Raw genomic sequence first — 57,671 nt, 5'->3', positions numbered from 1 at the left:
CCTGCAATACCCTTGAGCGGCTGCGCCAGCTGGTCGAAAAAGGCGTTATCGCGCCACTCGATGGCGCGGCTTATGAAGAGGCCTATCACTTCATCCAGCAAACCCGCATGCAGCAGCACCAGCGCCAGAGCCGCGACAACCTGCCGTATTCCAACCGGCTCGACCCAGACAGCCTCAACCATCTGGACCGGCGCATCCTGCGTGAGTCCTTGCGCCAGGCCCAGCGCCTGCAAAGCAGCCTGGCCCTGCGGTACCAGTTATGAGCCTGTTCGCCTGGCTACGGCCGGCCGCCCCCGCCCTGGACGACGCCTTGCATCAGCGCCTGGCTCGGTTGCCCAGGCCCGCGCCGCTGGGCGTTTGTTCACTGCGTGAACAGCGCTGGGTGGTGCTGGACCTGGAGACCAGCGGCCTGAACCCCAGCCGCGACCAGGTGCTGTCGATCGGTGCCGTGGCCATCGAGGACGGTGCCATCGACTTCTCCCAGCAGTTCGAGCGTACCCTGCATCGCCCGACCCAGAAGACCAACGCCAGCGTGCTGATTCACGGCCTCGGCCCCAGCGCCCTGGCCGCAGGCAGCGACCCGGCCGAGGCGCTGCTCGCGCTGCTCGAGTTCATCGGCGACAGCCCGGTGCTGGCTTTTCATGCCCCCTTCGACCAACGCATGCTGGCTCGGGCCGTGAAAGAAAGCCTGGGTTATCGCCTGCAACAGCCCTTCCTCGACGTTGCCGAACTGGCCCCCCTGCTCAACCCGGATACCGTATTGCGCGAGGCCGGGCTGGACGACTGGGTGGCGCGCTTCGGCCTGCAGGTTGAAGAGCGCCACCACGCCAGTGCCGATGCTCAGGTGACCGCCGAACTGGCCTTGATCCTGTTCAGCCAGGCTCGCCGCCAGCAGCTCGACAGCCCGTTGCAGCTCGAACAGCGCCTGCGCACCTGGCGGCGACGTAACGTGCACAACCACGGCCTGTAGTGGCAATCCGATAAGCGTCCATTGCGCCCCGCCCCCCGCCTCTGCAACAATCGCGAATAGTTATCGTTAGTTAATGCATTCGTTCCGGGGGGAACACGGCTTGTCTTCTGTTCAGAGCCCACACGCCGAACTGGTCGGTGCGCTGTACCGCGATCATCGCGGCTGGCTGCTGGCCTGGTTGCAGCGCAGCATGGCCTGCCGCCAGCGCGCCGAAGACCTGAGCCAGGACACCTTCGTGCGCCTGCTCGGCCGCGCGCAGCTGGACTCCCCCCGCGAACCCCGCGCCTTCCTCGCCGCCGTGGCCAAGGGGCTGATGTTCGACCACTTCCGCCGCGCGGCGCTGGAGCAGGCTTACCTGGCCGAACTGGCGCGTTTGCCGGAAGCCGAACAGCCCTCACCCGAAATACAGCTACTGATCCTCGAAGACCTCAAGGCCATCGACCGCCTGCTCGGCAAGCTGTCGAGCAAGGCCCGGGCGGCCTTCCTGCACAACCGCCTGGATGGCATGGGGCATGCCGAGATCGCCGAACGCCTTGGCGTATCGGTATCGCGCGTGCGCCAGTACATCGCCCAGGGCATGCGCCAGTGCTACGTGGCCCTGTACGGGGAACCGACGTGAACAATGCACCGGTTTCCGCCGGGGTGCTGGAGGCGGCCATCGCCTGGAAAATGAGCCTGGGCGATGCCGCTGGCACGCCCGACGAGCGCAACGAATTCATGCGCTGGCATGCCGCCAGTGAAGAACATGCCCGTGCCTGGCGCCAACTGGGCACCCTCGACCAGCGCGTAAGTGCCGCCGCAGGCCCCGCACGCCAAGCCCTGCAGCAATCGCGCGTCGGCCTGCGCCGGCGGGTGGCCAAGGTCGGCGGCGGTCTGGCCGGCATGTTCCTGCTCGGCTCGTTGCTGGCCTGGGTTGGCGCGCCGTCGCTGTCTGCCAGCTACTGGCTGGCAGACCAACGCACTGCAACCGGTGAACTGCGCACCCTGCGTTTGGAAGACGGCACGCTGCTGAGCCTGAACACGCACACCGCAGTGGATATCGATTACCAGGGCGACCAACGCGTGCTGGTGCTGCACCAAGGCGAGATCTCGGTGGAGACCGGCCATGACGACCCACGGCCTTTGCTGGTGCGCACCGACGATGGCCGCCTGCGCCCACTGGGGACGCGCTTCCTGGTGCGCCGCGAGGCAAACGGCACGCGCCTGGAGGTGATGCAGGCCTCGGTGGCTGCCATGCCGCTCAACAGCGGTGACGAGCAGGTGCTGCGCGAAGGCCAGCAAGTGCTCATGAACGCCAACGGCCTGGGCCAGGTCGGCCCGGTCGCGGCCGGTGCCGATGCCTGGACCCGCGGCATGCTGGTGGTCGACAACGTTCGCCTGGCCGACCTGTTGGAACAGCTGGGCAAGTACCGCAGCGGCCACCTGGGTGTGGCCGATGAGGTCGCCGACCTGCGCGTGACGGGTAGCTTCCCGCTGAACAACACCGACCTGGCGCTGGCCTCGCTGGTACCAGCGCTGCCGGTGAAGATCGAACGGCATACCCAGTGGTGGGTAAACGTGGTGCCCAAGTAAAACCGTAACGGCCTCTTCGCGGGGCAAGCCCGCTCCCACAGTTTTTCACTGCCCTGAGGGCAATGGGGTACCTGTGGGAGCGGGCGTGTCCCGCGAAGAGGGCGGCACACGCAACAATGAGTTAACTAATTCTCACTATTTTTCAGATTACCCCTGTCACTTCTGGAATCTCACTCGGCAAGGAAGCAGTTAGCACTTATCCGTCGAGGAGCCGCTGCATGTCCCGTGCTGTTGATCGTATCCTGCGCCCCAGCCTGATGGCCCTTGCCATCGCCCTGGCCGCGCCTTTGGCCAGCCCTGCCCTGTTCGCCGCCGAGCAATCCGCCCAGCGCGCCTACAACCTGCCGAGCGCCCCGCTGGCCACTACCCTGAACCAGATCGCCAGCCAGTCGGGCATTGCCCTGGCCATCGACTCGGCACTGGTCAGCGGCCGCAACTCGGCGCCGGTCAACGGCAAGTTCGACGGCCTCGGCGCCTTGCAGGCAGCCCTGCGCGGCACCGGTTTGCAACTGCAGCAGAGCAGCGTCGGCAGCTACAGCCTGGTGGCCGTGCCGGATGGCACGTTGGCCCTGCCAGAAACCGCGATCAATGCCAACGCTTCGTATGAAAGCGCTTGGGGCCCGGTCGAGGGTTACACCGCAACACGCACCGCCGCCGGTACCAAAACCGACACCTCGATCGCCGAACTGCCTCGCTCGGTTACCGTGATCACCCGCCAGCAGATGGAAGACCGCCCCGTCCTCAATCTCAATGACGCCCTGCGCTATACCGCCGGGGTACAAAGCAGCGGATACGGCTCCGACTCGCGCAGCGATTGGTTGCTGGTGCGTGGTTTCGTGCCTACCCAGTTCCTTGATGGCCTGCCATTACCCAAGGGCAACTACGCCTCGCCAAAAATCGAGCCGTGGAACCTGGAGCGCATCGCTGTACTGCGTGGCCCGGCGTCGTCCGTCTACGGCCAAACCCCACCAGGTGGCCTGCTGGACATGACCAGCCGCCGCCCAGAGTTGGAAACCAGCCATGAAGTGGAAGCGCAGGTGGGGAGCAACAACCACCGCCAGATCAACTTTGACAGTACCGGCAAGGTCGATGACGCAGGGCAGTTCCTGTACCGCGTCAGTGGCACGGTGCGCGACAGCGGCACGCCGATCGACCACATTCCTGACAAACGCTACAACATTGCCCCCAGCCTGACCTGGAATATCAACGACGACACCAAGCTGACGTTCATTTCCCAGTACACCCGCGACGATACCGGCATTACTGGTCAGTTCCTGCCCCTGCAGGGCACTAAATTGGATAGCCCAGCGGGCAAGATCTCTCACCACAAGAACTTGGGTGATCCGGACTGGGAATCCTACGACCGTACGTACTACCACTTAGGCTATGCATTCGAGACCCGTCTGAATGACACCTGGCAGTTCCGCCAGAACCTGCGCTACGCGCGCAACGAACTGGACTTCAAGGGCATCACCGCCGGCGGTTCGATCTGGCCGGCAGGCCCGGACGAAGCGGTCAGCGCCGATGGGACGGTGCAACGCACAGCCGGTATCGTAGAAGAAGATATCTCCCAATTCGCCGTGGACAACAACTTCCAGGCCGACTTCCAGACCGGAAAGGTCGCCCATACGGTGCTACTGGGCCTTGACCACCAGCGCTCAGACAGCAACGCCCGCTGGCGCTGGGGCTCGGCCGGCGTACCTGCAAGCAATATCCACAACCCGATCTACGGCCAGGACTTTTCGAACGTTCAGTACTTCGACATGTACGACTACGATCAGAAAACCCAGCAGACCGGCCTTTACATCCAGGACCAGATGGCCCTGGATAACTGGCGCCTGACCCTCGGCGGTCGTGAAGACTGGGTGCACACCGGCACCACCTTCCATAACCAGGGCGACGCCACCAACACCCAGCGTGACAAGAAATTCAGCGGCAACGCAGCGCTCAGCTACGTGTTCGACAACGGCGTTACCCCGTACCTCTCGTATGCCGAGTCGTTCCAGGCGGCGACCGGGGCGTCTGTGAACAGCACCGATGCGTTCAAGCCTACCGAAGGCAAGCAATACGAACTGGGCATCAAGTACCAGCCACCCGGTAGCAAAACCCTGCTCAGCGCGGCCGTGTTCGACCTGACCCAACAAAACATGTCGGTGACCGAAGGCAGCGTGACTCGCCAAGTCGGGGAGGTTCGGGTCAAGGGCCTGGAGCTGGAGGCCACCTCGGATGTAACCAGAAACCTCAAGCTGATAGGTTCCTATACCTACAACGACAGTGAGATCACCAAAGGCAACGCGGGCGAGGAAGGCAAGCGCATGGCTCAGGTTCCGCGCAACCAGGCCACGGGCTGGGCCGACTACACCTGGCATGAAGGCGCCCTCGACGGCTTTGGTGTGGGCGTCGGCGTGCGCTATGTGGGTGATACCTATGGCAATACCACCAACACCGACTGGGGCCATGTCGGCTCCTACACCGTCTACGACGCGTCGGTGCACTACGACCTGGGCCGCCTGAACGGCACGCTCAAGGGTGTGACGGTTGCCGTGGACGCGAAGAACCTGTTCAACAAGGACTACCTCTCGACCTGTGACGGTTATTACTGCTACTACGGCGACGAGCGCAACGTGGTGGCTAGCGTCAACTACAAGTTCTGAGTGAAACCGGGGCCGCTGCGCGGCCCCAGTTTTTCTCAGGCGTGAAACGGTACCGTGATGAAAAGCCAAACCATCCGCCGCTGGTCCTTCATCCACACCTGGAGCAGCCTGGTCTGCACCCTGTTCCTGCTGTTGCTGGCCCTGACCGGCCTGCCGCTGATCTTCCACCACGAGCTGGAACATTTGCTCGGCGATGCCCCCGAGCTGCGCGAAATGCCCGCCGATACCCCACACCTGGACTTGCAGCAACTGGTGGTCAAGGCCGAGCAGCACCGCCCCGGCGAAGTAATGCAGTACTTCGGCTACGACGAGGATGTGCGCAACGGCGTGGTGGCGATCACCGCCGCCACCGCGGGCACCGAACCCAATTCGTCACACACCTTCATGCTCGACGCCCGCACCGGTGAGGCCGTGGCCATGCCGGCGGCCAACGGCGGTTTCATGATGATCATGCTGCGCCTGCACGTCGACATGTTCGCGGGGCTGCCTGGCAAGTTGCTGCTGGCGTTCATGGGTGTGCTGTTCGTCGTGGCGATCATCTCTGGCACCGTGCTCTACGCACCGTTCATGCGCCGCCTGGCGTTCACCACGGTGCGCCACGACAAATCCCGCCGCCTGCGCTGGCTCGACCTGCACAACCTGATTGGCGTGGTGACCCTGGCCTGGGCACTGACCGTGGGTGTCACCGGGGTGATCAGCGCCCTGTCCGACCTGGTCATCGCCGCCTGGCGCAACGACAGCCTGGCGGCCATGGTCGCACCCTACCGTGACGCCCCGCCGCTCGACGAGCGGGCCCCGGCCAGCCGCCTGCTGGACATCGCCGAGCAGGCCGCGCCCGGCATGCGCCCAGACTTCATCGCCTTCCCCGGCACGCGGTTCTCCAGCGAGCACCATTACGCGGTGTTCATGAAGGGCTCCACGCATCTGACCTCGCACCTGCTCACCCCGGTGCTGATCGATGCGCGCACCCTGCAAGTAACGGCAGTCGGCGAACGCCCGTGGTACATGGACGCCATGGGGCTGTCCCAGCCACTGCACTTCGGTGACTACGGCGGGCGCCCCATGCAGATGCTCTGGGCGGTACTGGATGTGCTGACCATCATCGTGCTCGGCAGCGGCCTGTACCTGTGGCTGAGCAAGCAGCGCAAAACCCGGGAGGTACGGACATGAGCCACGCCTCCCGATCATCCTGGCGGATCTTCGCCTGGCCGGCCGCCATCGGCGTGCTCGGTGCCGCCGGCCTGTTTGCCGCCTTGCTGGGTGACGGTGCCTGGGACGCCCTGGCCTGGCTGGGCCTCGGCGTGCCCGCCGTGCTCAGCCTGCGCGGGCTTTGCGGCCGATAACCGGCTACCGCTCCGGCCATAGCCCAGCGCCCTAACGTTGCGTCTCCCTCACCAAAGGAGCGCATCATGCTACCGCTGGAACGTATCGAATTCATCGACCAGCAGATCATCGACCTGCTGGCGCCATTGCCAGCCGCCGACCGGCAATGGCTCAGCCGACAGCAACTGCAGGGCGAACTGGCAGAATACTGGGCCACCGGCGACCCCCAGGGCCGCTCGCGCAGGGTCCGCCTCACCGACCTGCGCCGCGCCCTGATGCACGCCGAGCTGACACTGCGCCAGGCCGACCAGACCTTGCCCGCCGCCGAGGCCGACACCCTCACGCTGTGTCTCGACCTGCCCAACGCCTGGCAACGGCGGCCCCAGCCAGTGGCCACGCGTGCCCAGGTGTATCGCCTGGTCCTCAGCCGTAGCCAGCCCCACAGCCGCGCGGTGCTGCCGGGTATGTTCGTGGTCGTCACCGGCAACGACGAGGCTGCCGAGCTCACCCCGGAGCAGGCCCGCGGGCCGGCGCTGCTGTGCGGCCTGGCCCAGGGCATCGAGGCCTACAACACGCTGGCCGACTTGCACCTTGAGTTGTGCGAGCGCCTCGACGACCCGCTACAGGGCCCACCCCTGTTGCGCCTACTGGTCGATGCCGAGCGTATGGCCAACGCCGCCAAGGCCGACCGCCTGCGCTACGAGTGGTATGCCGATGACCCGGTGCAAGCCCAGGTCGACAGCCTGATCGAGGCACAGCGCCTGCGCGTCAACCAGGCTTGGGCAGACGCCCAGGGTGCACCGGCAGTGGAAACGCTGCGTGACGCGCTGTCACTGGCGGCCGAAGCCGGTAAGCAAGCGTTGCTCGACACCCGCTACGGCCTGCTGCTGGAAAAAAATCTGCCCAACTGGTTGAGCGCAGCGGGGCCACAGGCGCTCTCGCACATCATGCAGGCCATGCAACAACTGGTGGCAGCCGGCAATCGCGTCGCCGCCCCAGGCATCCTCACGCTGGGGCAGTTCCGCCAGCAGGACAGCCTGCTGGGCTGGGCCCGCGCACGGGTCGAGGAACGCCTGCGTCACGATCACGGCCTGCGCTACACCGCTGACGACATCATGCTCCATGTCGTGCACAGCCGGCAGGCTGGGCCCCATCTGAACCCCTTCAACCCATCCATCTACGTGACCTGGCGAGGTTTCGAGCAGGTCGGCGGGCAGATGATCGAGCTGGTCAGGGAAAGTTACCCGCTGCACCAGCTGGCATTGCGCAACCTTAACTGGTTCGACTACGACTACTGGCTCACTGCTCGGGTAGATCACCGCCATGGCAAGCCGTTGCCCGAGGCGCTGAACCCCGCCTACATCAAGGCGATGATCAGGCACCTTAATGTCGGTGGCAGCTACGCTGATTACCTGAAGACCCAATTGCTGGATTCGCCGGTCGGGCGCTGGCGCCTGAACGCCCATGCCCTGATCAACCGCGCCCGCATGCGCGCCGAGGCGGCCAAGGCGCGTTATGCCGGGCACCTTGGCCGCGACCAGGGCGAACAGCGCTACCGCTGGGTGCGTCAGGTACTGGACCACCCCCATAATGCGCTACGCCCCCCGGTGGACGGGCAACGCATAACCGTGCGCCAGCTGACCATCCAGGGCCACACCCTGCGAGGCGTGTTGCTGATCAACGCCGAAGGCGCCAGTGTGGGCAGTTTCATCCTGTACACGCCGGACGCACCCGACCGCCGGGCCTGGCGCGGGTTGAGCAACGCCCGCGAGCTGATGCGTGTGCTGCGCAATCAACCCGCCCTGCGCACCTATGTGGCGGGGCGCCTGCCCCTGTTGCCTGCTGCACGCATCGAACAGCTGCTGAACAAGGGCCGGCTGAGCCCCGTATTGCGCACCCCAGCGATCGACGATGAGCTGTTTTTCGCCTGCTACAGGGCCGAGGTGCACAGCTGGCTGGCCAGTGTCGATGCCAACAGCCGTACCACCGGGGAAGCCGATTTGCAGCAAGGCGTCGACCTGGCCTGGCGCCTGCTCGACCTGATCAGCCTGGTACTGCCTGCGCGTGTGCAGGTTCCGCTTGCGCTGGGGCGCATGGCCATAGAAATCTGGGATGGAGCGCAAGCCTTTGCCGAGGATGACATCGACGGCGTGCTGACCCATACCTACAACGCCCTGGGCTTCGCCAACGATGCCGCTACAGGCGTGGTCAGCACCGGCCTGATGCGCCGCATGATGCGGGGCATGCCTATGCAACCGCCATTGCCGCTGCCCTCGCGTTACAGCATCACACCTGCGGTCGAGTACCTGCGCTTCAACATTGAAGGCGTGCACGGCGAAGGCGTATTCGAAAAAACATCGGCATTCGAAGGGCTGACCCTGTATTACATCCAGGACGCCCACGGCCGTTATTACAAGGTCTCGTTCGACGGCCATCGCTGGCGGGTCATCGACCCGACGCAACCCGATGCTTACCTGCAGCAGCCGGTCAAGCGTCTGGCCAACGGCAACTGGGTCATCGACTCACCGGTGCTGTGGTACGACGGCCTGCCTGACCTTGGGCAGTTGCTGGCCAGCTGCCACCTTCAACCGCCGCTGGAGGGTGAGACGGTGGATGCGGTGGCAGGGCTGCACCGGGCAGACGGCCAGCTGTACCTGCAAACCGCTGCCGGGCAATTGCCCGTGCGGGCGCACCTGCTCGCCGGGCGCTACCACCTGCTGATCCCCGACGCCCAGCAAGCCGGCGTGGTGCCGTGGGCGATCTTGCGCTGGCAAGACCGGCAATGGCGCATCCGGGTGCGCCAGGCCGGGCGCAGCAGCGATTGGCTGGCGCTGCCGCAGGCCTACTCGACAAGCCTTGGCAGCAGCCGGTCGAGGCGCTGATGCAGGGCGCTGCTGCTCGGCCAGTTGCGAAGCAGCCGCGCCCGGTCGCGGGCGTAGGCTGGTGCAAAGCTGAGTTGCGTGGCGTGCTGGCACATCGCGTCGAGGTCGATCAGCGACCATTGGCCGTTGTGCCAGAACAGGTTGTGGCCCTTGAAGTCGCCATGGCTGATGCGCTCGCGGATCAGTTGCTGCATCACCTTGACCAGGGCGTCGACCTGTTCTTCCGGCGCCTCGCCGTTTTCCACATAGGGGGCGAAACACGCGGTGAGGTCCGGGCCATCGACAAATTCGGTGACCAGGTACGCCCGGCTGCGCAGGCCCATCACCCGTTGTTCCAGCACCGCCAGCGGGCGCGGTGTGGCGATGTCGAGAAACTCCAGGCGGTGCCCCTCAATCCACGAGTGCCAGGCACGGCTCGGGCGCCAGAAGCGCTTGAACCAGTGGGCGGTGTTCTTGATGTTGTAGCGCTTGAGCACCAATGGGCGCCCGCCCACCTCGATGCGGGCCACGCTGGCGGCGCCGCCGGTCTTGTACAGGTGGCCCTGGTCGATCAGTGCGTCGGCCTGCTCCAGCACTGGCAGCAGCGCTTCGACTTCACCGCGGCGGATCGCCCGCAGGCCCGAAAGGCTGCGTTCGACACTGAACAGCGTGCACTCGCGGCCGGCCTTTTCCAGATAGTCCTTCTGGCGCCAGTTGCGCACCTTGTCCACCTGCTTTTGCAAGGCTTCCATCGGCAGCGCGTGCTCGGCATTGGCCAGCAGATAATGCACCAGCAGTTCTTCGATGAAGGGCTCCAGGCGCTTGGGCAACTGGGCGAAAAACACCCCGAGGTTTTCCAGCACGCGCGGGCGTGACAACTGCTGGCCCGGCGTCTCGGCTTTGATGCCGGCGCCATCGATCAGGTACAGCTTGCCGTCGTGGCGCAGCAAGTTGTCCAGGTGCAGGTCTTCCTGCCACAGGCCCTTGGCATGCATCTGCGCCACCGCAGTCAGCGCTTGGCCAAGCACCAGGTGCTGCTCGTCGGCCAGCACCGGCAGGTGTTCTACTGCAGCCCAGGCATCGGCCAGGCTTTCGGCGCCGTCGAGGAATTCGAACAGCAGCCAGCCGCCCTCACCTTCCTTGAGGCCGTCTGCCAGCAGTTTCGGGGTGGTCAGGCCTTGCTCGGCCAGCAGCTTCACACCCTCCAGCTCACGCTGGAAATGGCGCGCGGCATTGCTGCCTACCAACAACTTGGCCAACACCGGCGTACCGCGCCACACCCCGGCACCCACATAGCGCTGGCCCGGCAATACACGCAGCAGGCTCAGCAGCTGCAGCTCGGCGCTGCCCGCAGCATCGGCCAGGGTGATCGCCAGCGGCAGCGAAGGGCTGCGCCCGGTTTCTTTCAGTTCAGACAAACGCATCAGCGGGCCTCCTTCTCACGACGGCGTTGCGTCAGGCGTTGCAGCCAGGTGTCCACCAGCGCGCTGTCGGCCGGCTGGCCAAGGTAGGCGGCCAACAGCTTGCGCACGTCCGCCTCGCCCCAGGCACGGGCCCGGCGCAGCAGCGGCTCCAGGTCCTTGAGCCGGTCACGCTTGCCGAACAGCAACGGCCTGGTCTTCTCCAGGTCGATCAGTTGCGCATCCCAGCCTTCGCGGCGTTGGCGCAGGAAGATGTGCTTGGGATAGAAGCAACCGTGCACCTGGCCGGCGCTATGCAGCGTGCGCGCCAGCTGGCCACAGGCCTGGAGGATGCCATCGCGCGCCGCAGGGCTGAGCTGCGGCCACTGCGCCAGCAGGCTTTCCAGGTCACTCCAGTCGTCTAGGGCACGGGTCAGCAGAATGGCCCGGTGATGCCCGGCCTGCTTGCGCTCACCATAGAACACCGCTTGCAGGGCCGGGATGTGCAGCTTCTGATAACGGCTGATGTTGCGGAACTCGCGGGCGAAGGTCGGCTCGCCGAACGGGCGGTGCAAGGTGCGGGTCAGGTAGTCGCTCTGGCGCTTGAGGTAATAGCCTTTGCCCTCGAGTTCCAGGCGGTAGACGCTGCTCCAGCCGCCACGGCCGGTATTGGGTTCGTCCACGGCGTCCAGTTGCAGGGCCCACAGCGCCTCGAAGTCGTTCAGGCCATGGCGTTTGAGCAGCGCGAGGTCCGCGCTGGCCAGGTAATCGGTCATTCCCTTCCCTCGAAGAAGCTCAGCACCTGGCGGATGCGCCGTTTGTCGCGCGCATTCAGGCGCTGGCGCCCGCGGTACTGCAGGTAAAAGCGCAGGCGTTGGGTTGCCGTCAGGTGGTATTTGGCGACCTTGTCCAGGCACGCCAGGTCCTTGATCAACCGGTGGCGCCACATGAAGCCGCGCCAGAAATCACCGGTCGGGCAGTCGATGAAGAATAGTGTGCCCTGGTCATCGACCAGCAGGTTGCGCCACTTCAAGTCATTGTGGGCAAACCGGTGCTCGTGCATCACCCGGGTATGCCGCGCCAGCTGGCTGCTGACGTGCTCGACCCAGGCACGATCGGCCAAACGGGGGTCATTGCGCTCGGCCAGTGCCGACAGGTCTTCGGTGCGCGGCAACTCGCGGGTGATCATCGCCCCGCGGCCAAAGGCCAGCCCCTTGCGCTCAAGGCCCCATGCCACCACTTCGGCGGTAGGGATGCCCCATTTGGCGAACTGCTTGAGGTTCTGCCATTCGGCCTTGATGCGCGGCCGGCCCAGGTAGCGGCGCATGTGCTTGCCGGCGCCGGTGTAACGCTTGACGTAATAATTGACCCCGTCACGCTCGATGCGGATGACTTCGCTGAGCGGATCGCGGGTCAGGCGTTCACCCTGCAGGGCAAACACCGCGTCGAGGCTGCCGAAGTCCGCCGCCAGCTGCTCGTAGCCCGGCGCCAGTGTCCAACCCGCCATCAGAGTGCATCCCCATAGCGTTGCTTGCGGTCATAGAGTTTCTGCGCCTTGCGGTCGAGCCAGGCGAGCAGCGTGGCCTCCTGCGCGAGGATCTGGCGTAGCGGGCGCTGGAAGTAACCGCGCAGAAAGCGCAGCTTGTCGCGCCGGGTAAGGCCGATGTCCAGCGCCGAGAAGTACAGCGCGGCCAGGTCCTTGTCGCGCCAGCGGCGGCTGATGGTGGCACGGGTCTGTGCGCGGTGCAGGTCGATCACCGACAGCTTGAAATCGTCCGCTGTTACCGGGCGGTCGGTGTGCAGCAGGAAGTGGCAGATGTAGCAGTCACGGTGGTTGACCCCGGCGCGGTGCATGCCACCGGTCATCTTCGCCACCTCGGCGATCAGCGCACGCTTGAGGCGTGGCTCGGGCGGCTGCTTGAGCCAATCGATGCTGAAGTCTTCCAGGCTGATGGTCGGCGCCAGCTCTTCGGTCACGATGAACGAATGCTGCGTGGCCGGGTTGCTGCCGCGCTCTCCGTAGGCCACCGCGGTCATGGTCGGCACGCCCACTTCATGCAGGCGCTGGATGGCCCGCCATTCCTGGCCGGCACCGAGCACGGGCAGCTTGGCGGTGAACAGGTTCTTGAAGATTTCACCCCAGCCGATACCCCGGTGGATCTTGACGAAAAACCCCTCGCCATCCACTTCGGTGCGCAGCGTACGGCGGCCCTCCAGCTCGCGGTAAACCTCGCCTTGCAGGGCTTCGACCGCATCGAAGGCATCACGCCCGGCCCACAGGCGTTTGAACGGTTCGGCCAGTATCAGCTTCATGCGCGCTCCTGCCCCAGAATCACGTCGGCGGCGTGCTGCGGCATGCTGTACAGGTCGGCCGTATCGGCGAAGGCCAGGCCATTGCGCGACCAGTCGGCACGCGCCTGCTTGTCATCGAGCATGCGTTGCAGGTAGGCATTGAGCTGCTCTTGCTCGAACGGCTCATCCAGCACCAGGCCGCAGTCGGCCTCGGCGATGTAATGGGCGTAGCCGCATACCTTGGACACCAGCACCGGCAGGCCGGCCACCAGGGCTTCGAGCAGCACGGTACCGGTGTTCTCGTTGTAGGCCGGGTGGATCAGCAAGTCGGCACCCAGCAGGAAACGCGGGATATCGCTGCGCCCCTTGAGGAACTGCACCTGCTCGCCCAGGCCCAGGGTGGCGCTTTGCAGCTGGAACACCTTGGGGTCGTCCTGGCCGATGACCATCAACCGGGTGCGCTTGCGCAGCGCAGACGGCAGCGCGGCCAATGCCTTGAGGCTACGGTCCACACCTTTGGTCTTGAAGCCGGAGCCGATCTGCACCAGCAGCAAGTCGTCTTCGCCCAGGTTGAACTCCTTGCGGAATTCGGCGCGAATCTCGGCCGCGTTGGCTGGCGCCCGACGGTCCGGGGAAATGCCCGGCGGCAGCAGATGGAAGCGCTCGGCGGGGGTGCCATAGTGCTTGATGAACAGCGGCTGCTGCACCTCGGAAATCATCAGCACCTCGGTGCGAGAATCCTTGGCGAACACGGCCCGCTCATACTCGGCAAAGTGCCGGTAGCGGCCCCAGCGGCGGTAGATGCCGCCCCGCAAGGTCTGGGCCTTGTCCTCGAAGCAGCCGTCGGCGGCGTAGTACACATCCAGCCCCGGCATCTTGTTGAAGCCGATCAGCCGGTCGACCGGGCGCTTGGCGAGGTCAGCCTCCATCCAGGCGCTGAGCTTCTCGTTGCGACGGTGGTTGAACAGCGCCTTGACCGGCGCCACCAGCACCTCGAAGCCGGGCGGAATGTCGCCTTCCCAGATCAACGTGTACACACGGATCTGGTGGCCCCGCTTCTGGCATTCCAGGGCAATGCGCATGAAATCGCGCTGCAGCCCGCCGAAGGGGAAATATTTGTAAAGCACGAAAGCCAGTTGCATCAACGGACATCCTCAGCCAGCAGCAACGCGCTCAAGCGGCTCGCCACATGCTCGGGATTCAGGCGAGTGAAGCACAGCGGCCACTCGCGTTTGAGATCGAACCGACGCAGGTCGTCGGCGCTCGGTTTGTAGGTGCACTTTTTCTGCAGGCACGGTGCGCAGGGGAAATCGCTGGCCTGGTGAACCTGCACGCGGCCATAGGCGCCGGTGAGGCCCGGGTTGGTCGGGCCAAACAGCGAAATGGTCGGCACATCCAGCGCTGCGGCCAGGTGGCCCAGGCCGGTATCCACCGCCACACAGGCCTTGGCCGCCGCCAGTACACGGGCGACGCCGGCAAGGTTCAACTTGGGGAGTACCTGGCAATTGTTCAAGCCCTGGGCGATGCGCTCGGCGCGGTCCTTCTCGGCCTGGTTACCCCATGGCAGGCGTACCTGCAGCTTGCGCTGGCCCAGGCGCTCGGCCAGTTGCCGCCAGTAAGCCTCGGGCCAGTGCTTGGTCGCCCACGTGGTGCCATGCAAGAACACCACGTAAGGTGCCGCCGGCGGCAGTTGCAGGCGGTCGAGGTCCAGGCCGTAGTTGCCGATGCCTTCGGGCAGGTCGTAGGCCAGGGCCATGGCGAACAGCTGGCGAACACGCTCTACCGCGTGCTGGCCGGTGGCGACCGACAGGCGCCGGTCATAGAAGCGGCTGGCCCAGCCCTCACGCGCCGAATAGCGGTCCAGGCCGGCAACCGGCGCCTTCACGAAACGCGTCAGCCAGGCTGATTTCACCAGGCCCTGGGCATCGATCACCAGGTCGTACTTGCGCTCGCGAACACGTTGTTTGAACGCCTTCCACTCGCCGCTCTTGATGGTCTGCCAGATGTTCTTGCGCCAGCGGCGGATGGCCACCGGGATGACCTGGTCGACCGCCGGGTGCCAGCTGGGGATTTCGGCGAAGCCTTCTTCCACCACCCAATCGAACCGGATGCCCGGGATGGCGTGGGCGGCATCGGTCAGCGCCGGCAAGGTGTGAATCACATCACCCAGCGACGAGGTCTTGATGATCAGTACCCGCACTTAGTCGACCTCGGCCACGGTATCGATCAGGTTCGGCCCACCCAGGCTGTGCAGGGCGGCGATGACTTTGCCAGGCTCAAGCAGACGCAGGCAGTTGTAGTGGCCGAAACGGCAGGTGCGGTCGAAGCACGGGCTGCACTCGATGCCGGTGCGCACGATCTCCACCTGTTCGGCCAGCGGCGGGGTGAAGCCTGGCGACGTGGAGCCGTAAACCGCTACCAGCGGGCGGTTCAACGCCGCCGCCACGTGCATCAGGCCGGAGTCGTTGGACACCACGGCATCCGCGCAGGACATCAGGTCGATGGCCTCGGCCAGCGAGGTTTCGCCCGCCAGGTTGTATGACTCTTCGCGCAAACCCGGGATCAGCCGGTCGCGGATCTGTTCGCCGACCGGGTGATCGTTCTTCGAGCCGAACAGCCACACCTGCCAGCCCTGACGAATCATGGCGTCAGCCACTTCAGCGTAGTGCTCGGCCGGCCAGCGCTTGGCCTCGCCGAACTCGGCCCCCGGGCACAGCGCCAGTACCGGGCGGTCCAGCGCCAGGTCGAACTTGGCCAGGGCGGCCTCGCGGCTCCGCGCTTCGATCTGCAGGGCCGGCCGTGGGTACGGCTGCGGCAGCTCGGCACCCGGCGTGTAGGCCAGGGCCATGAAACGCTCGATCATCAGCGGGTAGCGCGCCTTGTCCAGCTTGCGCACATCGTTGAGCAGGCCAAAGCGCATCTCGCCGCGCCAGCCGGTGCGTTTGGGGATGCCGGCAAAAAACGGCACCAGCGCCGACTTCAGCGAGTTGGGCAAAAGGATCGCCTGGTCGTACTGGCCGACCAGGGACTTGCCGATGCGCCGGCGTGTCGCCAGCTCCAGCGCGCCATGGCCGAGCGGGAAGCTCAAGGCCTGGCGCACTTCGGGCATGCGCTCGAGGATCGGCCGGCTCCACTCGGGCGCCAGCACATCGATCACGCAGTCGGGATGCTGCTGTTTCAGGCACTGGAACAGCGTCTGCGCCATCACCATGTCGCCGACCCAGCTTGGGCCAATGATCAGTATTCTCATGCTTAGTCCAGAAACGCTCGGGGAGGCTGCAGGCTGCGGTACAGCCTGGCCTCCCCTCTTTATATTCAGGCTATGTGGCGTGCAGTGTACCACCCGGGCCGCTTCGCGCCCCAATCGCCGGCAAACCGGCTCCCACAGGGGGAACACAGGCCCAGGTACTGCAAGGTACCTGTGGGAGCCGGCTTGCCGGCGATTGGCCCTCAAGTCAAACCGAGCTGCGTCCAAATCCGCCGCACTTCGCGGCGTTCATCGGCAAACTGCGCCGCATCGATCACCCCGGCCTGCTTCTGCAGGGCCTGGCGGTGCGAGGCAGAGCGAAACGCCTTGTACACTTCACGCAACAGAACCGCATCACTGGCCGGCATCAAACCTGCCTGCTCCAGCTCTTCGAGAATGCGAATGTTATCGGTCCAGCGCAGTAGGGCCGGATGGTCGTGGGACCAGGCCAAAGCGGCGTATTGCACCATAAATTCGATATCGACGATACCGCCGGCATCCTGCTTGATATCGAACGCCACACCGGCATCGAACGCATTCGCGGCGGTACCGGCAGCAGTGGCCTTGGTGCCCAGGTTGCCGCGCATCTTGGCGCGCATCTCGCTGACTTCCGTGCGCAGTTTGTCGAGGTCCCGAGCCTGGCCCAGGACCTTGGCGCGCACGCCCTCGAACGCTGCCGCCACTTGCTTGCAGCCCACCAGCACACGGGCGCGCACCAACGCTTGATGCTCCCAGGTCCAGGCCTCGTTCTGCTGGTAACGCTCGAACGCGCTCAGCGAGCTGACCAGCAGCCCCGAAGCACCGGACGGGCGCAGGCGCATGTCGACGTCGTAGAGCTGGCCGGAGTTGGTCTGGGTGGTCAGCAAATGGATGATGCGCTGGCCCAGGCGGGTAAAGAACTGCGCGCTGTCGATCGGCTTGGCGCCGTCGGTTTCCGCCTGCGGGTCGCCGTCGTGGATGAACACCAGGTCCAGGTCCGAGCCGTGGCCGAGCTCCAGGCCACCCACCTTGCCGTAACCGATGATGACGAAGCCCGGGTCACACAGGCTGCCATCGCTGCGTTTTGGCTGGCCGTGGCGCGCCACCGTCTGGCGCCAGGCCAGGGCCAGCACCTGATCGAGGATGGCCTCGGCCAGCCAGGTCAGGTAGTCGCTGACTTTCATCAGCGGCAGGTTGCCACTGATTTCGGAGGCGGCCACGCGCAGGCTGTGGGCCAGCTTGAAGTGGCGCAAGGCCTCCATCTGCTGTTCCAGGTCGTCCTCGGGGATGCGCGTCAGGCGTTCGCGCAGCTCGGCGGCCAGCTCCGGCGCCAACGGCGGGCTGAACAGGCGGCCCTCATTGAGCAGTTCGTCGAGCAGCAGCGGGTAACGGGCCATCTGTTCGGCGATCCACGGGCTGGCGGCGCACAGGGTCAGCAGGCGGCGCAAGGCACCGGGGTTTTCGGTGAGCAGCACCAGGTAGGCGGAACGCCGCGCCACCGCTTCGACCAGCGGCAGCACACGTTCCAGCACCAGGTCCGGGTTGTCATGCTCCACGGCCTGGGCCAAAAGCCTGGGGATAAAAGCATCCAGGCGCTCACGGCCAATACGCTGTATCGAGCGCAATTGCGGGCTGGCGCGCAGGCCGGCCAGGCGGCGCAAGGCTTCGGCAGGCTGCTTGAAGCCGGCCTCTTGCAACTGGCGGCCAGCGGCCTCCTCATCCTGCGCCTGTTCCCACAACGGCGACCACTCGCCGCCTACTACCAGTTCGCCCTCGCCGTCCTCGTCATCCGGGTCGGCGATGACCTGACGGAAATGCCAGTCGACACGGCCGCGCCAGTGCATCAACTGGTCATGGAAGCTCTGCCAGTCGGCAAACCCGAGGATAAAGGCCACCCGCTCACGGTCGGTTTCGTCATCCGGCAGCATCTGCGTCTGGCGGTCGGCGATGGCCTGGATGGCATGCTCGGTGTACCGCAGGAATTCATAGCCTTCACGCAGCTCGCTAACCACCGCCGGCGGCAGGTAACCCTGGCCTTCCAGGGTCGCCAGCACCTTGAGCAGCGGCCGCTGCTGCAGGCTCAGGTCGCGCCCACCATGGATCAGCTGGAAGGCCTGAGCGATGAACTCCACTTCCCGGATGCCCCCAGCGCCGAGCTTGATGTTCTCGGACATGCCCTTGCGCCGCACCTCCTGCTGGATCAGCTGCTTCATGGTGCGCAGGGCTTCAATCGCGGAGAAGTCCAGGTAGCGTCGGTAGACGAATGGTCGCAGCATGTCCTGCAACTGCGCGCCAGCGGCCTGGTCGCCGGCCACCACCCGCGCCTTGATCATCGCGTAGCGTTCCCAGTCGCGACCCTGGTCCTGGTAGTACTGCTCCAGGGCATTGAAACTGAGCGCCAGGGCACCGGCCGAGCCATAAGGGCGCAGGCGCATGTCGACGCGGAACACGAAGCCATCGACGGTGACCGGGTCCAGGGCCTTGATCAGGCGCTGGCCCAGGCGGGTGAAGAACTCCTGGTTGTCCAACGACCGCTTGACCCCTTCGGTCTCGCCGCCTTCGGGGAAGGCGAAGATCAGGTCGATGTCCGACGACAGGTTCAACTCCACCGCCCCCAGCTTGCCCATGCCCAGCACCACCAAATGCTGTGGCTCGCCGCTACGGTTGCCGATCGGCGTGCCGAATTGCTGGCAGTGGCGCGGGTACAGCCATTGATAGGCTTCGTCGATGGCGGCGTCGGCGAGGTCGGACAGGTCGCGGCACGTCTCGCCCAGCTCGGCCTGGCGGGTGACATCGCGCCAGATAATGCGCAGCTGCTGGCGGTTGCGCTCGCGGCGCAGGTTGCGCGCCAGCTCGTCTTCGCTCTGTGCAGCCTGGGCCGCTGCCGCGATGTACCCACGCAGCTCGCCGGGTGCATAGCGGCGGTCCAGTTCACCACTGGCCAGCAGCGCGAACAGCATGGCCGGCTCGCGCTGGGCCAGGCCCATGACGAAGTCGCTGGCGGCAGCCACCTGGTCGAACTGTTGCCGATGAGCGGTACTCCAGGCGTTCAGGTCGAGCTCAGGGTGGCTGGCCAGCGCGTCCAGCAGAAACTGCTGGTTACGTGCGACCAGCGGTTGCAGGGTAGCGGGCAGTTCGAGCGGCAAAGGCAGGCGCATGGTCTATCCTTGATCGGCGTGAAAGTGGGAGGAAAAAGCGGCCACGGTAGAGCCGGACCCCGGTTGGACTGTCGTACAAAAGTTGGAAATAGCTGAAAAAAACCAATCAGTGGCAATAAACATCAAGAATCACCCGCTCTCGGCACAGCGCCAACCAACATGAACGTTTTTCCTCACAAGCCAAGGTGCGACCAAACGTCGCATTTGTGTAGTTTTACTACTACCCCGTTCGTGCAAAAGCATGAAATGCGCAAGCAAATGTAGTAAAACTACACGCCGCCGGGTCACACTCCGGTAATCCAAGAATTCACGACGTCTGCCCATAAGGCCAGTCGCAAACTCAGGCCCCCGATTCTGGTGGCCTTTCCGCCCTGGAGCAAGCCATGCAAGACCTCGATCCAATCGAAACCCAGGAATGGCTGGAAGCCCTGGAGTCGGTCCTCGACAAAGAAGGCGAAGACCGCGCTCATTACCTGATGACCCGTATGGGCGAGCTGGCCACCCGCAGTGGCTCACAGCTGCCGTACGCGATCACCACGCCATACCGCAACACCATCCCTGTCACCCACGAAGCACGCATGCCTGGCGACCTGTTCATGGAACGCCGCATTCGCTCGATGGTGCGTTGGAACGCGCTGGCCATGGTGATGCGCACCAACCTGAAGGACTCGGACCTGGGCGGCCACATCTCCAGCTTCGCCTCCAGTGCCACCCTGTATGACATCGGCTTCAACTACTTCTTCCAGGCCCCGACCGAAGAACACGGCGGCGACCTGATCTTCTTCCAGGGCCACGCTTCGCCAGGCGTCTACGCCCGTGCCTTCATGGAAGGGCGCATCAGCGAAGACCAGATGAACAACTTCCGTCAGGAAGTGGACGGCCAAGGCCTGTCTTCGTACCCGCACCCATGGCTGATGCCTGACTTCTGGCAGTTCCCGACCGTTTCCATGGGTCTGGGCCCGATCCAGGCGATCTACCAGGCGCGCTTCATGAAGTACCTGGAAGCCCGTGGCTTCATCCCGGCCGGCAAGCAGAAGGTCTGGTGCTTCATGGGCGACGGCGAGTGCGACGAGCCGGAATCCCTGGGCGCAATCGCCCTGGCCGGCCGTGAGAAGCTGGACAACCTGATCTTCGTCATCAACTGCAACCTGCAGCGCCTCGACGGCCCGGTTCGCGGCAACGGCAAGATCATCCAGGAACTCGAAGGCGTGTTCCGTGGCGGTGGCTGGAACGTCAACAAAGTCGTCTGGGGCCGCTTCTGGGACCCACTGCTGGCCAAGGACACCAACGGTGCCCTGCAGCGCCGCATGGACGAAGTCATCGACGGCGAGTACCAGAACTACAAAGCCAAAGACGGCGCGTACGTTCGTGAGAACTTCTTCAATACCCCAGAACTCAAGGCCATGGTCGAAGACCTGTCCGACGACGAGATCTGGAAGCTCAACCGTGGCGGCCACGACCCGTACAAGGTCTACGCGGCGTACCACCAGGCTGTGAACCACAAAGAGCAGCCGACCGTCATCCTGGCCAAGACCATCAAGGGTTACGGTACCGGTGCTGGCGAAGCCAAGAACACCGCGCACAACACCAAGAAGGTCGACGTCGACAGCCTGCGTCACTTCCGTGACCGCTTCGACATCCCGGTCAAGGATGCCGACCTCGAGCACCTGCCGTTCTTCAAGCCCGAAGAAGGTTCTGCCGAAGCCCGCTACCTGGCCGAGCGCCGCGCAGCCTTGGGTGGCTTCGTACCGCAGCGCCGTGCCAAGAGCTTCAGCGTACCGACCCCATCCCTGGAAACGCTGAAAGCGATCCTGGACGGCTCGGGCGACCGCGAAATCTCCACCACCATGGCCTTCGTGCGTATCCTCGCGCAGCTGGTCAAGGACAAGGAAATCGGCCAGCGCATCGTTCCGATCATCCCGGACGAAGCCCGTACCTTCGGTATGGAAGGCATGTTCCGCCAGCTGGGCATCTACTCGTCCGTCGGCCAGCTCTACGAGCCAGTCGATAAAGACCAGGTGATGTTCTACCGCGAAGACAAGAAAGGCCAGATCCTCGAGGAAGGCATCAACGAAGCCGGCGCCATGTCGTCGTTCATCGCTGCCGGTACCTCGTACAGCTGCCACAACCAGCCGATGCTGCCGTTCTACATCTTCTACTCGATGTTCGGTTTCCAGCGTATCGGCGACCTGGCCTGGGCCGCTGGCGACAGCCGCACCCGTGGCTTCCTGATCGGCGGTACTGCCGGCCGTACCACCCTCAACGGTGAAGGCCTGCAGCACGAAGATGGTCACAGCCACCTGATGGCGGGCACCATCCCGAACTGCCGCACCTATGATCCGACCTACGGCTACGAGCTGGCGGTGATCATCCAGGACGGCATGAAGAAGATGACCGAAGAGCAGCAGGACATCTTCTACTACATCACCGTGATGAACGAATCCTACCAGCAGCCAGCCATGCCGGCCGGTGTCGAGGAAGGCATCATCAAGGGCATGTACCTGCTGGAAGAAGACACCCGCGAAGCCGCGCACCACGTACAGCTGATGGGCTCCGGCACCATCCTGCGCGAAGTCCGCGAAGCAGCGAAGATCCTGCGTGAAGAGTTCAACGTCGGTGCCGACGTGTGGAGCGTCACCAGCTTCAACGAACTGCGTCGCGACGGCCTGGCCGTGGAACGCGCCAACCGCCTCAAGCCTGGCCAGAAGCCTCAGCAGACTTACGTCGAAGAGTGCCTGGCCGGCCGCAAAGGCCCGGTCATCGCCTCCACCGACTACATGAAGCTGTTCGCCGAGCAGATTCGCCAGTGGGTGCCGAGCAAAGAATTCAAAGTCCTGGGTACCGATGGTTACGGTCGCAGCGACAGCCGCAAGAAGCTGCGTCACTTCTTCGAAGTCGACCGCCACTTCGTGGTGCTGGCTGCCCTGGAAGCCTTGGCTGACCGTGGCGAGATCGAACCGAAAGTGGTGGCTGACGCTATCGTCAAGTTCGGCATCGATCCGGACAAGCGCAACCCACTGGACTGCTGAGGAGTATTTTTAAGTGAGCGAACTCATTCGCGTACCTGACATCGGCAGCGGTGAAGGTGAAATCATCGAGCTGTTCGTCAAGGTTGGTGACCGTATCGAGGCTGACCAGAGCCTGCTGACCCTGGAGTCCGACAAGGCCTCCATGGAGATCCCGGCTCCCAAGGCCGGCATCGTCAAGGAACTGAAGGTCAAGCTGGGCGATCGCCTGAAAGAAGGCGACGAGCTGCTGGTCCTGGAAGCCGAGGGCGCTGCGGCGTCCGAGGCTCCGGCCGCGGCCCCTGCACCTGCCGCCGCTCCGGCTGCCGCTGAAAAGCCGGCTGCCGAAGCTGCCCCTGCGCCAGCTGCAGCCCCGGCTGCTGCCAGCGTGCAGGACATCCACGTGCCGGACATCGGCTCGTCGGGCAAGGCCAAGATCATCGAAGTGCTGGTCAAGGTCGGCGACACCGTCGAAGCCGACCAGTCGCTGATCACCCTGGAGTCCGACAAGGCCTCCATGGAGATCCCGTCGCCTGCTGCTGGCGTGGTCGAAGAAGTCCTGTGCAAGCTGGAAGATGAAGTCGGCACTGGCGACCTGATCTTCAAGCTGAAAGTCGCTGGTGCCGCACCGGCTGCTGCTCCGGCTCCGGCCGCTGACGCTGCCGCACCGGCCAAGGCTGAGGCTGCCCCGGCCGCCGCACCTGCCGCTGCCGCCCCGGCTGCTGCCCCTGCCCCGGCTGCTACTGCCCCGGCTGCTGGCAGCAACGCCAAGGTTCATGCAGGCCCGGCCGTTCGTCAGCTGGCCCGTGAATTCGGTGTCGACCTGGGCGCTGTTGCGGCCACCGGCCCGCACGGCCGCATTCTGAAAGAAGACGTGCAGGTCTACGTCAAGGCGATGATGCAGAAGGCCAAAGAAGCACCGGCAGCCGCCGGCGCGACTGGCGGCGCTGGCATCCCGCCAATCCCTGCCGTCGACTTCAGCAAGTTCGGTGAAGTGGAAGAAGTAGCCCTGACCCGCCTGATGCAGGTCGGTGCCGCCAACCTGCACCGCAGCTGGCTGAACGTGCCGCACGTAACCCAGTTCGACTCTGCCGACATCACCGAGCTGGAAGCCTTCCGCGTTGCGCAGAAGGCCGTGGCCGAGAAGGCTGGCGTCAAGCTGACCGTGCTGCCACTGCTGCTCAAGTCCAGCGCGTTCCTGCTCAAGGAAATGCCGGACTTCAACAGCTCGCTGGCACCAAGCGGCAAAGCCATCATCCGCAAGAAGTACGTGAACATCGGCTTCGCCGTGGACACCCCGGACGGCCTGCTGGTCCCTGTGATCAAGAACGTCGACCAGAAGAGCCTGCTGCAACTGGCTGCCGAAGCCGCTGCACTGGCCGAGAAGGCGCGCACCAAAAAGCTGTCGGCCGACGACATGCAAGGTGCCTGCTTCACCATCTCCAGCCTCGGCCACATTGGCGGCACCGGCTTCACGCCGATCGTCAACGCGCCTGAGGTGGCGATCCTCGGTGTGTCCAAGGCAACCATGCAGCCGGTCTGGGATGGCAAGGCCTTCCAGCCGAAGCTGATGCTGCCGCTGTCGCTGTCCTACGATCACCGTGTGATCAACGGCGCTGCCGCCGCGCGCTTCACCAAGCGCCTGGGCGACGTGCTGGCGGATATCCGCACCCTGCTGCTGTAACACGCAGCCAGCCTGCCTCCCGGTTGGGGGGCAGGTACCCTTTTCGAGCTGCCACGCTCGTACCTCAACCCCGTCAGCGTTGGCGGGGCTTTTTTTTGCCTGGCGAAAATGATCTGGCGGCGCTCGATCTACCAGGCGCAGAAGCGCAAACGGCTAGCACCTAATGATTTCAGCCCGGCAGCCGAAAACATATACATGACACCCCGCATGGCCGCTTGCCAGCCTCCGGGACATAATGCAACCTTGCCAGATGCGCCGCCGTCCAGGCCGCGTCACCCTCTTCAAGCGAGCCTTCGATGAAAAGCCAACCCGATGCCGCCAGCCGTGTGGCGGCCGAGGTCGTCACGCAGCTTCCCGTGCCCTCGCGGCTCGGGATGCTGCGTTTCGAAAGGCTCAACGAAGCGACCTGGGCAATGCTCTACCTGGACCCAGCCTGCGAGCGCCAGTTCGGCCTGCACGCCTCAGAGCTTTGCGCACTGATCGACTCGCCCTACGCCAGCCTCATGGAGCCCGAAGCGCGCTACACGCTGCACGATGAGATTCAGCGCCAGTTGCAAGCGCGAGGCTATTACCGCGTGCGCTACACCTTGCACGCCCAGCCGCGCTCGTTGCGCCTGCTCGAAGCGGGTGAGGCCTACAAGCAGCACAACCGACACCTGCTGCGCGGCTTTCTGACCGTGCTCGACGACCCGCCCGAAGACGACATGGAGCTGGACGCCAACGAGCTGGAGTCGCGCAACAACCGCCTGCAACTTGCCCTGCAACTGAACCAGCGCACGCAGCAGGAACAGCTCGAACACCTGGAGCGCGTACGTGGCCAGCAAGACCTGATACTGCGCCTCGCCCGCCAGCGCTACAGCGCTGAGAATTCACTGCTCGAAGCCGCGCAGCTGATCACCCGCAGCGCCTGCGAAATCTACAAGGTGGACAGCGCCAGTATCTGGCACCTGGAAGGCCAGCGCCTGGAGCCGATCAGCGCCTGGCTGGGCAATGAGCAAGTGCATCGCTTGCCCGAGCCGATCGATGCCAGCCGCTTCCCCGACTACCTGGACGCCCTGCACGCCAGCCGCGCAATCGACGCGCACAACGCCAACCACGACCCACGCACCCGCGAACTGGCCCAGAGCCTGTACGCCGACAACAACGCCATGCTCGACGCCAGCATCCGCGTCGATGGCCAGGTAGTCGGCGTGCTGTGCCTGGAGCAGACCGGCCAGCCGCGGGCCTGGCAGTCGGACGAAATCGCCTTCGCCGGTGAGCTGGCCGACCAGTTTGCCCAGGTCATCACCAACCACAACCGGCGCACCGCCGCCAGCGCCCTGCACCTGTTCCAGCGCGCCGTGGAGCAAAGCGCCAGCGCTTTTCTGCTGGTCAACCGCGACGGCGTAGTGGAGTACGTCAACCCAAGCTTTACCGCAATCACCCAGTACAGCACCGACGAGGTGCAAGGCCGCCACCTGGCCGAACTGCCAGCGCTGGAAAACCTCAGCGAGCTGTTGTTCGATACGCCATCGAGCCTGGCCATGGGCAACAGCTGGCAGGGCGAGTTCAAGAGCCGGCGCAAGAACCTCGAACCGTACTGGGGCCAGCTGTCGATTTCCAAGGTGTATGGCGACAACCGTGAGTTGACCCACTACATCGGTATCTACGAAGACGTCACCCAGACCAAGCTGGCCCAGCAGCGCATCGAACGCCTGGCCTACACCGACAACCTGACCAACCTGGGCAACCGCCCGGCGTTCATCCGCAGCCTCGACGAACGCTTCGCCCGTAATGGCGAAAGCCCGATCTGCCTGCTGCTGGTGGACATCGACAACTTCAAGCGGATCAACGACAGCCTCGGCCACCAGACTGGCGACAAGCTGCTGATCAGCCTTGCCCGGCGCCTGCGCAACAGCCTCAGCGTCGGCGGTGTGCTGGCCCGCTTTGCCAGTAACGAATTCGCCGTGCTGCTCGACGACACCAGCCTGGAAGACGGCCAAGGCGTCGCCCAGCAACTGCTGCGCACCCTCGACAAACCCATGTTCGTCGACAACCAGCTGATCAACGTCACCGCCTCCGTGGGCCTGGCCTGCGCGCCGCTGCACGGCAGCGACCCGACTACCCTGATGAAAAACGCAGGCCTGGCACTGCACAAGGCCAAGGCCAACGGCAAACACCAGGTGCAGGTGTTCACCGAGGTGCTCAATGCCGAAGCCAGCTACAAGCTGTTCGTCGAGAACAACCTGCGCCGCGCGCTGACCCAGAACGAGCTGGAGGTGTTCTACCAGCCCAAGCTGTGCCTGCGCAGTGGTCGCTTGCTGGGCCTGGAAGCGCTGCTGCGCTGGAACCACCCCGAGCGCGGCATGATCCGCCCGGACCAGTTCATCAGCGTGGCCGAGGAAACCGGCCTGATCATCCCCATCGGCAAATGGGTGGTGCGTCAGTCGTGCCGCATGAGCCAGCAACTGCGCGCGGCGGGTATGGGTAATTTGCACGTGGCCATCAACCTGTCGCCCAAGCAGTTCTCCGACCCCGACCTGGTGGCTTCGATCGGCTCGATCCTCAAGGAAGAAGACCTCCCCCCTCACCTGCTGGAGCTTGAGCTGACCGAGGGCCTCCTGCTGGAAGCCACCGAAGACACCCACCGCCAGCTCGACGAACTCAAGGCCCTGGGGCTTACCCTGGCCATGGACGACTTCGGCACTGGCTATTCATCGCTGAGTTACCTGAAGAAGTTTCCGATCGACATCATCAAGATCGACCGTAGCTTCATCAACGAGATCCCCGACAACCAGGACGACATGGAAATCACCTCGGCAGTGGTGGCCATGGCCCACAACCTCAAGCTCAAGGTGGTGGCCGAGGGGATCGAGACGCCGGAGCAACTGGCGTTCCTGCGTCGGCACCGTTGCGATGTGGGCCAGGGCTACCTGTTCGACCGGCCGATTCCCGGGCGAGAGCTTGCGGAAAAACTCAAGCGCTACCCGCGCGGTCCAATGGCCTGACAGCTGCGTAAACCTCGGGCACTATAGAGTCCATTCGGGCCTCATCGCCGGCAAGCCGGCTCCCACAAGTTCGCGTCTGAACACCAAACCTGTGGGAGCGGGCTTGCCCCGCGAATGGCTCAACACCTATCCAACTGAAAAAACAGAGGAACGGCCATGGTCCTGCGTTCGGAAATCCTGGTGAACAAAAACGTCATGCCTACTGCGGAGCAGGCACTGCCTGGCCGCGAAACGCCAATGTCCCTGCCCGAGTTCCATTACGTGTTCGAAGGCACCCCACTGCTCGGCCCGTTCTTCGAGGGCAACATCGACTTCGCCATCTTCGGCCTGGGCTGTTTCTGGGGCGCCGAGCGCCGCTTCTGGCAGCGTGAGGGCGTGGTCAGCACCGTGGTCGGCTACGCCGGCGGCTTCACCCCCAACCCCACCTACGAAGAGGTCTGCTCGGGCCTGACCGGCCACACCGAAGTGGTGCTGGTGGTGTTCGACAAAGACAAAGTCAGCTACCGCGAGCTGCTGGCGATGTTCTGGGAACTGCACAACCCGACCCAGGGCATGCGCCAGGGCAACGACGTCGGCACCCAGTACCGCTCGGCGATCTTCTGCACCAGCCCCGAGCAGCTCGACCAAGCCAAAGCCAGCCGCGATGCCTTCCAGGCCGAGCTGAACAAGGCCGGCTTCGGCGAGATCACCACCGAGATCGACCAGGCGCCGACCGTGTTCTTCGCCGAGGCCTACCACCAGCAGTACCTGGCCAAAAACCCCGAGGGTTACTGCGGCATCGGTGGCACCGGCGTATGCCTGCCCCCTAGCCTGCAGGGCAACTGAACCATGAGCACGATGACCCTGTTCCACTCGCCGCTGTCGCCGTTCGTGCGCAAGGTCATGGTGGTGTTGCACGAGACCGGCCAGCTTGACCGTGTTGCGCTGCAGCCGGTGAACGTGAGCCCGGTCAGCGGCGACGAGCAGCTGAACCATGGCAACCCGATCGGCAAGATCCCGGCCCTGCGCCTGGAAGACGGTACCGTGCTGCACGACAGCCGGGTCATCTGCGAATTCCTCGACCTGCAGCATGTCGGCTTGCCGCTGCTGCCGCGCGAGGGCTCGGCGCGCTGGCGGCGAATGACCTTGGCGTCGCAGGCGGATGCGATCATGGATGCGGCGGTTTCGAGCCGTTATGAGAGCTTCCTGCGGCCTGAGGACAAGCGCTGGGACGGTTGGCTGCAAGCGCAAGGCGACAAGATAAGCCGCAGCTTGGCGAACCTTGAGCAGGAACACCTGGCCGAGCTGATTTCAGGCTTTGATCTGGCCGCGATTGGTGTGGCCTGCGCCCTTGGGTACCTGGACTTGCGCCAGCCTGACTTTGGCTGGCGCGAGCGCCAGCCAGGGTTGGCGGCGTGGTATGCCGAGGTGGCCAAGCGGCCATCGATGGTCGCTACCGCACCGAACACCTGATACACCGCAATCGCCGGCAAGCCGGTTCCCACAACGAAGGCTGCGCTACGGGCCCTGGACTACCCCAAGGGTTGGTGGGTGTCCAACCTCCTGGAGGCAGTCCACCCGGTGGGAGCCGGCTTGCCGGCGATAGGGCTGCACCGCAGCCCTCTGCCTCACTTGGCTATCGCAGGAAACAGCTGCCCGATTCTGCGCGCCAACCACCGCCCGATCTCTTTGTCTTCCCTCATGCCGCCCTCCCCACCCGCGCCCAGTCCAACCGGCGGGTCAGCACCATGAACACGCCCAGCAAGCCAAAGCACAGCAACGAACCCATCAACAGCGCATAGTCCTCGGCGCTCAGCAGCCCGTAAAGCATCGCGTACAGCGCCGCCAACCCCGCCGCAAAGCCCACACCCCGCCCTAGGCTGCGCAACACGTGGCTGAGATAGAAGCCGATCAACAGCACGCAGGCCGACGCCGACAGCCCATACGCCAGGCCAAAGCCGATGTGCTCGGACAGCGACAACAGCAGCAGGTAGAAGAACGCCAGTGCCACACCGACCAGGATGTACTGCACCGGGTGCACGCTGAGGTTCTTCAGCACCTCGAACAGGAAGAAGCCGGCAAAGGTCAGGGCAATGAACAGCAAGGCGTATTTGATCGCACGCTCGCTCTTGAGGTACTGGTCCACCGGGTCGACGAAACTCACACCGAAAGTGCGCTCGCTGAAGTCCGCGCACTGCCCGGCGCCGGCACACTGGCGCAGGGCGTCTTCCAGGTTGGTGGCGAAGAATGAAGTCTGCCAGTGCGCGCTGAAGCCCTTGTCGTCGATATCGCGGCGGTTGGGCAGGTAGCTGCCGATAAAGCTTGGATGCGGCCAGTTGGCGCGCATGTCGACGCTACTGGTGCGGCCCACCGGCAGCAGGTGCAGTTGCCCGGTGCCCTGCAGCGCCAGGTCGAAGCCATAGCTGAATTCACGGGTCTGCTGGCCATCCAGTTGCGGCAAGGCCACGTGCACGCCACTGCGCAGCCAGTCCAGCCCGGTACCCGCCGCGAAAGCCAGGCGTTGATCGTCAAGGTGGAGTTCCAGGGCATTTTCAATGCCACGGATATCGCTGATGCCCACCACCAGGAACGGCTTGTCGAAGCGGTAGTCGTCGAAATCCTTGTCGATGCCCCAGCGTTCCGGCAGCTTGAAGCGGCCCGAGAGGCGCCCCTTGGCGTGGAACAGCCGCGCCTGGTAGATGCCGCGGGCACGCAGTTCGGTGTCCACGCCCAGGTCAGCGTCGAAGGTTTCTGGCAAAAAGTACAGGTGGCCGGCGATGGTGCTGGTTTCCTGCACGCTCTGGCCGTCCTTGTCGATCCAGCGGCGCTGGAGCTTGCGGTAGGGCACCACCAGCAACGGGCCGCTGATCTGCTGGTCGAAACTGGCGCTCTGGGCAATGTCTCGCAGCACGCTATCGCGCAGGTTCTGGCGCTCGTCGATAAGGTTGTCGATCATCAGCAGGGGAATCAACAGCAACACGATCAGCAGGGCGATGGTGCCGAGCTTGAAACCTAGGGTCTTGTTCATAGGGCCTCCTGTGGCAGTGGGCGCAGTGTGTGCGCCTTGCGTGGAGACCTTGGGGAGGTTGTGTGGAGATTCGGTGTTTTTGCGGTGCGCCGCAGCCCGTGTGGGAGCCGGCTTGCCGGCGATGGGCTGCGCAGCGGCCCGCAAGGATTTCAGCTGATACGCCGCTCCGGCAGCCACAGCCTTACCCGCACCCCGCCATCGACATTGTTCACCGCCAGCGCCCCGCCGTGCAGTTGCATCACCTCGGCCACGAAATTAAGCCCCAACCCCGTGCTCTTGCGCCCGCTCGCTGGGCGCGGCAGCGAGTAGAAGCGCTCGGCGACGCGCCCGATGGCGTAAGCCGGTATCGCCTCGCCCTGGTTGAACACACTCAGCGCAACGCGCTCGCCATCGCGCTCCAGCTCGAACAACAGCGCACCACCGGGCGGGGTGAAATCCAGCGCATTGTCGAGCAGGTTGGCCAGCGCCTGGCGCATCAGGAACGGGTCGCACAGCAGCCACAACCCGGCCGGCACCCGCTGGCGCACCTGCAAGCCACCCGCGTCGATCCGCGCCGCATGCGCCAGCAACAGCTCATCTACCAACGCTGCCAAGGCCACCTGCTGCTCATCCTCCAGCGCCTGCATCTGCTCGACCCGAGCCAGGTTGAGCAAACGTTCGATCATCTGCTGCAAGCGCTCGCTTTCGCGCTCGATGTTGCCGGCAAACCGCGCCCGCTGCTCGTCAGGCATATCGCCCTGCAGCAGCTCGGAGGCACCGCGAATGGCCGCCAGCGGGCTCTTCAGTTCATGGGTGAGGGTGTGCACGTAGCGCTCGACATACGCCTTGCCCTCCAGCTGGGTGCGCATGCGCTCCACCGCATTGGCCAGATGCGCCAGCTCGCCGCCCTTGTAGTGCGGCAGCGCTGCGCGCTCGCCCTCGCTGACCGCCTGCGCGTACCGCGCCAGCTTGCGCAGCGAGCGCGCCAGCCACCAGGACAACGCCGCGCCAATCAGCAGGCCCATGCCGATCAACCCCAACCCCAAGCCAAGCAGGCGCTGCTCGGAACGGTCGATATAAGGCTGCAGCGAACTGTTGGGCTTGGCCACGGTGACCACGCCGATGATCTTGCCATCGTCGAGAATGGGCGCCGCCACGTGCATCACCGAGGTGTTTTCATCCTCCTCGACGCTGCGCGTGGAACGGGCACCGTACTGGCCCCGCAGGGTCAGGTAGACGTCATTCCAGCGCGAATAATCCTTGCCCAAGGCCTCGCCGCTGGAGTCCAGCAGCACGATGCCATGGGCATCGGTCACGTAGATGCGGTGGCTGACCTGGTTCTTCGCCAGGCCCCAGATCTGCGCGCCCGGGCTGCGCACGGCATAGGCCTTGAGTACCTCCGGCAAACGGCTCTGCGCCAGGGTGCCGGCCTTGACGTCGTCGCGCAGGATCTCCGCCAACAGGTTGGCGGTGTCTACCAGCGTTTCTTCGGACGACTGGCGCACCACCGGGCGAATCTGCTCACGCACCGTGTTCAGCAGGAAGTAACCCGCCAGCCCGACGAACAGGAAGTACACAAGAAAAATCCGTATGCCCAGGCGCATCAGGCCTGTTCCGGGCTATAGCTGTAGCCCAGGCCGCGGTGAGTCTGGATGGGCTCGGCATCGGCGGCCACCTGGCGCAGCTTGGCGCGCAGGCTCTTGATATGGCTGTCGATGGTGCGGTCGTAGCCAGCGTCCGATGCCACGCCAAGGGCATCGAGCAGCTGCTCGCGGCTGAACACCCGCTGCGGTTGCTCCAGCAGGCATTGCAGCAAACGGAATTCGTGGCGGGTCAGGGCCAGTGGCTGGCTGCGGTAGCTGATCTGCATGCGCCGGGTGTCGAGCTGGAACAGTGGCGTTTCACCCAAAGGCTCGGCACGTGGCGCCATGCGCTTGAGGATGGCCCGCACCCGGGCGGCCACCTCGCGAGGGCTGAAGGGCTTGACCACGTAATCGTCAGCGCCGATTTCCAGCCCTACCACGCGGTCGATCTCACCGTCGCGGGCGCTCAGGAACATCACCGGTACTTCGCTGAAGCGGCGCAGTTGGCGGCAGGTTTCGAAACCACTGATGTCCGGCAGGCCGATGTCGAGAATGACCAGGTCGGCGGGGCGCAGGCGTTGCTGGTCGAGGGCCGCGCTGCCCAGGGTCACCCACTCGGTGCTGTGGCCGTCGGCTTGCAGGGCGTAGACCAGGGTGTCGGCGATGGCGGCTTCGTCTTCGACGATGAGGATGTGGGGCATCTGAGCGGCAAGCCTCAAGCTGCGAGCTTCAAGTAAAAGCGGATCGCGTGAACTTACACTGATCTGCTGTTACTTGCAGCTTGCGGCTTCAAGCTTGCGGCTGCTGCTCAGCAGTCAGGCTTGCCTGCGGTAAAGCGCTTGGCCGGGTTTACCGCGGCCTTGAATTCACGCAGGGCCTTGGCACCCACCAGCAGCGGATAGTTGAAGCTGCTGCGGTCCACCAGGTTCACTTCCACCGTGCGCTTCACGTCGCCCAGGCACAGCTCGAGGTCGACCACGGGCCGGCGTGAAAGCTCGGGCGCATCACCCTCATCTTCTTCATCGGCGCGGTTCTTGATCTTGCTGATGCGCGAAACCTTGTGCTCGTAGACTTTGCCGTCCGCGTCCTTGGTCGCCAGGCGGAAGCGCACCCAATCATCGCCATCGCGGGTAAAACGCTCGATGTCCTTGGCCGACAGCGACGCAGTATAGGCGCCGGTGTCCATCTTGGCCTTCAGGGTTTCGCCAAGCTCGGGCAGGGCAATGTTCTCGTAGCGGCCGTACAGCGTGGGTTCTGCGGCCATTACCGGCAGCGCCAACAGCGACAACAGGGCAAGCATCGGTTTCACAGGCAGGCTTCCTTGAGGGTGGTGAGTGCTTAGACTGTGCAAGCAGCATAGGTTCGCTGTCACAAGGGTAATCAACACACTGTGAAACATTTGTCTCGGCCGCTGGGCATTGGACATTTGGCGTAGGCGGCGGCGCTGCTTATCATTGCCGCCCGTTTATTACCCACAACAAGAGTTTCCCTATGCGTCACCTGCTTACCGGCATTCTTACGACCACCCTGCTGCTGATCAACACGGTGGTGATGATCTGCCCGCTGCTGGTCTTCGCCCTGCTCAAACTGGTGTTGCCGGGCCGGTGGCGTGACTACGCCTCCGCTGCCGTAATGTGGGTCGCCGAAGCCTGGTCGGAAATCGACAAGGCCATTTTTGCCTTGTGTATCCCAACCCAATGGGACATCCGCGGCGTCGAGAACCTGCGCAAGGACACTTCGTACCTGGCCGTGAGCAACCACCAGACCTGGGTGGACATTCCCGCGCTGATCGAGAGCCTCAACCGTCGCACGCCGTTCTTCAAGTTCTTCCTCAAAAAGGAGCTGATCTGGGTGCCGCTGCTGGGCCTGGCCTGGTGGGGGCTGGATTACCCGTTCATGAAGCGCTACAGCAAGGCGTTTCTGGAAAAGCACCCCGAGCTCAAGGGCAAGGACCTGGAAATCACCAAAGCGGCCTGTGAACTGTTCAAGCGCCAGCCGGTGACTGTGGTGAATTACCTTGAAGGCACCCGCTTTACCGAAGCCAAGCGCCAGGAGCAGCAATCGCCTTACCGCTACCTGCTCAAGCCCAAGGCCGGGGGTGTGGCTTTTGTACTGGCGGCGTTGGGTGAACAGCTGGATGCGTTGCTGGACGTGACCATCGTCTACCCCGGCGACAAGGCACCCGGGTTCTGGGATTTGCTTGATGGCAGCATTAGCCGGGTGATTATCGACATTCAGGTGCGTGAGCTGGACCCGGCGTTGTGGGGTGGGGATTACGAAAGTGACCCTGCGTTCCGGCAGACGGTGCAGGCTTGGGTGAATCAGTTGTGGCTGGAGAAGGACCAGCGAATAGAGAAACTCCGGGCGGAGATTGGCTGAATCTGCGCCGCCTGATCGGGCCTCATCGCGGGCAAGCCCGCGCCTACAAGGACACCACAAACCTGTAGGAGCGGGCTTGCCCGCGATGAGGCCGGCAAAGACACTGCACAACCACCATTAAAAGCCAGGCTAATAATCGGCATTAGAATTACTTCTTTGTCATCATCCGCCCTAGCGGATAAAAATCGATCAAAGCACAACTACAAAAAAGCCTGGATCGATCAATGGCCAACCAACCTAGCTCCGCCCCGCCCCAGCTTCGCCGCGTCCTGGGCCTGCCCGCCCTGGTATTCTTCGGCCTGGTCTACATGGTCCCGCTGACCATCTTCACCACCTACGGCATCGTCACCGAACTCACCGGCGGCCGCACCGCTGGCGCCTACCTGGTCACGCTGGTGGCCATGCTGTTTACCGCTGCGTCCTACAGTTTCATGGTCAAACGCTTCCCGGTCGCGGGCTCGGCGTACTCCTACAGCAACATGGCGTTCGGCCAGAACATAGGCTTCCTGGCGGGCTGGTCATTGCTGCTCGACTACCTGTTCCTGCCGATGATCAACTACTTGCTCATCGGCCTGTTCCTCAACATCGCCTTCCCAGCCGTTCCCGCCTGGGCCTTCGTGCTCGCCTCCATCGCGCTGGTGACCGTGCTCAACGTGGTTGGCATCAACTCGGTGGCCAAGACCAGCAATTTGATCGTCGGGGCGCAGATCGTCTTCATCGGCGTGTTCGTCGCGCTGTCGTGGCAGGGCTTGGGCAACGGCCAGCTGGACTGGCTGGCGCCGCTGAGCGGTGATGGCAGCGCCCCCGGCTTCGGCCCACTGATGGCCGGCGCGGCGGTACTGTGCCTGTCGTTCCTGGGCTTCGACGCTGTGTCCACCCTGGCCGAAGAAAGCCGCAACGCCCGCCGCGACGTGCCCCGGGCGATCATCCTCACCACGCTGTTCGCCGGCCTCCTGTTCACCGTACTGGCTTACGTAAGCCAGCTGGTTCTGCCGGGCAGCACCTTCGCCAATGCCGATGCGGCCGCCAACGAGGTGATGCTGAAGGCGGGCGGGCAGTTCCTGGCCAACTTCTTCACTGCCGCCTATGTGGCCGGCAGCCTCGGCTCGGCCCTGGCGTCCCAGGCAGCGGTGTCGCGCATCCTCTACACCATGGGCCGTGACCGGGTGCTGCCGCAGCGTACCTTCGGCCACCTTTCGCCACGCCTTGGCACACCGGTGTACGCCATCTTGCTGGTGTCGGCGTTCTCGTTGCTGGCGTTGGTGATCGACCTGGCCACCCTCGCCTCGCTGATCAGCTTTGGCGCGTTGGTGGCGTTCTCGGCGGTGAACCTGGCAGTGGTGAAAACCCACCTGATGGATGACAGCGCGCAGCGTAACCTCAAGGGCCTGCTGTGCTATGGCGCGGTGCCGCTGGTGGGGTTGAGCCTGACCTTGTGGCTGTGGACCAGCCTGTCGGCGCTGACCTTGGTGATTGGCCTGTGCTGGTTCGCGCTGGGGCTTGCGTACCTGGCGGTACTGACTGCCGGCTTCCGTCGCCCGGTTAGCCTGGTGGACTTCTCCGAAGCCGCCTGACTGGGAATACGTGCTGGCTGCACCGGCCCCATCGCCGGCAAGCCGGCTCCTACAGGTTAACCGCGGCACTTGAAGTCGGTGATTACCCTGTGGGAGCCGGCTTGCCGGCGATAGGGCCAGCAGCGGCCCTGCATGCCCTTCAGACCGAAGGCTGAGCCAACGGCGCCGGCGTAGTCCACAAACTACCCAGGTTCTGCAACAACGACCCGGCAATCCCCTGCTGCCCCAAGTACTGCAGAATCAATGGGGCAAACTGCCCGATCATGCCGGTATCCATCCCCAACGCCTTGAACGCACTGTCCAGGTCGCTGCGGTTCTCAACGTCATTGCCCAGCGCATTGCTCAACGCCGACTGGCTTTCACTGTTCTTGCCCAGCATTTCACCCAGCCCGCTCAACCCGCCCAGCGCATTGGCGCCCGACAGCAGGTCCAGCCCAGGCACGGCTTTGGTCAATTGGCCGTAATCGTCAGCGCTCAGGTTATTGCGCGCCAGCCCCAACATCGCCCCTGCCCCGCCCACGGCCTGCTCCGGGGTGATCTTAAGTTCGCTGCCCAGCGTATTGAGCAAATTGGCCTGCGCCTCGGGCGCCTGCACCTGGCCCTGCTGCTTCTGGTTCTGCATGGCCGACACGGCGTTGGCGGCATCGCTGAGGTTGAAGGCGAACACCGGGCTTGCGGCCAGGGTCATCAGGGTTGCCAGGGTGAATGCTTTCATTGGGGGGACCTCGTGGGCCGGGATGGCCTGGGAAACGAGGGGTTTGACTGGCGTTTCAAGCTATTGTTCCAAGCTGCTTGTCGGGACGCACCGGCAGCCATGATCAGTCGCGAACACCTGTCATTTTTGCCAGTAGCTACATGCGATAGGCATCGAGATACTCAGGGAAGCCAGAATAATCGGAGCGACAACGCGCTCCGCCTGATGGAGATGAGAATTGTATGAACAGAGGCGAAAAACATGTTTATACCGCCTACGGGTTTTCCGCTACGGCCCAACGAGCACGGACTGCGCTTGGTTTCAATGGCGAGCACCTACTAGCGCATACGTCACTCTATATTCTCGGCGCTGGCTACAGAGCCTTCAACCCCAGCCTGCTTCGCTTTTACAGCGCTGACAGCTTGAGCCCATTTGGCGACGGGGGAATAAACAGCTACGCCTATTGTTCAGGCGACCCCGTGAATCAAATCGATCCGACTGGGCACGCCTCCTTCCTGTACACACTCCTGCGCTCAGCAAAATTTTTTCCGAAAATTCAATTACCTAGGCGTGGTCCGGAACTCAAGTTGCCGACGCAGCCCACAACATTAGCGCCCAAGCATTTTAGTAAAGCAAGGCTACAGGACATGAGTTATTCCGAGAATCAATATTTGTTCAGAATATCAAAATCGGAATTGAACGATGCCAAGCGTGCCATTATGAGTGCTTCCAGTGAGGCGACTGCAGCCACTGCTACCAAACGCTTTATTTCGCTGGAAAACCGCCACCATCAGATAGCTGAAGGGCTCAACACAAAGATCACCAGCCGCCATGCACACGTTCTTCAGCAGATGACCGAGCAAAATCTGTACAGGCCGAAAATGAAGATGAGGTTTAATTCAGAGTTGCTCCACTTGATCCGCGACGGAATGGATCTGGAAATCCCTAACGCTTATGACATGAGAACCATCAGGCCTCCTTACTAGGAGCGCAAGCACCTACATGCTCAACAGCTGGCTTGGACAGGCTGTCTTCGTCAACCACATGGCTTTGCCTCCTGTACCCAGAGAGCAGCATGTTTGCTTGGCGAGATCCTACTATGCGTTAACTAGGCCGAGCATAAGAAACCCAACCTGAATTTCTACTGGGTTTCAGTTTTTTCCGCTTACGTGTAGGACGTTTCTGAATTACAGTCCCAAGCCGCTTAAGCCATTGCGATGATCTGGGCTGGGCTCTAGTCTCGGGCGGTCGCTGCGAAATCAGCGACCGGCTTTGACAGGCCGCCTTGGTATGAATCACATGGCTCGCCTTTATGGCAGCTGTGCATGGGGCACTTCGTGTGCGCCGGGTTTTGGTTCACCTACCGGTCTGTCAACCCCTGTACAGCTGCCACCAATTGTTTGACAGCAGATGGTGATGGCCCTCATTCAAGGTGTTCCATCATGCTTAAGATTGTCCCCGATCCACCCCACACCTCCCATTCCCTCGAAGACACCCTCATCCAGGCCACGGACTACGCGCTGTGCGCCCAAACCGTCGCGCAGCAGGCGGTTCTGCTGCAGCCCAAATCGCCGGTTTCGATCCTGATGATGGCCACGATGCACGAACTTGAAGCGCTGCGGGTGTTGCTTGAGGCGGCGTTGATCCAGGTGCAGATGCCGGCGGGGCCGCGAATGCGGCACTAAGGCTCGAGCCATTTGTTGGCGGGTCTGGCCTCATCGCGGGTAAACCCGCTCCTACACGTGCAGCGCATGGCAACGGCCAGCGCAGAGCCTGTAGGAGCGGGTTCACCCGCGATGAGGCCCGACCAGCCAGTAGAGAACTTTCACGGGATAGAACAATGACAACCGAAGACACCAAAACCACCGTGGGCAAAACCTTCTTCTTTCAAGCCGAAGGCCACACTCAACCGCTGTTCTGCATCGCCCCCGGCATTCCGTGCCAAAGCGCTCGCGAACAGGCTTCGGAACTGATGGGCTATGTACGAGACATGACCCTCACCGGCGTGATGGAAGGCGATCAGCAACTGATATGGGCTTCCCACTACCTGAGCGCAATGGCCAAGGCGCTGCTGGATGATGCCGAGCTGGGGATGATGCGCTGAGTAAGAGGTTTGCAGGGCTGGCCTCATCGCGGGCAAGCCCGCTCCTACAGGTTATGAACAATCACTGAGAGAGGCTGTAAAACTGTTATTTCTGCCAGTATGAAAATCTCTGCGGTCATTCAGAATGGGCGTGTAGCAGACCATTTGAATCCAGTGCGACAGGGACTTGAATCATGGCTAAAGCAGCGAATCGAACGCTATTCTTCTATCAAGGCAACCAGCTCGTTTCCGTGCAGGACGGTGACCAGCATCTCGCCATTTTCCGCAACGATGCGTTACCGCTGGCAGAGCTGAGTACAGACCCGACGATAGGCAGCGCTTTGCTGGCCACCGATACCCCAGGATCGGTACTCGCGGTGCAAAACGCAAACGTGCAAGCAGAAGAAAGCCCCTCAGCATGAGGGGCTTTTCATTACATCAGGGCATCAAGCCGCGCCCCACATCTTGTGCGGGTCGATCACGAATTTCTTCGGCACGCCTGCATCGAACTCGCCGTACCCTTCCGGCGCCTGATCCAGGTTGATCACCTGCACACCCACCACTTCAGCAATGTTGATGCGGTCCCACATGATCGCCTGCATCAGCTGGCGGTTGTATTTCATGGTCGGGGTCTGGCCGGTGTGGAAGCTGTGCGACTTGGCCCAGCCCAGGCCGAAGCGGATGCTCAGCGCGCCGATCTTGGCAGCGGCATCGACCGCGCCTGGGTCTTCGGTCACGTACAGGCCCGGGATGCCGATGCTGCCAGCAACGCGGGTCACCTGCATCAGTGAGTTCAGCACGGTGGCTGGGGCTTCGTGCTTGGCACCTTCGTGGCCATGGCCGCGGGCTTCGAAGCCGACAGCATCCACGGCGCAGTCCACTTCAGGCTCGCCAAGGATGTCGATGATCTGCTCATGCAGCGGGGTGTCCTTGGACAAGTCGACGACTTCGAAGCCCTGGGACTTGGCGTGGGCCAGGCGGGCCGGGTTGAGGTCGCCGACGATCACACAGGCGGCGCCCAGCAGGCGGGCGGAGGCAGCCGCAGCCAGCCCGACCGGGCCGGCACCCGCAACGTAAACGGTGCTGCCTGGGCCTACGCCCGCAGTCACGGCACCGTGGTAGCCCGTCGGCAGAATGTCGGACAGGCAGGTCAGGTCACGGATCTTTTCCATGGCCTTGTCGCGGTCCGGCAGTTTCAGCAGGTTGAAGTCGGCATACGGCACCAGCACATATTCGGCCTGGCCACCGGTCCAGTCGCCCATGTCGACATAGCCATAGGCACCACCGGCGCGGGCCGGGTTGACGGTGAGGCAGACACCGGTGTGCATCTCTTTGCACGAGCGGCAGCGGCCGCAGGCAACGTTGAACGGTACCGACACCAGGTCGCCGATTTTCAGGCGTTCTACATCGCGCCCCAGTTCGACGATTTCACCGGTAATTTCGTGGCCCAGTACCAGGCCGACTTGGGCAGTGGTGCGGCCACGGACCATGTGCTGGTCGGAGCCGCAGATGTTGGTGGAGACCACCTTCAGGATGACGCCGTGTTCGATTTTCTTGCCGCGCGGGTCCTGCATTTTCGGGTAGTCGATGTGTTGCACTTCGACCTTGCCGGCGCCGAGATATACCACTCCACGATTGCCAGACATGCTCTTACCTCGCTTGATTTTTATTTATGCAGCGGTGGTTGAACGCGCCGCCATCCATGGGCGGCTGGTGTTACTGGAATGCAGGGAATTGTGGGCCTGATGGGCGATGTCGCAGTGACTGGAAGCGACAGGGAGATACCTTTTTACGGCAGGCCCAAAGGGGTGGGCCCAATCGCCGGCAAGCCGGCTCCCACAGGTACACCACAGGCCTCAAGCCTGGCGCATTACCTGTGGGAGCCGGCTTGCCGGCGATGAGGCCAGGCCTGGCGATAAATACCGAGCTTGGAATGATGCACTGATAGGCCCAATGCCGGGGCAAGGGCGCAAGCGAATGCCCCGGCGGCACCTGTTACTTTTGCCAGTTTCATTAATCTGGCGACCGTTCAAAACTGAAAAAGATTCGCGGCCAGCGCCTGTAGATAACCCACCCGATACTCGACGTACAGCACTCAAGGATCCAAAGCCATGAGCGTGTCATTGAGCAACACCCAGTTTTTCTACCAAGGCGACAAGCTGATCACCGTCAAACACGGCGACCAGCACCGCGCTATCTTCCGCAATGCCGCGATGCCGCTGGCCGAGGTGCAGGCCGGCGAAGCTTCCAGCGCCGGGCTGCTGGCAACGGACGACAAAGGGTCTGTGCTGCAGGTGAATAGCAAAGAGGAAGAGCAGACTCACGCCTATTCAAGTTACGGCCATGCCCCCACCTTGCCTTCTCCCCTGACGCTGCTTGGGTTCAATGGCGAGCGTTATGACCACGCTATTACAGGGTCATTGTTAGGCAATGGTTACCGCCGCTTCAACTCGACACTCATGCGCTTTTGCGCGCCTGATAGCTGGGGCCCTTTTTCAGTGGGAGGACTGAACACTTACTGTTATTGCCTAGGTGACCCCGTCAACCACGTCGACCCGTCAGGCCATATCAGCCTGCCCATGCTGGCTAAAGCCATTATCAAATTTCTTGGACTCCGCCACCGCCCATTGCCTTTCACCGGTACCAACGGAAGGATGTTCATGGGTTCATCCCTACCTCGGCCATCTCGGCAGGTAGCGGCCGTCGCGCCAAGCCCAAGGCCAGTGACAGCCCCCCACTCAAGCATTCAGACACCACAGCAAGCGCTACCGGCGCCCGCTCTCATAGAGACACCGAGCATGGTCCCAGCTGGGGTGAACGCTTCTCCTCCTTGGCCCACGGGCGCAACTAATGGTCGTTTGCTCCACGACTTGCCTTCTGTGCGTCACAATCGATCGGCTTCGCTAGCACGCGTTCTGCCACGTCGTCAGCCAGGCACTGTGCCTAGAGCGCGCCACTATTCTTCCGACTCCTCGTTGTCAACAGACGCTTCAACAGACTCCACACCGACGGGCAGTCGCGCTGCCAGTCCCGCCCTCTCCTACTTGGAGCAACGTGCACGGGGTTTGAGAAGTAGCGCTTACCACAGCCGACGGTTCGATTAATGAAGTGCAAAAAAAAACCCCATCTGAGGGTTTTTTTTGCGCGTGGCCGGTGACTGGATGCGACAAGAAGATGCCATTTAGCGGCAGCGCTTCATCACATCACCTGGCAATTCTGCCAGTAGCCAAAGGCTCGGCCCGAAACCTAGCATTGGCTTGCTGTCAAACCTACAGGAGCGTTAGTGATGAGTGAATTCAAATCAGATATCGAGAAGAAGATCGCACTGGCCACGATGAGCGTCGACGATGAAATCGTTTTCGCTGGGGCGCCTGGTCCGACCCGGGTCACCCGCAAAAGCTGGCGAGAAAACACCTCGCAGATGCTGAAGGTCACCGTATTCACTGAAGGTGGCCCTGGCTATGCGGATTCGGCTTTCCAATTCAGCAAAGCGCAAGCGGAGTCGTACATGAAAGTCGGCGACACTTACACTCAAGAGACTGATGACGGCGATGTGGACTACCGCATCATCAGCAAGACCTGGACCTTCGTCGATGGCGGCACCCTGAAGGTTCAGATCGGCTACGAGAAAGAATAATAGGGTCGTCCGTACCTGACGACCCTAGTGTTCACAGCACCACGGTGCGGTTGGCGTTCAGAAACACCCGCCGCTCGATGTGATACCCCACAGCCCGCGCCAGGGTCAGGCATTCGATATCCCGCCCCTTGGCAATCAGGTCTTCCGGATAGTGGCTGTGGTCCACCACCTCGACGCCCTGGGCAATGATCGGCCCTTCGTCGAGGTCGTTGTTGATGTAGTGCGCCGTGGCGCCAACCATCTTCACGCCCTTGTTGTACGCCTGGTGGTAAGGCTTGGCGCCCTTGAAGCCCGGCAACAGCGAGTGGTGAATGTTGATCGCCCAACCATCCAGGCGCCGGCACAGCTCGGGCGACAGCACCTGCATGTAACGGGCGAGGATAACCAGCTCGGCACCCGTCTCCTCGATCACCTGCAGCACCTTGCGCTCCTGCCCCGCCTTGTCGTTGGGGTCGAGGGCGAAGTGGTAGTAGGGGATCTTGTGCCAGTGCGCCAGGGGTTCCAGGTCGGGGTGGTTGGACACCACCGCAACCACGTCCATGCCCAGCTGGCCGATGCGCTGGCGGTACAGCAGATCGTTCAGGCAGTGGTCGGCCTTGGACACCATGATCACCACCTTGGGGCGGTGGTTGGGCGCAGTCAGCTCGAAGGCCATGCCGAACGCTTCACTGCGCTCGGCGAGGCCGGCGCGGAAGCTGGCCTCGTCGAAATCGTCCGGCTGGCGGAACTCCACGCGAATGAAGAAGCGCCCCGACTGCCGGTCATCGAAGGAGTGGTGCTCCGTCACGTAGCAGCGCTGCTCGAAGAGGAAACGCGTCACCACGTCGACGGTGCCGAGCATGCTCGGGCAGTCGGCGGTGAGAATCCAGGTATCCGGTGCCCGACTCATGTTCTGCTCTCCTTAAGCTTCGATGCTCAGGCCGTATTCAGCCGAAGCGTCCTGCAGCCACAGCCACCAGTAGTCGGCGAAGCTGCGGCGAATCACCAGCTCCCAGGTGTCTTCGGCGGTGCGGCGGATCACCAGTTGCGACTTGGCGAACACGGTGCCGACGGCCTTGCCCACCGGGAAGTTGTTCGGGTGCACATCATAGCTGGTGGATTTCATCAGCACTTCGCGCACGTTCGGGCCGCGCAGCTCCAGCAGGCTTTGCCCGCCGCTGACGTTGACCACCTGGATGTGCTGGCCTTCGAGGGCCGCGCGCAGCTTCTGCTCGACGGCGAACTCCTGGCCGCCAGGCACGATCAGCAGCCACTCATCCGGGCCCAGCCACTGCAGCGACATCTCGTTGTTGGCGACCACGGTCAGGGCTACCGGCAGCTCCAGGCCCAGGGCCTTGTGCACGCCTGCGGCGAATTCCGGGTTGTGGCCGTCGCCACGCAGGGTCAGGTGACCGAGGAATTTCTTCTCGCGCAGGGTCACGCCTGCGTTCTTGCGGCCTTTACCAACCAGGCTGGCCAGGTCGGCGTGGTGCAGTGGCGACTGGGCCTTGGCTTCGGCGCCGGGGTTTTGCTGGAAGACGTTGATAGCGCTCATTTGTTACCTGCCTTGAATTCTTGGTGGTCGATACGACGCAGCTTGCAGGGTGTGTTTACCGGCCTCATCGCCGGCAAGCCGGCTCCCACAGGGACCGCACCTACCTTCAGATCTGCATCGATCCTGTGGGAGACATCTGCTTGGCCTCATTGCTGGCACAGCATCAGCCTTCAGAACTGCATCGAACCTGTGGGAGCCGGCTTGCCGGCGATAGGGCCAGCCGGCTCACCACAGGGCCCGGAGTCAAACGTTCTGCCGCTCACCCTTCGGATCGAAGAACACCGAAGACACGATTTCGGCCTCGATCACGCTGCCATCGGCCTGCGGCGAGTAAACACGCTCGCCCATGCGCTTGAGGCCGCCCTTGACCACACCCATGGCGAACGAATAGCCCAGGGAGTTGGAGGCGTAGCTGGAGGTGACGTGGCCAACCATGTCCATCGGGATTGGCTGTTTCGGGTCGAACACCAGCTGGGCGCCTTCCGGCAGCCACTTGGTCGGGTCCACAGGCTTGAGGCCCACCAGCTGCTTGCGGTTCTCGCGCAGGCAGTCTTCGCGGTTCATGCCACGCAGGCCGATCCACGAGAATGGCTTGTTGCGGCCCACGCACCAGCTCATGTTCAGGTCGTCCGGGTTCATCGAGCCGTCAGTGTCCTGGCCAACGATGATGAAGCCCTTCTCGGCACGCAGTACGTGCATGGTCTCGGTGCCGTATGGGGTCAGGTTGAACTGCTTGCCGGCCTCGATGACTTTTTCCAGCACGCCCATGGCGTAGTTGGCCTGCACGTTGATTTCGTACGACAGTTCACCGGTGAACGAAATACGGAACACACGCGCCGGCACGCCGCCGACAGTGCCTTCCTTCCAGGTCATGAACGGGAAGGCTTCCTTGCCCAGGTCGATGTCGTCGGTCAGCTCGCTGAGCAGCTTGCGGCTGTTGGGGCCGGACAGGGTCAAGGTGGCCCAGTGGTCGGTGACGGAGGTGAAGTACACCTTCATTTCCGGCCATTCGGTCTGGTGGTAAAGCTCGAGCCACTGCAGCACGCGCGCGGCGCCGCCGGTGGTGGTGGTCATGTAGAAGTGGTTGTCGCCGACGCACGCGGTCACGCCGTCGTCGAAGACCATGCCGTCTTCCTTGCACATCAGGCCGTAGCGGGCCTTGCCCACGTCAAGCTTGGTCCAGGCGTTACTGTAGATGCGGTTGAGGAACTCGCGCGCGTCCGGGCCCTGGATGTCGATCTTGCCCAGGGTCGAGGCGTCCAGCAGGCCCACGCTGTCGCGCACGGCCTTGCATTCGCGGGCCACGGCGGTGTGGATATCTTCACCGGCTTTCGGGAAGTACCACGGGCGCTTCCACTGGCCGACGTCTTCGAACTCGGCGCCGTTCTTCACGTGCCAGGCATGCAGGGCAGTGAAGCGCACAGGCTCGAACAGGTGCCCACAGTGGCGGCCCGCTACCGCGCCGAAGGTCACCGGCGTGTAGTTGGGGCGGAACATGGTGGTGCCCATTTCCGGGATGGTGATGCCGATCGAACGGGCGGCAATGGCCAGGCCGTTGATATTGCCCAGCTTGCCCTGGTCGGTACCGAAGCCCAGCGCGGTGTAGCGCTTGACGTGCTCGACCGACTCGAAGCCTTCACGGGTGGCCAGTTCGATACCAGCGGCGGTCACGTCGTTCTGCTGGTCGACAAACTGCTTCGGCCCTTTGCTGCCTTTGTCGTGCGGCACCTGGAACAGCGCCACGGTGGCCTCTTCCTTGCGCGCAACGGTCTTTGGCAGGGTGCCAACGGTGGCCTTGAAACCGGCTTCGGTGGCTGCGCGTGCGCCGCCTTCGAAACCATCGGCAATCACGTCACCCAGGGCATACACACCGTGGATGCCGCCGACGCACTCGCGCTTTTGCGGGGCATCACCCGGCACGAAGCCAAGAATGTCATCACGCCATACCGGGCGGCCGCCCAGGTGCGAAGCCAGGTGCACGATTGGGCTGTAGCCACCGGAAGTGGCGATCAGGTCGCACTCAAGGGTTTCGCCTGGGCTGGTCACCTTGTGTGCCTGTACATCGATGGCCGCCACGCGGGCGCCGGTGACGTGCTTGCTGCCTTTGGCCTCGACCACGGCGCTGGAGGTGAGGATGCGAATGCCTTTGGCACGCGCCTCTTCAACCAGCGAACCACGCGGGTTGTGGCGGGCGTCGGCGATGGCGACCACCTGCAGGCCAGCGTCGTGCCAGTCCAGCGCGGCGCGGTAGGCGTGGTCGTTGTTGGTCGACAGCACCAGCTTGCGGCCAGGTGCCACGCCGTAGCGGCGCACATAGGTAGAGACAGCGCCGGCCAGCATGTTGCCCGGCACATCGTTGTTGCCGTACACCAGCGGGCGCTCGTGGGCACCAGCGGCCAGCACCACGCGTTTGGCGCGCACACGGTGCACACGGTGACGCACCTGGCCGATCGGGGCACGGTCGCCCAGGTGGTCGGTGAGGCGCTCGTGAATGGTCAGGAAGTTGTGGTCGTGGTAACCGTTGACCGTGGCGCGTGGCAGCAGGGTCACTTCCGGCAGGCTTTCAAGCTCCTTGACCACGGCATTCACCCAGTCAGCGGCCGGCTTGCCGTCGAGGGTTTCGCGGCTGTCGAGCAGGCTGCCACCGAACTCTTCCTGTTCGTCGGCAAGGATCACCCGCGCACCGCTGCGTGCAGCGGCCAGCGCGGCAGCCAGGCCGGCAGGGCCGGCGCCGACGATCAGCACGTCGCAGTGCTGGTTCATGTAGTCGTAGCTGTCCGGGTCGTTCTGCAGCGGCGCACGGCCAAGGCCTGCCGCTTTACGGATGTACTTCTCGTAAGTCATCCAGAACGATTTGGGGTACATGAAGGTTTTGTAGTAGAAGCCCGGCGGCATCATGCTGCCGCCGACCTTGCCGAGGATGCCCATGACGTCGTTGTTGACGTTCGGCCAGCCGTTGGTGCTGGTAGCCACCAGGCCTGCGTACAGCGCCTGCTGGGTGGCACGCACGTTGGGGATCTGGGTGGCTTCGCTGGAGCCGATCTGCAGGATGGCGTTCGGCTCTTCGGTACCGGCGGCGATGATGCCGCGCGGGCGCGAGTACTTGAAGCTGCGGCCGACGATGTCGACGCCGTTGGCCAGCAGCGCGGCAGCCAGGCTGTCACCGGCATAACCCTGGTAGGTCTTGCCGTTGAAGGTGAAGTTCAGGACCTTGCTGCGGTCGATACGGCCGCCGCTGGCGAGGCGATAGGTCTGGCTCATACTTTTTCCCCTTGGCCTTTGACGGTCGACGGTGCGCTGCTCTGCTTGCCGTTGGCGGTCACCTGCGGCTTCTCGCCAATCTTGTAGGTTTCCAGAATTTCGTAGGTCACGGTGTCGCGGGTAACGTTGAAGTACTGACGGCAGCCGGCAACGTGGTCCCACAGTTCATGGTGAATACCGCGAGGGTTGTCGCGGAAGAACATGTAGGTCCCCCACTCCTCGTCGGAGCAGGCGGCAGGGTCCAGCGGGCGGGCGATGTGCGCCTGGCCAGAGGCGTGGAACTCTTCTTCGGAGCGCAGCTCGCCGCAGTGGGGACAGAAAATATGCAACATGACGGTGTCTCCGGTTAGTGGGCGACGGCGGCAGCGCCGTGTTCGTCGATCAGTGCGCCGTTGTAGAAACGGTCCATGGAGAACGGCGCAGCCAGCGGGTGCATCTCGCCTTTGGCCAGGCTGGCGGCGAAGACGTTGCCCGAGCCCGGGGTGGCCTTGAAGCCGCCGGTGCCCCAGCCGCAGTTGAAGAACATGTTCTTGACCGGGGTCTTGGAGATGATCGGGCAGGCATCCGGCGAGGTGTCGACGATGCCACCCCACTGGCGGTTCATGCGTACGCGCGAGAGGTTGGGGAACATCTCGACGATCGCCTGCAGGGTGTGCTCGATCACCGGGTACGAACCACGCTGGCCGTAGCCGACCCAGCCGTCGATACCTGCACCGATCACCAGGTCGCCCTTGTCGGACTGGCTGATGTAGCCGTGTACGGCGTTGGACATGATCACGCTGTCGATGATCGGCTTGATCGGCTCGGACACCAGGGCTTGCAGCGGGTGCGATTCCAGCGGCAGGCGGAAGCCGGCCAGCTTGGCCATGTGCCCAGAGTTGCCCGCAGTGACCACACCGACGCGCTTGGCACCAATGAAGCCCTTGTTGGTTTCAACACCGATGACCGCGCCGTTTTCCTTGCGAAAACCAATCACTTCGGTCTGCTGGATCAGGTCCACGCCCAAGGCGTCTGCGGCACGGGCGTAGCCCCAGGCCACGGCGTCGTGACGGGCCACGCCACCACGGCGCTGAACGGTCGCGCCGAGCACCGGGTAACGGGCGTTCTTCGAGCAGTCCAGGTACGGGATTTCAGCCGCAACCTGGGCAGTGTTGAGCAGCTCGCCATCGACACCGTTCAGCCGGTTGGCGCTGACGCGGCGCTCGGAGTCACGGATGTCCTGCAGGGTGTGGCACAGGTTGTAGACGCCGCGTTGGGAAAACATCACGTTGTAGTTGATGTCCTGGGACAAGCCCTCCCACAGCTTCATGGCGTGTTCGTACAGGTGCGCCGACTCGTCCCACAGGTAGTTGGAACGCACGATGGTGGTGTTACGGGCAGTGTTGCCGCCGCCCAGGTAACCCTTCTCGATCACCGCGACGTTGGTGATGCCGTGTTCCTTGGCCAGGTAGTAGGCCGTGGCCAGGCCATGGCCGCCACCGCCAACGATGACCACGTCGTAGACCTTTTTAGGGGTCGGCGTGCGCCACATGCGCTGCCAGTTTTCGTGGTGGCTGAGGGAGTGTTTGAAGAGGCCGAAGCCCGAGTAGCGTTGCATGGTCGTTTACTCCACTCAGCGGTAAACAGGGAAGTCTGCGCACAGGGCGGCGACGTTTTTCGCCACATCGGCTTCAACGTCGGCGTCACCGAGGTTGTCGAGGATGTCGCAGATCCAGCCGGCCAGTGCCACGCACTGGGCGACCTTGAAGCCGCGGGTAGTAACGGCTGGGGTGCCGATGCGCAGGCCGGAGGTGACGAACGGCGACTGCGGGTCGTTCGGCACGGCGTTCTTGTTGACGGTGATGTGCGCGCGGCCCAGGGCGGCGTCGGCATCTTTACCGGTGAGGCCCTGGCGGATCAGGCTGACCAGGAACAGGTGGTTGTCGGTACCGTCGGACACCACGTCGTAGCCGCGGTCGATGAACACCTGGGCCATGGCCTGGGCGTTTTCGATGACCTGTTTCTGGTAGCTCTTGAACTCAGGCTCCAGCGCTTCCTTGAAGCACACGGCCTTGGCGGCGATGACGTGCATCAGCGGGCCGCCCTGGGCGCCCGGGAACACGGCAGCGTTGAGCTTTTTCTCGATTTCTTCGTTGGACTTGGCCAGGATCAGGCCGCCACGTGGGCCGCGCAGGGTCTTGTGGGTGGTGGTGGTGACCACGTCGGCGAACGGGATCGGGTTGGGGTACAGACCAGCGGCAACCAGGCCGGCGACGTGGGCCATGTCGACGAACAGCAGCGCCCCCACCTTGTCGGCGATGGCACGGAAGCGTGGGAAGTCGAGGGTCTTGGAGTAGGCCGAGAAGCCGGCAACGATCATCTTCGGTTTGTGCTCTACCGCCAGGCGCTCGACTTCGTCGTAGTCGATCAGCCCGGTATCAGTGTTGATGCCGTACTGCACAGCGTTGTACAGCTTGCCCGAGGACGACACCTTGGCGCCGTGGGTCAGGTGGCCGCCGTGGGCCAGGCTCATACCGAGGATGGTGTCACCGGCCTGCAGCAGGGCCAGGTAGACCGCGCCGTTGGCCGACGACCCGGAGTGCGGCTGGACGTTGGCGTAGTCGGCGCCGAACAGCTGCTTGGCGCGCTCGATGGCCAGCGCTTCGACCTTGTCGACGTGTTCGCAGCCGCCGTAGTAACGCTTGCCTGGGTAGCCCTCTGCATATTTGTTGGTCAGGCCGCTGCCTTGGGCCTGCATCACGCGCTTGCTGGTGTAGTTCTCCGAGGCGATCAGCTCGATGTGATCTTCCTGGCGCTGTTCTTCGGCATTCATCGCCGCCAGCAGTGCGTCGTCATAACCCTGGATCTGGTCTTGCTTGCTGAACATCGTGTTTCTCCCGGCAGCGATCGTTTCTTGTCTGTAAGGCACTGTGGCCCTTTGTGGCGATGGTATGACTGGCCGGGGTGGGTCAGATGCCTGCGCACGCCTTGCAATGGCGCGTTTACGACATTGCCGTTGGTGTCGTTCACACCGGCCCTATCGCCGGCAAGCCGGCTCCTACAGAGTCCTTAGGCGCCTGGGCCATTGTGGGAGCCGGCTTGCGGCGATAGGGCCGGTGTGAACAATCGATAAAATCAACCGCTACACAGTTGTATAGGCAACCGCTGAATCGATGGTTTAGAGTGCTGTTCTGCGTCGTTCACAGGACCGTGTCATGACAGATAAGAGCCAACAATTCGCCAGCGACAACTATTCCGGCATCTGCCCCGAAGCCTGGGCAGCCATGGCCAAGGCCAACATGGGCCACGACCGCGCCTACGGCGACGACCAGTGGACCGAGCGTGCATCGGAATACTTTCGCAAGCTGTTCGAAACCGACTGCGAAGTGTTCTTCGCCTTCAACGGTACCGCCGCCAACTCCCTTGCCCTGGCCTCGCTGTGCCAGAGCTACCACAGCGTCATCTGCTCCGAGACCGCCCACGTCGAAACCGACGAATGCGGCGCGCCGGAGTTCTTCTCCAACGGCTCCAAGCTGCTCACCGCGCCCAGCGTAAACGGCAAGCTGACGCCCGAGTCGATCCGTGAAGTGGCGCTCAAGCGCCAGGATATCCACTACCCCAAGCCCCGCGTGGTCACCCTCACCCAGGCCACCGAGGTAGGCACCGTGTACCGCCCCGACGAGCTCAGGGCAATCAGCGCAACGTGCAAGGAGCTGGGCCTGAACCTGCACATGGACGGCGCGCGCTTTACCAATGCCTGCGCATTTCTCGGCTGCAGCCCGGCCGAGCTGACCTGGAAGGCCGGTGTCGATGTGTTGTGCTTTGGCGGTACAAAGAATGGCATGGCGGTGGGCGAGGCGATTCTGTTCTTCAACCGGCAACTGGCCGAAGACTTCGACTACCGCTGCAAGCAGGCCGGGCAGCTGGCGTCGAAAATGCGCTTCCTGTCGGCGCCCTGGGTCGGGCTGCTGGAAGACGGCGCCTGGCTGCGCCATGGCAACCACGCCAACCATTGCGCGCAGTTGCTGGCGTCGCTGGTGAGTGACTTGCCGGGGGTGGAGCTGATGTTCCCGGTAGAGGCCAACGGGGTATTCCTGCAAATGCCGGAGCCTGCGATTGAAGCACTGCGAGGCAAGGGCTGGCGGTTCTATACCTTTATCGGCAGCGGGGGTGCGCGGTTCATGTGTTCCTGGGATACCGAAGAAGAGCGGGTGCGCGAGCTGGCGGCGGATATCCGCGCCATTCTTGGCGACTGATTAGGGTACCCGAGGGCAGTCCGCGCAGGGTTGCCCTCACAGGTGATGGCCAGTTTGCCCATCTGAGTCAATAGGCCGATATCCCACTGCAAAACTAGTAATTTTGCTAGTTTTCAGCACAGTGCCCACGTACAACAATTGTGTCGGTTTACAAATTCCCAACTGAAAATGGAGTCCGACATGACAAATCTGAACGGTGACGCATTCGACGTGGCCGTGGTCATCGGCAATGCGGAAGTACCCATTCCAGCAGCCACCGTTAAAGACTTGGTTCTGAATTCAATCGATGACGGTAAGACGTTTCGCAACCGCCGCTTTTCAACTCTGAACAGTGGTCAAATAAAACTGACTGTCGACTACACTATTCCCGCAAAGCGGGTTTCTGCTGAGCTGAAAGAGGAGGCGGCTACAAACTCCCTTTTGGTCTATCTTAACAACCGCATACCGGATGAACCGACGCGAACAATGTGCAGGTACCTGTATGAGGGGGACACCTTTCCACAGGGCAATGAGACCTACAAGGTGACTGGACGCATCGTGGACATCTGGCCAGAGGTTGGTACCTTCTTGATGATTAACGCGGTGCCCGTTTAGTCACGTGAAGCGTTAAAGCATGAAGTTCTTCAACAGGTAGGTCGCCTGACGACCTACCCGTTCCTTGGGCTCTACTTACATCTTTACCCACTAAAGCCTGAACCCATCCATCTGCCGCGCCAGGTCATCAGCCAACCCGCGCAACGCCTGGCACTCCTCGCGGCAGCCCTGCACCTCTGCCGCCGTCTCCCGCGCCAGGTCGGAAATGCCCTGCACCGTGCGGTTGATCTCTTCAGTCACCGCCGACTGCTCTTCGGTCGCCGTGGCCACCTGATGGTTCATGTCGCTGATGTGTTCCACCTGGTCGGTAATCGCGCCCAGCGACGCCCCGGTACGCTGGCTCGATTCCACCCCACTGCCGGTCGCCTGCTGCCCCGCCTGCATCGAGCTCACCGCCGAACCCGCGCCCTGCTTCAGGCGCTGGATCATCTGTTGCACTTCGTCGGTGGACAACTGCGTGCGCCGCGCCAGCGTGCGCACTTCGTCGGCCACCACAGCAAACCCGCGTCCCATTTCCCCTGCCCGCGCAGCCTCGATGGCAGCGTTCAGCGCCAGCAAGTTGGTCTGTTCGGAAATGCTGCGAATAACCGCCAGAACCTCATCGATAGAGGCGACTTCGTCGGCCAACTGGCTGACTGCATCGGCCGCCTTGCCGATGTCGCCCGACATGCCCTCGATGCCCTGAATCGAACGCCGCACCACCTCACGCGCCTGCAGGGCTTCGTCGCGCGCCGCCTGCGAGGCCTGCGCCGCATCACCGGCATTGCGGGCAATGTCCTGCACGGTCAGGCCCATTTCGTGTACGGCAGTGGCAACCATTTCGGTCATTTCCTGCTGCCGCCCGGAGCGCTCGGCCGTGTTGTCCACTACCTGGGTTACCTGCTCAACCGCCCGATGCAGCCGTTCGGAAGTCTGCAACACCTCGCCAATCAGGCTGCGCTGGCTGTCGAGAAAGCGGTTGAAGCCCCGGGCCAGGTCACCCAGTTCGTCCTCGCGCGAATCGTCCAGGCGGTGGCTGAGGTCGCCTGCGCCACTGCCAATCTGCACCAGCGCAGCGGTAACGCGCCGCACAGGCCGCACCAATCCCCGCGCCAGCAGCACCACCAGCAGCAGCGACACCAGTGCCACGGCGCCACCGATCAAGCTGGTCAGCCATACCGCCTGATGCATTTGTGCGTAGATTTCCGACTCCGGCACCTCGGCCACCAGCGTCCAGTTGAGGTCGCGCAGGGGCAGGCCGAGTGCCAGGTAACGTTCGCCGTCACGGCTGAAACGGCTGTTGCGCAGGCCTTCGCCGCCGGTCATCACAGCCTTGGCAGCGTCCGTGCCGAGCTGCTCGGCGAGCTGGCGCTTGCCGCTGAAAGCAGCGTCCGGGTGCACCTGGATCAGGCCATCGTTACGCACCAGGAATACCTTGCCATGCTCGCCAAAGCTGAAGTCGTGAATCAGCTGCGACAGCTCGGTCATGCGCAGGCCCATGCCGGCCACGCCGACCAGCTTGCCGTCCTTTTCCACCCGATAGTCGATGAACAGCGCCAGTTCACCCGTGGCACCGTCGATGTCGATATTGATCAGGCGCTCGGCGCCGCCGTCGATGTAGCCGTAAAACCACTTGTCCTTGGGGTTCTCGCGGCTGAGGGTACGGTCCAGGCCATTCTCGTTGTAGTAATGGCCGGTTTCGGTTGAGACAAACAAGGTGGTGAAGGCATGGTTGCGCTGCTTGGCAGCTTGCAGGTACTCGACAAAGCGTGGCGCTTGGACAGGGTCTTCACCGGCTGCCAGCCAATCACGCAGCAGCGTGTTGCCGGCGATATCCGCCGCCGCCACCAGCGGCTGGCCGAGCATGCGCTCGATATCGTTGCGGATGGCTTCAATGCTGGCCGGCAGCGCCGTGTCGACCAGGTAGCGGTCGGTCAGGCGGTTGAGTGCCACCGTGAAGATAACGACTACTACCAGAATGCTGGCCAGCAGGGCCGCGCCCATGCTCGCGATCAACTGCCACTGGATACTCCGACGCCAGATACGCATGCCCCTGCTCCCCGCCAATTATTGTTTTGGGGGAAGTGTATACACTTACGTATGCAGTTATTCCAGTGATCCAGGACAAGAGTACGGACCCTGTGGGAGCGGGCTTGTCCCGCGAACACGGGCGAAGCCCGTGCCATCCAGCGCGGTGCCTGCGTCGCGGGACAAGCCCACAGGGTATTCACCCAGCTCTCGTGCTTTTACTGTTCGGCCATGGTCCGAACAATTGCGTCCACCGTGGCGTCGATCTGCGCCTGGGTGCGCGCAAGCGTCTGCTGATGCTCCTTCTGCAGCTCAACCTGCTTGGAGCACAGGTTCAGCGCAGCCAGCACCAGCAGCTTGTCACCGATCAGGGTCGGGTACGAACGCTTGGTCTCGGCCAGAGCGGTGTTCAACATCCGCACCGCCTGTGCCAGGGTTTCTTCCTGGCCTTCGGGCGCCTTGATCGAATAGTCGCTGCCAAGGATCGACACGACATTGACCGGCTGCGCGTGCAGGCTCATGCGTTGACGACACCTGCACTGGCGCGCTCAACCAGCGCCTGGATACGCGCGGCGGTGGCGCCGTTCTTTTCTTCCTGCTCCATCAGCGACAGTTGCAGGGTTTCGTTTTCTTCTTTGGCCTGGGCCAGTTCCTGGCCGAGGGTAGTGTTCTGCTCGGTGAGTTGAGCGTTTTTCTGCATCAGGTCGCTGACCAGTTGCTCGATTTGATTCAGGGAAGCTTCCAGCATGGGTATATCTCAGGTTGTTGCAAAGGGCGCACACGATAAAGAAAAGCGCGAGCCATCGCCATTAAATAACGGATTCACAAGGTTTCTTAGCCCGAAGATTGACAGGGTATCCGGCCCCTTGTTCCGGCCTGGGTCAACCGCCGGTCAGGTAAATAGATAGCTGGCTCACCTATTTGCGCGCTCACGCTCAAGACTGGCCGGTCACGACCGATAGCCAGGCAAGTCATATTCTGTCGCACGGACTGCGCCTTCCTCCCTTGCCTGGATTCCTCCCCCCATGTCTCTACGCAACATGAACATCGCCCCGCGCGCATTGCTAGGCTTCGCCTTGATCGGCCTGCTCATGCTCGGCCTTGGTATTTTCTCGCTGATGCAGATGGGCAACATCCGCCAGGCGGGCGTCGCCATCGAGAACATCAGCGTACCCAGCATCAAGACCCTCGATGAGCTGACCTCGCTCAACCTGCGCATGCGCACGCTTTCCTACCGCCTGCTGCTCAACCGCGAGCCGGAAACCCAGCGCGACACCCTCAACCTGCTGGACCAGCGCAACGCCCAGATCGACCGCGCCCGCCAGGCTTACCTGCCGATGATCGGCGCGGCCGACGAACAGGCCGCCTTCGACCAGTACAGCGAACTGCTCAACCAGTACCGCCAGCTGGAGTCGCGCATGCGCACCCTGAGCCAGGCCAACCGCACCGACGAACTGCGTGACCTGCTCAACCGCGACCTGCTGGCCAACTCCGAGCAGATCAACAAGGTCATGGACACCCTGGTGCGGATCAACACCGACCAGACCCGCGCCACCAACGAAACCGCCGCCAGCCAGTACGCCGCGGCCTTCGCCCTGGTGATCGGCCTGCTGATTGCCGCGGCCGTGCTGACCTTCGTCTGCGCGTTGCTGCTGACCCGCAGCATCGTCAAACCCATCGACGAAGCCTTGCAGGCTGCCGAGCAGATTGCCGACGGTGACCTGACCCATACCATCCGCGCCGAAGGCACCGATGAGGCCGCGCGCCTGCTGCGCGCGATGGCGCGCATGCAGGACAAATTGCGCGACACCCTGCAACTGATCGCTGGCTCCGCCACCCAGCTGGCGTCGGCTGCCGAAGAGCTGAACGCCGTTACCGACGAAAGCGCGCGTGGCCTGCAGCAGCAGAACAACGAGATCGAGCAGGCCGCCACAGCGGTTACCGAAATGACCAGCGCCGTCGAAGAAGTGGCGCGTAACGCTGTAAGCACCTCGGAAGCCTCCAGCGAAGCCAGCCGCTCGACCGGCGACGGCCGTGACCTGGTGCTGGAAACCGTAAGTGCCATCGAGCGCATGAGCGGCGATGTGCAATCCACCGCCAAACTGATCACCCACCTGGCCGAACAATCGCGCGACATCGGCAAAGTACTGGATGTGATCCGTGGCCTTGCTGACCAGACCAACCTGCTGGCACTCAACGCCGCGATCGAGGCAGCCCGGGCCGGTGAAGCGGGCCGTGGCTTTGCCGTGGTGGCGGACGAGGTGCGCGCCCTGGCGCACCGCACCCAGCAGTCGACCAGCGAAATCGAGCGGATGATCGGCAGCATCCAGGGCGGTACCGAAGAGGCGGTTGAATCGATGCGCACCAGCACCGAACGCGCCGAGTCGACGCTGAACATCGCCAAAGGTGCCGGCATGGCGCTGGACACCATTGCCGGTGCGGTCGCGCAAATCAACGAACGTAACCTGGTAATCGCCAGCGCGGCGGAAGAGCAGGCCCAAGTGGCGCGGGAGGTTGACCGCAACCTCGTGAACATCAATGACCTGTCGGTGCAGAGCGCGACCGGGGCGCATCAGACCAGCGCGGCGAGCGCTGAATTGTCGCGTCTCGCTGTGGACTTGAATGGGCTGGTGGCTCGCTTCCGCACCTGACATGGATGGGGCCGCTTTGCGGCCCATTCGCGGGGCAAGCCCGCTCCCACAGGTATTCCACTGCCCTCAGGTGCAGTGCAATACCTGTGGGAGCGGGCTTGCCCCGCGAATGGGCCGGCCCTGCCACCCAATATCCAGCAACCATTGCGCACCTCGAACTGACACCAGCTGACCTAGTGTTTCCCTGAGTCTTCAAAGGGAGCAACACATGGACCGTGCCCAATCCCACCTACTGCGCCGTGGCCGCTTGTCTCAGCCTGGCAGGCTCTATTTGCTGACCACCGTCACTCACGAGCGCAAACGCATCTTCACCCACTTCCAGTTAGCCCGCTGCGTGATCCATCAACTGAGGCAAACCGAGCTCGATGGACTTTGCCGATCCCTGGCCTGGGTGGTCATGCCAGACCATGTTCATTGGCTGATCGAATTACGAAGTGGCACGCTGTGCTGCTTGATGCGCAGGTTCAAGTCGCGCAGCAGTCATGCGCTTTATCAACTCGGCATGCCGCGCCGGAAGGTATGGCAACCGGGCTATCAGGACCATGCCTTGCGCCGTGAGGAGAATGTTGTGCACGTGGCCAGGTACATCGTTGCCAATCCCATAAGAGCAGGGTTGGTTCGCCGTGCTAGCGATTATCCGCATTGGGATGCGGTATGGATTTGAGGGCCTCTTCGCGGGGCAAGCCCGCAGGTACTCCACTGCCCTCAGGTTCAGTGCAAAACCTGTGGGAGCGGGCTTGCCCCGCGAATGGGCCGGCAGCCGTAAGACATTTCTGAATTTGAAACCAAATACTTCAAGATTGGGATACTTGGGAATTATCCTACGCGCGCTGCTGAAGTGTCGCTGTTGTCGGGGAAATGCCTCAGGGATAACGTTTTCGGGTCGCTTCGGCGACCGGGCATGAGAACCCGATATTTAGCTAGCAGCACCATTATGGTGGCCGTATGTGGGCGGGCTTTTGCCTGGCCGAGTGTTTGCTAGCTTCTATCGGCTTTCTCACACCTGCATACGGCTGCCACCCTCAATCCATGAGAAAGATTCAGGTGGTAGTTCCCTTTGTCATGAAGCTGGAATTACATCATGAAAAAGATCGTCCCAGACCCACCCCACCGCAAACCCATCACCACCCCCTTCTTCACCTTCCAATCCGACATGTACCCACCCGACGCCCTGGCTCACGTCAGCGAGCTACTGCGCGGCGTCATCGAAACCATCGACGAACACTGCCGCGCCCGCGCCGGCGAGCATGGCCTGAGCATGCTGAGCAATGCCATGCATGCCACCGAGATCGCGCACTCCCTGGTGGAGCATGTGCATGAT

Annotated in this window: 50 protein-coding genes (2 of these 50 only partly in view); 26 read left to right on the top strand and 24 right to left on the bottom strand. The window is 63.1% G+C overall.

The genetic code is table 11. The features are described from left to right. The 8 genes from ABEH27_RS11055 to ABEH27_RS11020 form a co-directional block, all read left to right on the top strand. Positions 1–263, top strand: partial view of a putative nucleotidyltransferase substrate binding domain-containing protein gene (locus ABEH27_RS11055; protein ID WP_346613617.1) — the final stretch only. 1,675 nt of this gene lie to the left of the window's left edge; the window shows 263 of its 1,938 coding nt (coding positions 1,676–1,938); the start codon falls outside the window, past its left edge; the stop codon is at positions 261–263. Continuing rightward, positions 260–970: a 3'-5' exonuclease gene (locus ABEH27_RS11050; RefSeq protein ID WP_346613616.1), complete on the top strand. Its 711-nt coding sequence runs from the start codon at positions 260–262 to the stop codon at positions 968–970. The genes ABEH27_RS11055 and ABEH27_RS11050 overlap by 4 nt, the downstream gene beginning before the upstream one ends. A 100-nt stretch (positions 971–1,070) precedes the next feature. Then, positions 1,071–1,589 carry an RNA polymerase sigma factor gene (locus ABEH27_RS11045; protein WP_346613615.1) on the top strand — a complete coding sequence of 173 codons (519 nt, stop codon included), beginning with the start codon at positions 1,071–1,073 and terminating at the stop codon, positions 1,587–1,589. Beyond that, the gene (locus ABEH27_RS11040; RefSeq protein WP_346613614.1) at positions 1,586–2,542 is read left to right on the top strand and encodes a FecR family protein; all 957 of its coding nucleotides are present in this window, start codon (positions 1,586–1,588) and stop codon (positions 2,540–2,542) included. Before ABEH27_RS11045 ends, ABEH27_RS11040 begins: the two co-directional genes overlap by 4 nt. Before the next feature lie 218 nt (positions 2,543–2,760). Further along, positions 2,761–5,196, top strand: a complete 2,436-nt coding sequence (locus ABEH27_RS11035) for a TonB-dependent siderophore receptor (RefSeq protein ID WP_346613613.1) — start codon at positions 2,761–2,763, stop codon at positions 5,194–5,196. 57 nt (positions 5,197–5,253) lie between these two features. Beyond that, positions 5,254–6,366 (top strand): PepSY-associated TM helix domain-containing protein, encoded by a 1,113-nt coding sequence (locus ABEH27_RS11030; protein WP_346613612.1) that lies wholly within the window; start codon positions 5,254–5,256, stop codon positions 6,364–6,366. Next, on the top strand, positions 6,363–6,539 hold the full coding sequence (locus tag ABEH27_RS11025) for a hypothetical protein (RefSeq protein WP_346613611.1): 177 nt from the start codon (positions 6,363–6,365) through the stop codon (positions 6,537–6,539). Before ABEH27_RS11030 ends, ABEH27_RS11025 begins: the two co-directional genes overlap by 4 nt. 66 nt (positions 6,540–6,605) lie before the next feature. After that, on the top strand, positions 6,606–9,401 hold the full coding sequence (locus ABEH27_RS11020; protein ID WP_346613610.1) for a DUF6543 domain-containing protein: 2,796 nt from the start codon (positions 6,606–6,608) through the stop codon (positions 9,399–9,401). On the opposite strand, the gene ABEH27_RS11015 is transcribed toward ABEH27_RS11020, so the two are convergent. The 8 genes from ABEH27_RS11015 to glnE all read right to left on the bottom strand — a co-directional run bounded on the left by ABEH27_RS11015 (position 9,362) and on the right by glnE (position 19,456). Continuing rightward, positions 9,362–10,804: a lipopolysaccharide kinase InaA family protein gene (locus tag ABEH27_RS11015; RefSeq protein ID WP_346613609.1), complete on the bottom strand. Its 1,443-nt coding sequence runs from the start codon at positions 10,802–10,804 to the stop codon at positions 9,362–9,364. The genes ABEH27_RS11020 and ABEH27_RS11015 overlap by 40 nt on opposite strands. Next, complete coding sequence (locus ABEH27_RS11010; protein WP_346613608.1) at positions 10,804–11,556, bottom strand: lipopolysaccharide kinase InaA family protein; 753 nt, start codon at positions 11,554–11,556, stop codon at positions 10,804–10,806. The genes ABEH27_RS11015 and ABEH27_RS11010 overlap by 1 nt, the downstream gene beginning before the upstream one ends. Then, positions 11,553–12,287 (bottom strand): lipopolysaccharide kinase InaA family protein, encoded by a 735-nt coding sequence (locus tag ABEH27_RS11005; protein WP_346613607.1) that lies wholly within the window; start codon positions 12,285–12,287, stop codon positions 11,553–11,555. Before ABEH27_RS11005 ends, ABEH27_RS11010 begins: the two co-directional genes overlap by 4 nt. Further along, entirely contained in the window at positions 12,287–13,093 is an 807-nt protein-coding gene (gene rfaP, locus ABEH27_RS11000; protein WP_346613606.1) for a lipopolysaccharide core heptose(I) kinase RfaP, read from the bottom strand. Before rfaP ends, ABEH27_RS11005 begins: the two co-directional genes overlap by 1 nt. Continuing rightward, positions 13,090–14,214: a glycosyltransferase family 4 protein gene (locus tag ABEH27_RS10995; RefSeq protein ID WP_346613605.1), complete on the bottom strand. Its 1,125-nt coding sequence runs from the start codon at positions 14,212–14,214 to the stop codon at positions 13,090–13,092. Before ABEH27_RS10995 ends, rfaP begins: the two co-directional genes overlap by 4 nt. Further along, complete coding sequence (gene waaC / locus ABEH27_RS10990) at positions 14,214–15,272, bottom strand: lipopolysaccharide heptosyltransferase I (RefSeq protein WP_346613604.1); 1,059 nt, start codon at positions 15,270–15,272, stop codon at positions 14,214–14,216. The genes ABEH27_RS10995 and waaC overlap by 1 nt, the downstream gene beginning before the upstream one ends. After that, positions 15,273–16,322, bottom strand: coding sequence for a lipopolysaccharide heptosyltransferase II (gene waaF, locus ABEH27_RS10985; protein ID WP_346613603.1), 1,050 nt, complete (start codon positions 16,320–16,322; stop codon positions 15,273–15,275). It abuts the gene before it with no gap. A gap of 200 nt (positions 16,323–16,522) precedes the next feature. Beyond that, positions 16,523–19,456 carry a bifunctional [glutamate--ammonia ligase]-adenylyl-L-tyrosine phosphorylase/[glutamate--ammonia-ligase] adenylyltransferase gene (glnE, locus tag ABEH27_RS10980; RefSeq protein WP_346613602.1) on the bottom strand — a complete coding sequence of 978 codons (2,934 nt, stop codon included), beginning with the start codon at positions 19,454–19,456 and terminating at the stop codon, positions 16,523–16,525. A 383-nt stretch (positions 19,457–19,839) separates the two neighbouring features. Between glnE and aceE the strand changes: the two genes are divergently transcribed. The 5 genes from aceE (at position 19,840) to ABEH27_RS10955 (ending at position 28,584) form a co-directional block, all read left to right on the top strand. Continuing rightward, positions 19,840–22,485 (top strand): pyruvate dehydrogenase (acetyl-transferring), homodimeric type, encoded by a 2,646-nt coding sequence (aceE, locus tag ABEH27_RS10975; RefSeq protein WP_346613601.1) that lies wholly within the window; start codon positions 19,840–19,842, stop codon positions 22,483–22,485. A 13-nt stretch (positions 22,486–22,498) separates the two neighbouring features. Beyond that, on the top strand, positions 22,499–24,145 hold the full coding sequence (gene aceF, locus ABEH27_RS10970; RefSeq protein WP_346613600.1) for a dihydrolipoyllysine-residue acetyltransferase: 1,647 nt from the start codon (positions 22,499–22,501) through the stop codon (positions 24,143–24,145). Between the two features lie 296 nt (positions 24,146–24,441). After that, complete coding sequence (locus ABEH27_RS10965; protein WP_346613599.1) at positions 24,442–27,132, top strand: EAL domain-containing protein; 2,691 nt, start codon at positions 24,442–24,444, stop codon at positions 27,130–27,132. A gap of 156 nt (positions 27,133–27,288) precedes the next feature. After that, positions 27,289–27,957 (top strand): peptide-methionine (S)-S-oxide reductase MsrA, encoded by a 669-nt coding sequence (gene msrA, locus ABEH27_RS10960; protein ID WP_346613598.1) that lies wholly within the window; start codon positions 27,289–27,291, stop codon positions 27,955–27,957. Between the two features lie 3 nt (positions 27,958–27,960). After that, on the top strand, positions 27,961–28,584 hold the full coding sequence (locus ABEH27_RS10955; protein ID WP_346613597.1) for a glutathione S-transferase: 624 nt from the start codon (positions 27,961–27,963) through the stop codon (positions 28,582–28,584). Between the two features lie 226 nt (positions 28,585–28,810). Here the strand turns inward: ABEH27_RS10955 and creD are convergent, their stop codons facing one another. From creD to ABEH27_RS10935, 4 genes are all read right to left on the bottom strand, one after another. Next, the gene (gene creD, locus ABEH27_RS10950; RefSeq protein ID WP_346613596.1) at positions 28,811–30,139 is read right to left on the bottom strand and encodes a cell envelope integrity protein CreD; all 1,329 of its coding nucleotides are present in this window, start codon (positions 30,137–30,139) and stop codon (positions 28,811–28,813) included. 149 nt (positions 30,140–30,288) lie between these two features. Continuing rightward, complete coding sequence (creC, locus tag ABEH27_RS10945) at positions 30,289–31,722, bottom strand: two-component system sensor histidine kinase CreC (RefSeq protein WP_346613595.1); 1,434 nt, start codon at positions 31,720–31,722, stop codon at positions 30,289–30,291. Further along, positions 31,722–32,402: a two-component system response regulator CreB gene (creB, locus tag ABEH27_RS10940; protein WP_346613594.1), complete on the bottom strand. Its 681-nt coding sequence runs from the start codon at positions 32,400–32,402 to the stop codon at positions 31,722–31,724. The genes creC and creB overlap by 1 nt, the downstream gene beginning before the upstream one ends. A 107-nt stretch (positions 32,403–32,509) precedes the next feature. After that, entirely contained in the window at positions 32,510–33,010 is a 501-nt protein-coding gene (locus ABEH27_RS10935; protein WP_346613593.1) for an ATP-dependent zinc protease, read from the bottom strand. 182 nt (positions 33,011–33,192) lie between these two features. On the opposite strand from ABEH27_RS10935, the gene ABEH27_RS10930 reads away from it, so the two are divergent. Beyond that, positions 33,193–34,080 carry an acyltransferase gene (locus tag ABEH27_RS10930; RefSeq protein WP_346613592.1) on the top strand — a complete coding sequence of 296 codons (888 nt, stop codon included), beginning with the start codon at positions 33,193–33,195 and terminating at the stop codon, positions 34,078–34,080. A 224-nt stretch (positions 34,081–34,304) separates the two neighbouring features. Continuing rightward, on the top strand, positions 34,305–35,654 hold the full coding sequence (locus ABEH27_RS10925) for an APC family permease (protein ID WP_346613591.1): 1,350 nt from the start codon (positions 34,305–34,307) through the stop codon (positions 35,652–35,654). A 139-nt stretch (positions 35,655–35,793) separates the two neighbouring features. Here the strand turns inward: ABEH27_RS10925 and ABEH27_RS10920 are convergent, their stop codons facing one another. Next, positions 35,794–36,369: a DUF2780 domain-containing protein gene (locus ABEH27_RS10920; protein ID WP_346613590.1), complete on the bottom strand. Its 576-nt coding sequence runs from the start codon at positions 36,367–36,369 to the stop codon at positions 35,794–35,796. A gap of 221 nt (positions 36,370–36,590) precedes the next feature. Between ABEH27_RS10920 and ABEH27_RS10915 the strand changes: the two genes are divergently transcribed. From ABEH27_RS10915 to ABEH27_RS10900, 4 genes are all read left to right on the top strand, one after another. Next, complete coding sequence (locus ABEH27_RS10915) at positions 36,591–37,334, top strand: RHS repeat-associated core domain-containing protein (RefSeq protein ID WP_346613589.1); 744 nt, start codon at positions 36,591–36,593, stop codon at positions 37,332–37,334. Positions 37,335–37,790: 456 nt separating this feature from the next. Beyond that, complete coding sequence (locus ABEH27_RS10910) at positions 37,791–38,033, top strand: hypothetical protein (RefSeq protein ID WP_346613588.1); 243 nt, start codon at positions 37,791–37,793, stop codon at positions 38,031–38,033. 155 nt (positions 38,034–38,188) lie between these two features. Next, on the top strand, positions 38,189–38,452 hold the full coding sequence (locus ABEH27_RS10905) for a DUF3077 domain-containing protein (protein ID WP_054903620.1): 264 nt from the start codon (positions 38,189–38,191) through the stop codon (positions 38,450–38,452). Positions 38,453–38,625: 173 nt separating this feature from the next. After that, on the top strand, positions 38,626–38,853 hold the full coding sequence (locus tag ABEH27_RS10900) for a hypothetical protein (protein WP_346613587.1): 228 nt from the start codon (positions 38,626–38,628) through the stop codon (positions 38,851–38,853). A gap of 24 nt (positions 38,854–38,877) precedes the next feature. Here the strand turns inward: ABEH27_RS10900 and fdhA are convergent, their stop codons facing one another. Further along, a complete protein-coding gene (fdhA, locus tag ABEH27_RS10895; protein WP_346613586.1) occupies positions 38,878–40,077 on the bottom strand; it encodes a formaldehyde dehydrogenase, glutathione-independent in 1,200 nt (399 codons plus the stop codon). Between the two features lie 474 nt (positions 40,078–40,551). Further along, positions 40,552–40,755 (bottom strand): hypothetical protein, encoded by a 204-nt coding sequence (locus tag ABEH27_RS10890; protein WP_238342123.1) that lies wholly within the window; start codon positions 40,753–40,755, stop codon positions 40,552–40,554. Between ABEH27_RS10890 and ABEH27_RS10885 the strand changes: the two genes are divergently transcribed. Then, the gene (locus ABEH27_RS10885; RefSeq protein ID WP_346613696.1) at positions 40,660–41,535 is read left to right on the top strand and encodes an RHS repeat-associated core domain-containing protein; all 876 of its coding nucleotides are present in this window, start codon (positions 40,660–40,662) and stop codon (positions 41,533–41,535) included. The genes ABEH27_RS10890 and ABEH27_RS10885 overlap by 96 nt on opposite strands. A 182-nt stretch (positions 41,536–41,717) precedes the next feature. After that, on the top strand, positions 41,718–42,068 hold the full coding sequence (locus ABEH27_RS10880; RefSeq protein ID WP_132842946.1) for a hypothetical protein: 351 nt from the start codon (positions 41,718–41,720) through the stop codon (positions 42,066–42,068). A gap of 31 nt (positions 42,069–42,099) precedes the next feature. Here ABEH27_RS10880 and purU read toward each other — a convergent pair whose 3' ends face one another. The 6 genes from purU to ABEH27_RS10850 form a co-directional block, all read right to left on the bottom strand. After that, on the bottom strand, positions 42,100–42,957 hold the full coding sequence (purU, locus tag ABEH27_RS10875; protein ID WP_346613585.1) for a formyltetrahydrofolate deformylase: 858 nt from the start codon (positions 42,955–42,957) through the stop codon (positions 42,100–42,102). Positions 42,958–42,969: 12 nt separating this feature from the next. Beyond that, positions 42,970–43,602 carry a sarcosine oxidase subunit gamma family protein gene (gene soxG, locus ABEH27_RS10870; protein WP_346613584.1) on the bottom strand — a complete coding sequence of 211 codons (633 nt, stop codon included), beginning with the start codon at positions 43,600–43,602 and terminating at the stop codon, positions 42,970–42,972. Positions 43,603–43,845: 243 nt separating this feature from the next. Beyond that, positions 43,846–46,863, bottom strand: coding sequence for a sarcosine oxidase subunit alpha (locus ABEH27_RS10865; protein WP_346613583.1), 3,018 nt, complete (start codon positions 46,861–46,863; stop codon positions 43,846–43,848). Further along, positions 46,860–47,195, bottom strand: coding sequence for a sarcosine oxidase subunit delta (locus ABEH27_RS10860; protein WP_274100462.1), 336 nt, complete (start codon positions 47,193–47,195; stop codon positions 46,860–46,862). The genes ABEH27_RS10865 and ABEH27_RS10860 overlap by 4 nt, the downstream gene beginning before the upstream one ends. Before the next feature lie 14 nt (positions 47,196–47,209). Continuing rightward, positions 47,210–48,460 (bottom strand): sarcosine oxidase subunit beta family protein, encoded by a 1,251-nt coding sequence (locus ABEH27_RS10855; RefSeq protein ID WP_346613582.1) that lies wholly within the window; start codon positions 48,458–48,460, stop codon positions 47,210–47,212. Between the two features lie 15 nt (positions 48,461–48,475). After that, on the bottom strand, positions 48,476–49,729 hold the full coding sequence (locus tag ABEH27_RS10850) for a serine hydroxymethyltransferase (protein WP_346613581.1): 1,254 nt from the start codon (positions 49,727–49,729) through the stop codon (positions 48,476–48,478). Positions 49,730–50,057: 328 nt separating this feature from the next. On the opposite strand from ABEH27_RS10850, the gene ABEH27_RS10845 reads away from it, so the two are divergent. Beyond that, positions 50,058–51,098, top strand: coding sequence for a low specificity L-threonine aldolase (locus ABEH27_RS10845; protein ID WP_346613580.1), 1,041 nt, complete (start codon positions 50,058–50,060; stop codon positions 51,096–51,098). Positions 51,099–51,278: 180 nt separating this feature from the next. Beyond that, positions 51,279–51,692 (top strand): hypothetical protein, encoded by a 414-nt coding sequence (locus ABEH27_RS10840; protein WP_346613579.1) that lies wholly within the window; start codon positions 51,279–51,281, stop codon positions 51,690–51,692. A gap of 90 nt (positions 51,693–51,782) precedes the next feature. Here the strand turns inward: ABEH27_RS10840 and mcpH are convergent, their stop codons facing one another. The 3 genes from mcpH to ABEH27_RS10825 all read right to left on the bottom strand — a co-directional run bounded on the left by mcpH (position 51,783) and on the right by ABEH27_RS10825 (position 54,447). Then, complete coding sequence (mcpH, locus tag ABEH27_RS10835; protein WP_346613578.1) at positions 51,783–53,720, bottom strand: methyl-accepting chemotaxis protein McpH; 1,938 nt, start codon at positions 53,718–53,720, stop codon at positions 51,783–51,785. 197 nt (positions 53,721–53,917) lie between these two features. Then, the gene (locus ABEH27_RS10830; protein WP_346613577.1) at positions 53,918–54,220 is read right to left on the bottom strand and encodes a cell division protein ZapA; all 303 of its coding nucleotides are present in this window, start codon (positions 54,218–54,220) and stop codon (positions 53,918–53,920) included. Continuing rightward, positions 54,217–54,447: a hypothetical protein gene (locus ABEH27_RS10825; protein WP_346613576.1), complete on the bottom strand. Its 231-nt coding sequence runs from the start codon at positions 54,445–54,447 to the stop codon at positions 54,217–54,219. The genes ABEH27_RS10830 and ABEH27_RS10825 overlap by 4 nt, the downstream gene beginning before the upstream one ends. Positions 54,448–54,724: 277 nt before the next feature. Between ABEH27_RS10825 and ABEH27_RS10820 the strand changes: the two genes are divergently transcribed. The 3 genes from ABEH27_RS10820 to ABEH27_RS10810 form a co-directional block, all read left to right on the top strand. Beyond that, positions 54,725–56,350 (top strand): methyl-accepting chemotaxis protein, encoded by a 1,626-nt coding sequence (locus ABEH27_RS10820; protein WP_346613575.1) that lies wholly within the window; start codon positions 54,725–54,727, stop codon positions 56,348–56,350. Between the two features lie 208 nt (positions 56,351–56,558). Further along, a complete protein-coding gene (locus tag ABEH27_RS10815) occupies positions 56,559–57,014 on the top strand; it encodes a transposase (protein WP_346613574.1) in 456 nt (151 codons plus the stop codon). A gap of 417 nt (positions 57,015–57,431) precedes the next feature. Then, on the top strand, positions 57,432–57,671 hold the 5' portion of the coding sequence (locus ABEH27_RS10810; protein ID WP_346613573.1) for a hypothetical protein. It continues 30 nt past the right edge of the window; only the first 240 of its 270 coding nucleotides appear in the window; the start codon lies at positions 57,432–57,434; its stop codon lies beyond the right edge, outside the window.

The sequence above is a fragment of the Pseudomonas sp. P39-UII1 genome (genome assembly GCF_039672635.1).
In the GTDB taxonomy this organism is placed as follows: Bacteria; Pseudomonadota; Gammaproteobacteria; order Pseudomonadales; family Pseudomonadaceae; genus Aquipseudomonas.
Note: the sequence above shows the minus strand (reverse complement) of the source record. Positions and strands in the feature narration are given on the sequence as shown.

Bases quoted from the DNA above. Each gene is read 5' to 3' on its own strand.
- ABEH27_RS11050 (WP_346613616.1), top strand. From the start codon at position 260: ATGAGCCTGTTCGCCTGGCTACGGCCGGCCGCCCCCGCCCTGGACGAC.
- ABEH27_RS11035 (WP_346613613.1), top strand. From the start codon at position 2,761: ATGTCCCGTGCTGTTGATCGTATCCTGCGCCCCAGCCTGATGGCCCTT.
- ABEH27_RS11030 (WP_346613612.1), top strand. From the start codon at position 5,254: ATGAAAAGCCAAACCATCCGCCGCTGGTCCTTCATCCACACCTGGAGC.
- ABEH27_RS11025 (WP_346613611.1), top strand. From the start codon at position 6,363: ATGAGCCACGCCTCCCGATCATCCTGGCGGATCTTCGCCTGGCCGGCC.
- ABEH27_RS11020 (WP_346613610.1), top strand. From the start codon at position 6,606: ATGCTACCGCTGGAACGTATCGAATTCATCGACCAGCAGATCATCGAC.
- ABEH27_RS11015 (WP_346613609.1), bottom strand. From the start codon at position 10,804: ATGCGTTTGTCTGAACTGAAAGAAACCGGGCGCAGCCCTTCGCTGCCG.
- ABEH27_RS11010 (WP_346613608.1), bottom strand. From the start codon at position 11,556: ATGACCGATTACCTGGCCAGCGCGGACCTCGCGCTGCTCAAACGCCAT.
- ABEH27_RS11005 (WP_346613607.1), bottom strand. From the start codon at position 12,287: ATGGCGGGTTGGACACTGGCGCCGGGCTACGAGCAGCTGGCGGCGGAC.
- rfaP (WP_346613606.1), bottom strand. From the start codon at position 13,093: ATGAAGCTGATACTGGCCGAACCGTTCAAACGCCTGTGGGCCGGGCGT.
- ABEH27_RS10995 (WP_346613605.1), bottom strand. From the start codon at position 14,214: ATGCAACTGGCTTTCGTGCTTTACAAATATTTCCCCTTCGGCGGGCTG.
- waaF (WP_346613603.1), bottom strand. From the start codon at position 16,322: ATGAGAATACTGATCATTGGCCCAAGCTGGGTCGGCGACATGGTGATG.
- glnE (WP_346613602.1), bottom strand. From the start codon at position 19,456: ATGCGCCTGCCTTTGCCGCTCGAACTGCCCGCTACCCTGCAACCGCTG.
- aceE (WP_346613601.1), top strand. From the start codon at position 19,840: ATGCAAGACCTCGATCCAATCGAAACCCAGGAATGGCTGGAAGCCCTG.
- ABEH27_RS10965 (WP_346613599.1), top strand. From the start codon at position 24,442: ATGAAAAGCCAACCCGATGCCGCCAGCCGTGTGGCGGCCGAGGTCGTC.
- msrA (WP_346613598.1), top strand. From the start codon at position 27,289: ATGGTCCTGCGTTCGGAAATCCTGGTGAACAAAAACGTCATGCCTACT.
- ABEH27_RS10955 (WP_346613597.1), top strand. From the start codon at position 27,961: ATGAGCACGATGACCCTGTTCCACTCGCCGCTGTCGCCGTTCGTGCGC.
- creD (WP_346613596.1), bottom strand. From the start codon at position 30,139: ATGAACAAGACCCTAGGTTTCAAGCTCGGCACCATCGCCCTGCTGATC.
- creC (WP_346613595.1), bottom strand. From the start codon at position 31,722: ATGCGCCTGGGCATACGGATTTTTCTTGTGTACTTCCTGTTCGTCGGG.
- creB (WP_346613594.1), bottom strand. From the start codon at position 32,402: ATGCCCCACATCCTCATCGTCGAAGACGAAGCCGCCATCGCCGACACC.
- ABEH27_RS10930 (WP_346613592.1), top strand. From the start codon at position 33,193: ATGCGTCACCTGCTTACCGGCATTCTTACGACCACCCTGCTGCTGATC.
- ABEH27_RS10925 (WP_346613591.1), top strand. From the start codon at position 34,305: ATGGCCAACCAACCTAGCTCCGCCCCGCCCCAGCTTCGCCGCGTCCTG.
- ABEH27_RS10920 (WP_346613590.1), bottom strand. From the start codon at position 36,369: ATGAAAGCATTCACCCTGGCAACCCTGATGACCCTGGCCGCAAGCCCG.
- ABEH27_RS10915 (WP_346613589.1), top strand. From the start codon at position 36,591: ATGAACAGAGGCGAAAAACATGTTTATACCGCCTACGGGTTTTCCGCT.
- ABEH27_RS10910 (WP_346613588.1), top strand. From the start codon at position 37,791: ATGCTTAAGATTGTCCCCGATCCACCCCACACCTCCCATTCCCTCGAA.
- ABEH27_RS10905 (WP_054903620.1), top strand. From the start codon at position 38,189: ATGACAACCGAAGACACCAAAACCACCGTGGGCAAAACCTTCTTCTTT.
- ABEH27_RS10900 (WP_346613587.1), top strand. From the start codon at position 38,626: ATGGCTAAAGCAGCGAATCGAACGCTATTCTTCTATCAAGGCAACCAG.
- fdhA (WP_346613586.1), bottom strand. From the start codon at position 40,077: ATGTCTGGCAATCGTGGAGTGGTATATCTCGGCGCCGGCAAGGTCGAA.
- ABEH27_RS10880 (WP_132842946.1), top strand. From the start codon at position 41,718: ATGAGTGAATTCAAATCAGATATCGAGAAGAAGATCGCACTGGCCACG.
- purU (WP_346613585.1), bottom strand. From the start codon at position 42,957: ATGAGTCGGGCACCGGATACCTGGATTCTCACCGCCGACTGCCCGAGC.
- soxG (WP_346613584.1), bottom strand. From the start codon at position 43,602: ATGAGCGCTATCAACGTCTTCCAGCAAAACCCCGGCGCCGAAGCCAAG.
- ABEH27_RS10865 (WP_346613583.1), bottom strand. From the start codon at position 46,863: ATGAGCCAGACCTATCGCCTCGCCAGCGGCGGCCGTATCGACCGCAGC.
- ABEH27_RS10860 (WP_274100462.1), bottom strand. From the start codon at position 47,195: ATGTTGCATATTTTCTGTCCCCACTGCGGCGAGCTGCGCTCCGAAGAA.
- ABEH27_RS10855 (WP_346613582.1), bottom strand. From the start codon at position 48,460: ATGCAACGCTACTCGGGCTTCGGCCTCTTCAAACACTCCCTCAGCCAC.
- ABEH27_RS10850 (WP_346613581.1), bottom strand. From the start codon at position 49,729: ATGTTCAGCAAGCAAGACCAGATCCAGGGTTATGACGACGCACTGCTG.
- ABEH27_RS10845 (WP_346613580.1), top strand. From the start codon at position 50,058: ATGACAGATAAGAGCCAACAATTCGCCAGCGACAACTATTCCGGCATC.
- ABEH27_RS10840 (WP_346613579.1), top strand. From the start codon at position 51,279: ATGACAAATCTGAACGGTGACGCATTCGACGTGGCCGTGGTCATCGGC.
- mcpH (WP_346613578.1), bottom strand. From the start codon at position 53,720: ATGCGTATCTGGCGTCGGAGTATCCAGTGGCAGTTGATCGCGAGCATG.
- ABEH27_RS10830 (WP_346613577.1), bottom strand. From the start codon at position 54,220: ATGAGCCTGCACGCGCAGCCGGTCAATGTCGTGTCGATCCTTGGCAGC.
- ABEH27_RS10825 (WP_346613576.1), bottom strand. From the start codon at position 54,447: ATGCTGGAAGCTTCCCTGAATCAAATCGAGCAACTGGTCAGCGACCTG.
- ABEH27_RS10820 (WP_346613575.1), top strand. From the start codon at position 54,725: ATGTCTCTACGCAACATGAACATCGCCCCGCGCGCATTGCTAGGCTTC.
- ABEH27_RS10815 (WP_346613574.1), top strand. From the start codon at position 56,559: ATGGACCGTGCCCAATCCCACCTACTGCGCCGTGGCCGCTTGTCTCAG.